The 57,671-nt window shown below is 73.1% G+C and carries 46 protein-coding genes (1 of these 46 cut by a window edge); 26 read left to right on the top strand and 20 right to left on the bottom strand.

Going from position 1 to position 57,671, the window contains the following annotated elements; genetic code table 11:
* The 11 genes from ACGFI7_RS09290 to ACGFI7_RS09240 all read left to right on the top strand — a co-directional run.
* Positions 1–1,592, top strand: partial view of a protein kinase gene (locus ACGFI7_RS09290; protein WP_393401269.1) — the 3' portion only. It extends 682 nt beyond the left edge of the window; the window shows 1,592 of its 2,274 coding nt (coding positions 683–2,274); the start codon falls outside the window, past its left edge; its stop codon occupies positions 1,590–1,592.
* Between the two features lie 79 nt (positions 1,593–1,671).
* A complete protein-coding gene (locus ACGFI7_RS09285) occupies positions 1,672–2,298 on the top strand; it encodes a TetR/AcrR family transcriptional regulator (RefSeq protein WP_393401267.1) in 627 nt (208 codons plus the stop codon).
* A 53-nt stretch (positions 2,299–2,351) separates the two neighbouring features.
* A complete protein-coding gene (locus ACGFI7_RS09280) occupies positions 2,352–3,884 on the top strand; it encodes an acyl-CoA carboxylase subunit beta (RefSeq protein ID WP_393401912.1) in 1,533 nt (510 codons plus the stop codon).
* On the top strand, positions 3,881–5,767 hold the full coding sequence (locus ACGFI7_RS09275) for a biotin carboxylase N-terminal domain-containing protein (protein WP_393401264.1): 1,887 nt from the start codon (positions 3,881–3,883) through the stop codon (positions 5,765–5,767). The genes ACGFI7_RS09280 and ACGFI7_RS09275 overlap by 4 nt, the downstream gene beginning before the upstream one ends.
* Complete coding sequence (locus tag ACGFI7_RS09270) at positions 5,764–6,525, top strand: enoyl-CoA hydratase-related protein (RefSeq protein WP_393401262.1); 762 nt, start codon at positions 5,764–5,766, stop codon at positions 6,523–6,525. The genes ACGFI7_RS09275 and ACGFI7_RS09270 overlap by 4 nt, the downstream gene beginning before the upstream one ends.
* The gene (locus ACGFI7_RS09265) at positions 6,522–8,243 is read left to right on the top strand and encodes an acyclic terpene utilization AtuA family protein (protein WP_393401260.1); all 1,722 of its coding nucleotides are present in this window, start codon (positions 6,522–6,524) and stop codon (positions 8,241–8,243) included. Before ACGFI7_RS09270 ends, ACGFI7_RS09265 begins: the two co-directional genes overlap by 4 nt.
* 42 nt (positions 8,244–8,285) lie before the next feature.
* Positions 8,286–9,092, top strand: coding sequence for a GNAT family N-acetyltransferase (locus tag ACGFI7_RS09260; protein ID WP_393401258.1), 807 nt, complete (start codon positions 8,286–8,288; stop codon positions 9,090–9,092).
* Between the two features lie 56 nt (positions 9,093–9,148).
* Positions 9,149–10,162 (top strand): phosphotransferase family protein, encoded by a 1,014-nt coding sequence (locus ACGFI7_RS09255; protein ID WP_393401256.1) that lies wholly within the window; start codon positions 9,149–9,151, stop codon positions 10,160–10,162.
* A gap of 94 nt (positions 10,163–10,256) precedes the next feature.
* Positions 10,257–10,505, top strand: a complete 249-nt coding sequence (locus tag ACGFI7_RS09250) for a hypothetical protein (protein WP_393401253.1) — start codon at positions 10,257–10,259, stop codon at positions 10,503–10,505.
* A gap of 59 nt (positions 10,506–10,564) precedes the next feature.
* A complete protein-coding gene (locus tag ACGFI7_RS09245) occupies positions 10,565–11,416 on the top strand; it encodes a helix-turn-helix domain-containing protein (RefSeq protein WP_393401250.1) in 852 nt (283 codons plus the stop codon).
* Between the two features lie 153 nt (positions 11,417–11,569).
* A complete protein-coding gene (locus ACGFI7_RS09240) occupies positions 11,570–11,752 on the top strand; it encodes a hypothetical protein (RefSeq protein WP_393401248.1) in 183 nt (60 codons plus the stop codon).
* 58 nt (positions 11,753–11,810) lie between these two features.
* Here the strand turns inward: ACGFI7_RS09240 and ACGFI7_RS09235 are convergent, their stop codons facing one another.
* The 4 genes from ACGFI7_RS09235 to ACGFI7_RS09220 form a co-directional block, all read right to left on the bottom strand.
* Complete coding sequence (locus ACGFI7_RS09235; protein ID WP_393401246.1) at positions 11,811–13,175, bottom strand: sensor histidine kinase; 1,365 nt, start codon at positions 13,173–13,175, stop codon at positions 11,811–11,813.
* The gene (locus ACGFI7_RS09230) at positions 13,172–13,870 is read right to left on the bottom strand and encodes a response regulator transcription factor (RefSeq protein WP_393401244.1); all 699 of its coding nucleotides are present in this window, start codon (positions 13,868–13,870) and stop codon (positions 13,172–13,174) included. Before ACGFI7_RS09230 ends, ACGFI7_RS09235 begins: the two co-directional genes overlap by 4 nt.
* Before the next feature lie 45 nt (positions 13,871–13,915).
* Positions 13,916–15,421, bottom strand: a complete 1,506-nt coding sequence (locus ACGFI7_RS09225; protein ID WP_393401242.1) for a phytoene desaturase family protein — start codon at positions 15,419–15,421, stop codon at positions 13,916–13,918.
* Between the two features lie 230 nt (positions 15,422–15,651).
* On the bottom strand, positions 15,652–16,545 hold the full coding sequence (locus ACGFI7_RS09220) for a LysR family transcriptional regulator (RefSeq protein ID WP_393401239.1): 894 nt from the start codon (positions 16,543–16,545) through the stop codon (positions 15,652–15,654).
* Between the two features lie 11 nt (positions 16,546–16,556).
* Here ACGFI7_RS09220 and ACGFI7_RS09215 point away from each other — a divergent pair, with 11 nt between their 5' ends.
* The 4 genes from ACGFI7_RS09215 (at position 16,557) to ACGFI7_RS09200 (ending at position 21,900) form a co-directional block, all read left to right on the top strand.
* Positions 16,557–17,762 carry a YeiH family protein gene (locus ACGFI7_RS09215; RefSeq protein WP_393401238.1) on the top strand — a complete coding sequence of 402 codons (1,206 nt, stop codon included), beginning with the start codon at positions 16,557–16,559 and terminating at the stop codon, positions 17,760–17,762.
* 123 nt (positions 17,763–17,885) lie between these two features.
* Positions 17,886–18,812, top strand: a complete 927-nt coding sequence (locus tag ACGFI7_RS09210) for a pseudouridine-5'-phosphate glycosidase (RefSeq protein ID WP_393401236.1) — start codon at positions 17,886–17,888, stop codon at positions 18,810–18,812.
* A complete protein-coding gene (locus ACGFI7_RS09205; RefSeq protein ID WP_393401233.1) occupies positions 18,809–19,750 on the top strand; it encodes a carbohydrate kinase family protein in 942 nt (313 codons plus the stop codon). The genes ACGFI7_RS09210 and ACGFI7_RS09205 overlap by 4 nt, the downstream gene beginning before the upstream one ends.
* Before the next feature lie 71 nt (positions 19,751–19,821).
* Complete coding sequence (locus tag ACGFI7_RS09200; RefSeq protein WP_393401230.1) at positions 19,822–21,900, top strand: hypothetical protein; 2,079 nt, start codon at positions 19,822–19,824, stop codon at positions 21,898–21,900.
* A gap of 19 nt (positions 21,901–21,919) precedes the next feature.
* Here ACGFI7_RS09200 and ACGFI7_RS09195 read toward each other — a convergent pair whose 3' ends face one another.
* From ACGFI7_RS09195 to ACGFI7_RS09170, 6 genes are all read right to left on the bottom strand, one after another.
* A complete protein-coding gene (locus tag ACGFI7_RS09195) occupies positions 21,920–24,793 on the bottom strand; it encodes a helix-turn-helix transcriptional regulator (RefSeq protein ID WP_393401227.1) in 2,874 nt (957 codons plus the stop codon).
* A gap of 31 nt (positions 24,794–24,824) precedes the next feature.
* A complete protein-coding gene (locus ACGFI7_RS09190; protein WP_393401224.1) occupies positions 24,825–25,259 on the bottom strand; it encodes a GNAT family N-acetyltransferase in 435 nt (144 codons plus the stop codon).
* 177 nt (positions 25,260–25,436) lie between these two features.
* Positions 25,437–26,573 (bottom strand): acyl-CoA dehydrogenase family protein, encoded by a 1,137-nt coding sequence (locus ACGFI7_RS09185; protein WP_393401222.1) that lies wholly within the window; start codon positions 26,571–26,573, stop codon positions 25,437–25,439.
* Between the two features lie 3 nt (positions 26,574–26,576).
* Positions 26,577–27,488 carry a hydroxymethylglutaryl-CoA lyase gene (locus ACGFI7_RS09180; RefSeq protein ID WP_393401220.1) on the bottom strand — a complete coding sequence of 304 codons (912 nt, stop codon included), beginning with the start codon at positions 27,486–27,488 and terminating at the stop codon, positions 26,577–26,579.
* On the bottom strand, positions 27,488–29,464 hold the full coding sequence (locus ACGFI7_RS09175; RefSeq protein WP_393401218.1) for an acetyl/propionyl/methylcrotonyl-CoA carboxylase subunit alpha: 1,977 nt from the start codon (positions 29,462–29,464) through the stop codon (positions 27,488–27,490). The genes ACGFI7_RS09180 and ACGFI7_RS09175 overlap by 1 nt, the downstream gene beginning before the upstream one ends.
* Before the next feature lie 2 nt (positions 29,465–29,466).
* Positions 29,467–31,035 (bottom strand): carboxyl transferase domain-containing protein, encoded by a 1,569-nt coding sequence (locus tag ACGFI7_RS09170; RefSeq protein WP_393401216.1) that lies wholly within the window; start codon positions 31,033–31,035, stop codon positions 29,467–29,469.
* Between the two features lie 60 nt (positions 31,036–31,095).
* On the opposite strand from ACGFI7_RS09170, the gene ACGFI7_RS09165 reads away from it, so the two are divergent.
* From ACGFI7_RS09165 to ACGFI7_RS09145, 5 genes are all read left to right on the top strand, one after another.
* A complete protein-coding gene (locus tag ACGFI7_RS09165; RefSeq protein ID WP_393401214.1) occupies positions 31,096–31,698 on the top strand; it encodes a TetR/AcrR family transcriptional regulator in 603 nt (200 codons plus the stop codon).
* Between the two features lie 83 nt (positions 31,699–31,781).
* On the top strand, positions 31,782–32,348 hold the full coding sequence (locus ACGFI7_RS09160) for a PadR family transcriptional regulator (RefSeq protein WP_393401212.1): 567 nt from the start codon (positions 31,782–31,784) through the stop codon (positions 32,346–32,348).
* Positions 32,349–33,326: an ATP-binding cassette domain-containing protein gene (locus ACGFI7_RS09155; RefSeq protein ID WP_393401210.1), complete on the top strand. Its 978-nt coding sequence runs from the start codon at positions 32,349–32,351 to the stop codon at positions 33,324–33,326.
* A 3-nt stretch (positions 33,327–33,329) separates the two neighbouring features.
* Positions 33,330–34,184 carry an ABC transporter permease gene (locus tag ACGFI7_RS09150; RefSeq protein ID WP_393401208.1) on the top strand — a complete coding sequence of 285 codons (855 nt, stop codon included), beginning with the start codon at positions 33,330–33,332 and terminating at the stop codon, positions 34,182–34,184.
* A gap of 164 nt (positions 34,185–34,348) precedes the next feature.
* Positions 34,349–34,666, top strand: a complete 318-nt coding sequence (locus ACGFI7_RS09145; protein ID WP_393401205.1) for a hypothetical protein — start codon at positions 34,349–34,351, stop codon at positions 34,664–34,666.
* A gap of 49 nt (positions 34,667–34,715) precedes the next feature.
* Here ACGFI7_RS09145 and ACGFI7_RS09140 read toward each other — a convergent pair whose 3' ends face one another.
* Positions 34,716–36,053: a hypothetical protein gene (locus tag ACGFI7_RS09140; RefSeq protein WP_393401202.1), complete on the bottom strand. Its 1,338-nt coding sequence runs from the start codon at positions 36,051–36,053 to the stop codon at positions 34,716–34,718.
* 198 nt (positions 36,054–36,251) lie between these two features.
* Between ACGFI7_RS09140 and ACGFI7_RS09135 the strand changes: the two genes are divergently transcribed.
* Positions 36,252–38,471 (top strand): thiamine pyrophosphate-dependent enzyme, encoded by a 2,220-nt coding sequence (locus ACGFI7_RS09135; RefSeq protein ID WP_393401200.1) that lies wholly within the window; start codon positions 36,252–36,254, stop codon positions 38,469–38,471.
* 14 nt (positions 38,472–38,485) lie between these two features.
* Here the strand turns inward: ACGFI7_RS09135 and ACGFI7_RS09130 are convergent, their stop codons facing one another.
* The 3 genes from ACGFI7_RS09130 to ACGFI7_RS09120 are packed head-to-tail and all read right to left on the bottom strand — an operon-like array spanning position 38,486 to position 40,960.
* Positions 38,486–39,607: a magnesium and cobalt transport protein CorA gene (locus ACGFI7_RS09130; RefSeq protein ID WP_393401197.1), complete on the bottom strand. Its 1,122-nt coding sequence runs from the start codon at positions 39,605–39,607 to the stop codon at positions 38,486–38,488.
* A gap of 20 nt (positions 39,608–39,627) precedes the next feature.
* Positions 39,628–40,098, bottom strand: coding sequence for a nuclear transport factor 2 family protein (locus tag ACGFI7_RS09125; RefSeq protein WP_393401194.1), 471 nt, complete (start codon positions 40,096–40,098; stop codon positions 39,628–39,630).
* A gap of 4 nt (positions 40,099–40,102) precedes the next feature.
* Positions 40,103–40,960: an amidohydrolase family protein gene (locus ACGFI7_RS09120; protein WP_393401192.1), complete on the bottom strand. Its 858-nt coding sequence runs from the start codon at positions 40,958–40,960 to the stop codon at positions 40,103–40,105.
* Positions 40,961–41,024: 64 nt separating this feature from the next.
* Here ACGFI7_RS09120 and ACGFI7_RS09115 point away from each other — a divergent pair, with 64 nt between their 5' ends.
* Both ACGFI7_RS09115 and ACGFI7_RS09110 read left to right on the top strand, forming a co-directional pair.
* Complete coding sequence (locus ACGFI7_RS09115) at positions 41,025–41,723, top strand: M50 family metallopeptidase (RefSeq protein WP_393401190.1); 699 nt, start codon at positions 41,025–41,027, stop codon at positions 41,721–41,723.
* Positions 41,724–41,750: 27 nt separating this feature from the next.
* The gene (locus ACGFI7_RS09110; RefSeq protein WP_393401187.1) at positions 41,751–43,397 is read left to right on the top strand and encodes a protein kinase; all 1,647 of its coding nucleotides are present in this window, start codon (positions 41,751–41,753) and stop codon (positions 43,395–43,397) included.
* Here ACGFI7_RS09110 and ACGFI7_RS09105 read toward each other — a convergent pair.
* The 6 genes from ACGFI7_RS09105 to ACGFI7_RS09080 all read right to left on the bottom strand — a co-directional run bounded on the left by ACGFI7_RS09105 (position 43,385) and on the right by ACGFI7_RS09080 (position 51,553).
* A complete protein-coding gene (locus tag ACGFI7_RS09105; protein WP_393401184.1) occupies positions 43,385–44,347 on the bottom strand; it encodes a winged helix DNA-binding domain-containing protein in 963 nt (320 codons plus the stop codon). The genes ACGFI7_RS09110 and ACGFI7_RS09105 overlap by 13 nt on opposite strands.
* 34 nt (positions 44,348–44,381) lie before the next feature.
* A complete protein-coding gene (locus tag ACGFI7_RS09100) occupies positions 44,382–45,104 on the bottom strand; it encodes a hypothetical protein (protein WP_393401181.1) in 723 nt (240 codons plus the stop codon).
* A gap of 117 nt (positions 45,105–45,221) precedes the next feature.
* Positions 45,222–47,300 (bottom strand): transglutaminaseTgpA domain-containing protein, encoded by a 2,079-nt coding sequence (locus tag ACGFI7_RS09095; protein WP_393401179.1) that lies wholly within the window; start codon positions 47,298–47,300, stop codon positions 45,222–45,224.
* Positions 47,297–48,373 carry a DUF58 domain-containing protein gene (locus tag ACGFI7_RS09090; RefSeq protein WP_393401176.1) on the bottom strand — a complete coding sequence of 359 codons (1,077 nt, stop codon included), beginning with the start codon at positions 48,371–48,373 and terminating at the stop codon, positions 47,297–47,299. The genes ACGFI7_RS09095 and ACGFI7_RS09090 overlap by 4 nt, the downstream gene beginning before the upstream one ends.
* Positions 48,373–49,359 carry an AAA family ATPase gene (locus ACGFI7_RS09085; RefSeq protein WP_393401173.1) on the bottom strand — a complete coding sequence of 329 codons (987 nt, stop codon included), beginning with the start codon at positions 49,357–49,359 and terminating at the stop codon, positions 48,373–48,375. The genes ACGFI7_RS09090 and ACGFI7_RS09085 overlap by 1 nt, the downstream gene beginning before the upstream one ends.
* Positions 49,360–49,375: 16 nt before the next feature.
* A complete protein-coding gene (locus ACGFI7_RS09080) occupies positions 49,376–51,553 on the bottom strand; it encodes a hypothetical protein (protein WP_393401171.1) in 2,178 nt (725 codons plus the stop codon).
* Between the two features lie 129 nt (positions 51,554–51,682).
* Between ACGFI7_RS09080 and ACGFI7_RS09075 the strand changes: the two genes are divergently transcribed.
* From ACGFI7_RS09075 to ACGFI7_RS09065, 3 genes are read left to right on the top strand one after another with little or no spacing between them, the layout of a single operon-like run.
* Complete coding sequence (locus tag ACGFI7_RS09075; protein WP_393401169.1) at positions 51,683–52,882, top strand: hypothetical protein; 1,200 nt, start codon at positions 51,683–51,685, stop codon at positions 52,880–52,882.
* A complete protein-coding gene (locus ACGFI7_RS09070) occupies positions 52,879–54,249 on the top strand; it encodes a hypothetical protein (RefSeq protein WP_393401166.1) in 1,371 nt (456 codons plus the stop codon). The genes ACGFI7_RS09075 and ACGFI7_RS09070 overlap by 4 nt, the downstream gene beginning before the upstream one ends.
* 34 nt (positions 54,250–54,283) lie before the next feature.
* Complete coding sequence (locus ACGFI7_RS09065) at positions 54,284–57,385, top strand: chromosome partitioning protein ParA (RefSeq protein ID WP_393401164.1); 3,102 nt, start codon at positions 54,284–54,286, stop codon at positions 57,383–57,385.
* Positions 57,386–57,671: the final 286 nt, after the last annotated feature.

Raw genomic sequence — 57,671 nt, 5'->3', positions numbered from 1 at the left:
TCCTGCACCAGGAGCCGCAGCTCGGCGGCATGGAGGGGCGGCTGGCCGAGCTGGTGGCGCTCTGCCTGTCGAAGGACCCGGCCCAGCGGCCGTCGGCCGACCGGCTGATCGTCGAGCTGACGGGGCAGCCCGCGCCGAACGCCGCGATCGAGCCGGTCTCCGGCCCGCAGGCCCAGCCCGCCTACGAGCCCGCCCCCTACCCCTCCGCCGCCCCGTTCGGCGCCGTCGCCGGAACGCACCAAACGCCCGGCGGTCAGCCCGGGGCGGGTCAGCCGGGTGCCGGTCAGCCTGGTGCGCCGCAGAACCCGTGGATGCCCGCGGGCGACCCGATGCCGCAGACCGGCGCGTACGGGCCTCCTGGTGCGCCCGGCGGCGCGCCCGAGACCACCGGCGGCGGGCACCCGGCGACCCCCGGACAGCCTGGCCAGCCCGGGATGGGCGGGCAGCCGCCGTTCGGGCAGCACCCCGGGCCCGCGGGCCAGGGCGGCCCCGCCTTCCCGGCCCCCGTCCCGGGCATGCCCGGGACGCCGGGACCGCACGGGCCGGGCCCGCAGGCCCCAGGACAGCCCGGACCGGGACAGCACGGCCAGGGCCCGCACGCGCCCGGACAGCACGGCCAGGGTCCGCACGTACCAGGGCAACAGGCTCCAGGCCAGCACGCGCCCGGACAGCACGGCCAGGGCCCGCACGCGCCTGGACAACACGGTCAAGGTCCGCACGTACCAGGACAGCACGGGCCCGGGCAGCCGGGTGCGACCGCTCCCGGGCGGGGCGGTCCCGCGAAGGCTCCCCGGGAGCCGATGTCCAAGCAGCGCCGGTCGCTGACCTTCGCGCTGTCCGGCGCCGCCGCGGCCGCGCTGCTCGTGGTGGTCGGCGCCGTCGTGGTACAGGCCAACGCCAAGTCCACGCCGGTGGTGAACGTGGACAACAGCACCGCGACCTCCGCCGCCACGGCCCAGGGCCAGCCCACCCCGGAGGACTACTCCCCGGTGCCCACGCCGGACCTGGAAGAGGCCAAGCCCACCAAGACCAGGAAGAAGAAGCCGAACGAGGCCGCCACCCAGGTGCCCGACACGGTCGTGATCCCCACCACCCGCCCGTCGACCACGAAGCCGTCGCCGACCCCGACGAAGACGCGGAAGAAGAAGCGGGACACCCTCGTCGAGCCGGACCTGGAGCCGACGGTCGAGCCCACGGACGGCGGCGGCGAGACGAGCCTGCCGACCAAGCCGCGCCCGAAGCCGCTGGCCAAGAACACCACGAACGTGGTCGCCCTGTGCGGCACCGGCTACAAGGTGATCAACCAGCGCAAGCTGGCCGACAAGTCCGGCAAGGACACCGCCATGATCTACCTGCTCTACCACACGGGTCAGGGCAAGAACTGCGTGGTGACCAAGTCGCTCTACGTCCACCCCAGCAAGGTTCTGATGAGCTCGCACCTCCAGGTCAAGGGCGGCGCGTCGGCCTCGGACCCGGGCCGCTTCACCAGGTACTCGGGCCCGCTCCGGCTGGCCGCCAAGAAGAAGTGCGTCATCTGGGGCGGCTCCTTCGAGGGCGTGAGCTGGAAGTCCGGCTGGAGCCACTGCGGCTGACCTCTGACCTCGCGGGCCGCTCTCCCCTCCGGGAGGGCGGCCCTTCTCATGCGGGCCCGAGGGCGCTACGGTTTCTGACGTGATCGTCAAATCGCTGACCCGCCGAGGGCAGCGGACCCGGGCCGCGCTGCTGCGCGCGGGACGGGAGGCGTTCGAGGAGTGCGGGTACGACGCGGTACGGGTCGACGACGTGTGCGAGCGCGCCGGGGTGTCGCACGGCACGTTCTACACGTACTTCGACTCCAAGGAGGCGCTGTTCGCCGAGGTCGCGGAGGCGGTGGTGGGCGAGATGTTCGCGGCGAGCGTGGTCGGCCCGTCGGCGCCCGCCGGGCCGTACGCGCGGATCGCCGCCGCCAACCGGCTCTACCTGCGCGCCTGGGCGGCCAACTCGCGGATGGTGCGGATGGTGGAGCACGCCGCCACCGTCGACGACCGGTTCGGCGGCCTGCTGCTGGAGCTGCGCGAGGTGTTCGTGCGGCGCGGCGAGGAGGGCCTGCGGCGGCTGCAGGAGCAGGGCCTGGCCGACGCGTCGCTCGACCCGAGGCTGACCGCGATCATGCTGGGCGGCATGGTGGAGCACTTCGCGCACGTCTGGCTCGATCTGGGCGAGCCCGCCGGCGAGGAGGCGGCCGTGGACCACCTCACCCGCCTCTGGGCCCGGGCCATCGGATTGACACCACCGTCGGATTCCGGGGAGGCATCGTGATCGTCAGCCGGCTCGACACCACCGCCGGCGACTACGCGCGCCGCCGCGAGACGATGCTCGCCAAGCTGGCGGAGCTGGACGCCGAGCACGCCAAGGCCGTCGCGGGCGGCGGCGCCAAGTACGTCGAGCGGCACCGCAAGCGCGGCAAGCTGCTCGCCCGCGAGCGGATCGAGCTGCTCGTCGACCCCGACTCGCCGTTCCTGGAGCTGTCGCCGCTGGCCGCATGGGGCAGCGACTTCCCGGTCGGGGCGAGCGTGGTGACGGGCATCGGGGTGATCTCCGGCGTCGAATGCCTGATCAGCGCCAACGACCCGACGGTCCGGGGCGGCGCGTCCAACCCGTGGACGCTGCGCAAGACGCTGCGGGCCGCCGACATCGCCCTGGAGAACCGCCTGCCGTACGTGAACCTCGTGGAGAGCGGCGGCGCCGACCTGCCGACCCAGAAGGAGATCTTCATCCCGGGCGGCCGGATCTTCCGCGACCTGACGCGGCTGTCGGCCGCCGGGATCCCGACGATCGCGCTGGTGTTCGGCAACTCCACGGCCGGCGGCGCGTACGTCCCGGGGATGAGCGACTACACGGTGATGGTGCGCGAGCGGGCCAAGGTGTTCCTGGGCGGCCCGCCGCTGGTGAAGATGGCGACCGGCGAGGAGTCCGACGACGAGTCGCTGGGCGGGGCCGAGATGCACGCCCGGGTGAGCGGCCTGGCCGACTACCTCGCCGCCGACGAGCACGACGCGCTGCGCATCGGCCGCCGCATCGTGGGCTCGCTCCACTGGCGCAAGCGGGGCGCCGAGCCGTACCCCGTCCGGGAGCCCGCCTACCCGGCGGAGGAGCTGCTGGGCATCGTGCCGGAGGACCTGAAGGTGCCGTTCGACCCGCGCGAGGTGATCGCCCGGGTGGTCGACGGCAGCGCGTTCGAGGAGTTCAAGCCGCTGTACGGGGCGTCGCTGGTGACGGGCTGGGCCCGGCTGCACGGCTACCCGGTGGGCATCCTGGCCAACGCCCGCGGGGTGCTGTTCAGCGAGGAGTCGCAGAAGGCCACCCAGTTCATCCAGCTCGCCAACCAGACCCGCACCCCGTTGATCTTCCTGCAGAACACCACGGGTTACATGGTCGGCAAGGAGTACGAGCAGGGCGGCATCATCAAGCACGGCGCGATGATGATCAACGCGGTGTCCAACTCGACCGTGCCCCACCTGACCGTGGTCATGGGCGCCTCGTACGGCGCGGGCAACTACGGCATGTGCGGGCGCGCGTACGGGCCCAGGTTCCTGTTCAGCTGGCCGAGCGCGAAATCGGCGGTGATGGGCCCGGCGCAGCTGGCCGGGGTGCTGTCGATCGTCGGCCGCGCGGCGGCCGAGGCGCGCGGTCAGGTGTACGACGAGGAGGCGGACGCGGCGATGCGGGCGATGGTGGAGGCCCAGGTGGAGGCGGAGTCGCTGCCGTTCTTCCTGTCGGGCCGGCTCTACGACGACGGGGTGATCGACCCGCGCGACACCCGGACGGTGCTGGGCCTGTGCCTGTCGGCGGTCAACAGCGCGCCGGTGCCGGAGCGGGCCGGGTTCGGGGTGTTCCGGCCATGATCAGGCGTCTGCTGGTGGCGAACCGGGGCGAGATCGCCCGCCGCGTCTTCCGTACCTGCCGCGAGCTGGGCATCGGCACCGTGGCCGTCTGCTCCGACGCGGACGCCGACGCGCCGCACGTGGCGGAGGCCGACCTCGCGGTGCGGCTGGACGGGGTCACGCCCGCCGAGACCTACCTGGCGATCGACCGGGTGATCGAGGCGTGCCGGGTGTCGGGCGCGGACGCGGTCCATCCCGGTTACGGGTTCCTGTCCGAGAACGCGGCCTTCGCCAGCGCCGTCCTGGACGCCGGACTGACCTGGATCGGGCCGCCGCCGGAGGCCGTGGCGGCGATGGGCTCGAAGACCGCGGCCAAGCGGCTGATGGCGGAGGCCGGGGTGCCGGTGCTGCCGACGCTCGACCCGGACGCCCCCGGGGAGTTCCCGGTGCTGGTCAAGGCGTCGGCGGGCGGCGGCGGTCGCGGCATGCGGGTGGTCCGCGGGCCCGCCGGGCTGGCGCGGGAGGTGGAGTCGGCGCGGCGGGAGGCGGCGGCCGCCTTCGGCGACGGCGACGTGTTCGTCGAACCGCTGCTCGAAGGCGCCAGGCACGTCGAGGTGCAGGTGCTGGCCGACCGTCACGGCACCGTGTGGGCGCTGGGCGAACGGGAGTGCAGCATCCAGCGCAGGCACCAGAAGGTCGTCGAGGAGTGCCCGTCGCCGGGGGTGACGCCGGAGCTGCGGGCCCGGCTGGAGGAGGCGGCCGTGCGCGCCGCCCGCGCCATCGGCTACACCGGGGCGGGGACGGTCGAGTTCCTGGTCGCGGGCGAACGGGTGGCGTTCCTGGAGATGAACACCCGGTTGCAGGTCGAGCATCCGGTGACCGAGCTGGTGTACGGGGTCGACCTGGTCCGCCTGCAGATCGAGGTGGCCGAGGGCGCCCGGCTGCCGGCCGCGCCGCCGGTGCCGCACGGGCACGCGGTGGAGGTCCGGCTGTACGCGGAGGACCTGGCCTACCTGCCGCAGTCGGGGGTGCTGCACCGGTTCGAGGTGAGCGGCGCGGTGCGGGTGGACGCCGGGGTGGAGAGCGGGTCGGTGGTCTCGCCGCACTACGACCCCATGCTGGCCAAGATCGTCGGGTACGGCGCGACGCGGGGCGAGGCGGTGCGCAAGCTGACCGCCGCCCTGCGGGCCGCCCGGCTGCACGGCGTCACCACCAACCGCGGCCCGCTGCTCCAGGTCCTGACCCATCCCGCCTTCGAGGAGGGGCGCACCCACACCGGATTCCTCGACGAGCACCCGCCCTCGGCTCCCCCGCCTCCCGGCGCCCAGGAGGCGCTGGCCGCCGCCCTGGCCCTGGCCGCCGCCAACCGCGACCACGCCGCCGTCCTGCGCAGCCTCCCCTCCGGGTGGCGCAACGTCCGCTCGCAACCCCGTACCGCCCGCTTCGAGGAGACCGAGGCCGTCTACGACCCCCTTCCGCCCGGCACCGCCGTCCTCTCGGTCAGCCCGCTGCCTTCCCCGGCCGGCGGGGCGTATCGGGTGGTGCTCGAAGAGGATCGGGTGCGGCGGGTGTTCGAGGTGTGCTGGTACGGGGACGGGAAGGTGTACGTCGACGGCCCGGGGGGCGGCGTGGTGCTGACCCCCGTGCCGCGGCTTCCTGAACCGGTGGAGCACGTCGCCCCCGGCTCGCTGCTGGCGCCCATGCCGGGCAGCGTGCTGCGGGTGGAGGTGGGGCCGGGTGACCGCGTCGCGAAGGGTGCCCCGATCATGGTGCTGGAAGCGATGAAGATGGAGCACGCGGTCACCGCACCCGCGGCGGGCGTGGTCGCGACCGTGCACGTGGAGAAGGGCCGGCAGGTGGACGCGGGCGCCGTGCTGGCGGTGATCGAGGAAGAGGACGCATGACGGAGCTGGTGCACAGGAATCTGGCCGACGGGGTCGCGACCGTGACCCTGGACTCGCCGAAGAACCGCAACGCGTTGTCCACCAAGCTCCTGGCCGAGCTGGAGTCCCAGCTGCGGTGGGCGCTCGACGAGGACGCGGTGCGGGTGATCGTGCTGACCGGCACCGGCCCGGTGTTCTGCTCGGGCGCGGACCTGAAGGAGCAGCGCGACCCCGCCGACGCGCCGGTGACCGGATCGCTGCCGGACATCCTGACCCTGATCTGGAAGAGCCCGAAGCCGGTGGTCTGCCGCCTCAACGGCACCGCCCGCGCGGGCGGCCTGGGCCTGGTGACGGCGTGCGACTTCGCCATCGCGCCCGACACGGCGACGTTCGCGTTCTCGGAGGTGCGGCTCGGCGTGGTGCCCGCCATGATCGCGGTGCCGGTGCTGCGCCGGGTCGACCCGCGCGCGGCGTCCGAGTACTTCATGACCGGCGAGGTGTTCGACGCGGCCAGGGCGGTGGAGATCGGCCTGCTCAACCGGGCGGTGCCCGCCGAGGAGCTGGACGCGACCGTGCGCCACTTCACCGACATGCTGGTCAAGGGCGGCCCTGAGGCGCTCGCGATCACCAAGATCCTGGTCTGCGAGCTGCCCGGGGTGCCGTTCGAGGAGGGCCTGCGCCGGATGGCGGAGCTGTCGGCCGAGCGGTTCACCTCCGAGGAGGGCCAGGAGGGCATCGCCGCCTTCATGGCCAAGCGCCCGCCCCGCTGGGTCCCATGAGCGGGCCCGTGCTGCGGGTGGCCAACTGCAGCGGCTTCTACGGCGACCGGCTGTCGGCGGCCCGTGAGATGGTCGAGGGCGGCCCGATCGACGTGCTCACCGGCGACTGGCTGGCCGAGCTGACCATGCTGATCCTGGCCGGCAACCGGCTCAAGGGCCGCCCCGGCTACGCGCCGACGTTCCTGCGCCAGCTGGAGGACGTGCTCGGCACCTGCCTGGAACGCGGCATCAAGATCGTGTCCAACGCGGGCGGCCTGGACCCCGCGGGCTGCGCGGACGCGGTGCGCGAGCTGGCCGCCCGGCTGGGCCTGTCCGCCAGGGTGGCGCACGTGGCCGGCGACGATCTCACCGGCCGCGACCTGGACCTGGTCAACGCCGACACCGGCGAGCGGCTGACCGCCACTCCGCTCACGGCCAACGCCTATCTCGGCGGCCGGCCCATCGCCGCCGCGCTGTCGGCGGGCGCGGACGTCGTGGTGACCGGCCGCGTCACGGACGCGGCCCTGGTGACGGGTCCCGGCATCTGGCGGTACGGGTGGGGACCGGACGACCTGGACGCGCTGGCGGGCTCGGTGGTCGCCGGCCACGTCATCGAGTGCGGCTGCCAGGCGACGGGCGGCAACTACGCGTTCTTCCAGGACGTGCCCGACCTGGCGCACTGCGGCTTCCCCATCGCCGAGCTGCACGCCGACGGCTCGTCCGTGATCACCAAGCACCCCGGCACGGGCGGGCTGGTCTCGGTCGGCACGGTCACGGCGCAGCTGCTGTACGAGATCGCGGGGCCGCGCTACGCCGGTCCGGACGTGGTGGCCCGGTTCGACACGATCTCCCTGTCCTCCGACGGCCCCGACCGGGTCCGCGTCTCGGGCGTCCGCGGCGAGCCCCCGCCCGGCACCCTCAAGGTCGCGGTCAACTACCTGGCCGGCTACCGCAACACGATGACCCTCGTGCTCACCGGGCTCGACCTCGCCGACAAGGCCAGGGTGGCGGAGGAGACGATCTGGGCGCGGGTCCCGAAGGACTCCTTCGACCAGGTGGACGTCACGCTCACCGGCCACGGCCTGCTGCGGATCACGGTCATGGACGCCGAGCGCGACAAGGCCGGGCGGGCGTTCTCCTCGGCCGTGGTGGAGACGGGGCTGGCCGGCTACCCGGGCTTCTACGGGCTCAACCCGCCGGGTCCCGCCTCGCCGTACGGGGTCTACTGGCCGGTTCTGGTGCCGGCGTCGGAGGTCCGGCCGGAGGTGTACCTCGACGGGGAGCGGATCCCGCTGGACGATCCGGGCGGCCCGACGGCGCGGCCCCTCCCGGAACCCGTCGCGGACCCGGGGCCCGCACCGGTGGACGGGCCGGTGGACGGGCCGGTGCACGGGCCGGTGCACGGGCCCACGGTGCGGATGCCGCTGGGCCGGATCGCCGGGGCCCGCTCCGGCGACAAGGGCGGCAACGCCAACCTGGGCGTCTGGACCACCACGCCCGAACGGCACGCCTGGCTGGCCGCCCACCTCACCGTCGAGCGCCTGAAGTCGCTGCTGCCCGAGCTGGCCCCGTACCGCGTCGAGCGCCATCTCCTGCCGAACCTCAACGCGCTCAACTTCGTCGTGCACGGCCTGCTCGGCCGGGGCGTGGCCGCGAGCACCCGGATGGACGCCCAGGCCAAGGCGCTCGGCGAGGAGCTGCGCGCCTGCCCGGTGGACGTCCCCGAGCGCCTCGGGTAAACGGTTTGAAGGCCGGAGACCTCGTACGCGAGGATGGCCGGCATGCTGATCCGCCGGCTCACCCTCGACGACCTCGACTCCTGCGGGCGGCTGGCCAAGGACCGCGGCTGGCTCCCTGAGCGGCACAAGTGGACCCTGCTGTTCGAGGTCGGCGAGGTGTACGGGATCGACGCGCCCGACGGCGACGGCCTGGCCGCGACCAACATCCTGACCCGTTACGGCGACGACCACGCGGTGGTCAGCATGGTGCTCACCGCCTCGCGCTACGGCCGCCGGGGGATGGCGCGGACGCTGATGGAGCACGTGCTCGACCAGGCCGGCGACCGGATCGTGTCGCTGCACGCCACCGAGAACGGCAGGCCGCTGTACGAGACCCTCGGCTTCCGCACGGTGGGCAGGGTGGCCAAGCACGCGGGCGTCTTCCGGGGCGAGCGCTCCGGCCGCACCCGCGTCGCCACGGAGGCGGATCTCGACGGCATCCTGACGCTGGACGCGGAGGTGTTCGGCACGGACCGGTCGGCGCTGCTGCGCCGCATGCCCGTCTTCGGCGAACGGGTGCGGGTGGCCGAGGGCGGGTTCGGCCACTGCTGGCGCAACGACGACAACGTGGTGATCGGCCCGGTGGTGGCCCGCGACGAGGAGACCGCCCGCGCGCTCATCGCCGACCTGGCCCTCGACGTGGGCGGCGAGGTGCGGATGGACCTCGACCTGGCGCACGCGAGCCTGGTCCGGTGGGCGGGCGAGCACGGCGTCGGCGCTCCCTGGGAGGTGTCCCTGATGGCGCGCGGCGGGCCGCCGCCGGGTGACCGGTCACGGCAGTTCCTGCCCTTCATGCAGGCGCTCGGGTGACTCCGCGACGTTAGGATGGGTGCCTCCAGAACGAGATTCGGGGTTGAAAGGCCGCCATGACCTCCACCCATATCGACGTCAGCGCCGTCGACCTCGATGAGCTCGGCGCCTGGATGGACGAGCAGGGCCTGCCCGGTGGCCCGATCACGGCGATCGCGCCGGTCACCGGCGGCACCCAGAACGTGATGGTGCGCTTCGAGCGCGGCGGGGTGCCGTACATCCTGCGCAGGCCGCCGCAGCACGCCCGCGCCAAGAGCAACGAGGTGCTGCGGCGCGAGGCCCGGGTGCTGGCGGCGCTGCGTGACACCCCGGTCGCGGCGCCCCGGCTGGTGGCCGCGCAGACCGCGCGGGAGCCGGTGTTCTACCTGATGGAGCCGGTCGACGGGTTCAACGCCTCGACCGGGCTGCCGGAGCCGCACGCGAGCGACCCGGCCATCCGCCACCGGATGGCGCTGGAGGCGGCCTCGGCGCTGGCCGAACTGGGCCGGGTGGACCCGGGGCTGCTGCCCGGCTTCGGCAGGCCCGAGGGGTTCCTGGAGCGCCAGGTGCCGCGGTGGCTGCGCGAGCTCGACTCCTACGGCGAGCTCGACGGCTATCCCGGGCCGGACATCCCCGGCCTGGACGAGACGGCGCGGTGGCTGGAGGCCAACCGGCCCGCCGCCTTCCAGCCGGGGATCATGCACGGCGACTACCACCTGGCCAACCTCATGTTCGCCTACGACGGGCCGCGCGTGGCGGCGATCGTCGACTGGGAGATGTGCACGATCGGCGATCCGCTGATCGACCTCGGCTGGCTGGTGGCGATGTGGCCGATGGGCAACGCGCACGTCCCCGGCCTGGCCCCGCCGCGCCAGATCGTCGACTGCTACGCGGCGCTGTCCGACCGCGACCTGTCCGCCATCGACTGGTACGCGGTCATGGCGTGCTTCAAGCTGGGCATCGTGCTCGAAGGCACGCACGCCAGGGCATTCGCCGGAAAAGCCCCCAAGGACATCGGGGACGCCCTGCACGCCGCCACACTCGACCTCTTCGCCCGTGCCCGGCACATCATGCACAATTCTCTTGATTAACACCCATAACACGATTTTTCCGGAAAACGATCACATCTCTCGCAGTGAGCCGTACAATTGCGCGCAATTGCTACGAGTTCGGGGAAGGATCGTCATGCGGATGCGGTTCCTGGGGTCCACGTCAGAGGCCGGAGCCTGCCCCACCCTGTACGAGACGGACCGCGGCACGATCGTCGTCCAAGGCCTCCGGGTCACGGACGCCGAGGCCCTCGCGGACCTGCGTGACGTGCTCGACGGCGAGACAGCGGTCGAGGTGCCCCGCGAGCTGATCACCGAGATCGCCGCCCGGGCGCTGCCCGAGCTCGCGCCGACGGGCGTGCCGACACCGTCAGCAACCGGTTGATCACAATTGCGCGAAGGGGTCTGGCATGATCCCGGAATACGGGTCTAGCCTCTAGCGGCGTGAGCTCGTTTCAGCAGGCGCGCATCGACCTCGGCATCCAGCTCCGGCAGTTGCGCGAGTCGGCGCACCTGTCGGGCAAGGAGCTCGCCGAGCGGCTGCGCTGGCAGCCGTCCAAGGTCTCCCGTCTGGAGAACGCCCGCCAGACGGCGACCGAGGACGACGTGGTGGTCTGGGCCCAGGCCGTCGCGGCCCCGCCGGAGACCACCGACGAGCTCATAGCCCAGGCCATCGCGCTGCTGGAGCGCCACGACGGCTGGAAGCAGCGCCACCGCAGCGGCCTGGCCGCGATCCAGGAGGACATGCGCGACCTGGAGGCCCGCACCAAGCTGTTCCGCGCCTTCGAGCCGGGCATCCTGGTCGGCCTGCTGCAGACGGCCGAGTACGCGCGCCACGTGTTCAGCAAGGTCAAGCGCCTCTACAGCGCTCCCGACCAGATCGACGCGGCGGTGCGGGTGCGGATGCAGCGCCAGGAGATCCTCTACGACCGTTCGCGCACGTTCCGGTTCATCGTGCTGGAGGCCGCGCTGCACACCCGGCTGGCCCCGGTCGACGTGATGCGCGGCCAGCTCGACCGGCTGCTGGCCGTCAGCACGCTGCCGAACGTCGAGTTCGGCGTCATCCCGTTCACCCAGGAACTGCCCGCCAACCCGGTGCACGGATTCTGGATCTTCAACGAGGCCCTGGTCACCGTCGGCACGCTGACGAAAGACCTGCTCCTGCGCGATCCGGACGACGTCGCCTTCTACACCAAGGCCTTCGACGACTTCGCCAAAGCGGCACAATTCGACGAATCTGGACGTGACATCATCATCAAGGTCCTTGACCAGGACCGCAAGAATTCACCACATTAACCCTCGCAATTGCTTGCCCTCCTCTCATGATCGTGCAATTCTTTGCCCGAGACGTTGCGGAGGTGACGCATGATGCTTGATGCCGCGCTATGCCTCGAGCAATTCGCCTGGCATGCTGGCCGGCATCCTGACCTGTCGGTTCAGGGTGTCTCCTTGGCGAGCGATCCCGCGTACGTCTCGGTGCGCAACCGCTTCTCGGCCACGCTCGCCGAGACCGTCACGTGCTCCGAGGATGGAAGTTTCATCACCTCGTGGGGTTACCGCCTCGGCACCGCCGACGACGTGGAGGCCGCCGCCGCACGCCTGGCCTTCCTCCTGGCCGCCCTCCCCGCCTGATCGGCCGTACCGCACCACCTGACCGGCCGTACCGCACCACCTGACCGGCCGCGGGTGCTCACTCCCGCCCGGTCGGAACCGCCGAGCCCGGCAGGGTCATCGTGGCGGCCACCCCGCCGCCCTCGGCGTTGTCCAGGGTGATCTCTCCCCCGGCCTCCTCGACCGCCTGCGCGACGATGGCCAGGCCCAGCCCCGAGCCCGGCAGGGACCGCGCCGATGGCGAGCGCCAGAACCTCTCGAACACGTGCGGCAGCTCCTCCTCCGAGATGCCCGGCCCGTGGTCCCGTACCGTCAGCACCCCTTCCCGCAGGGTGACCTCCACCCCGCTGTCAGGGCTGAACTTGGCGGCGTTGTCGATGAGGTTGAGCACCGCCCGCTCCAGCGAGGCGGCGCCGCCGACCACGTACCACGGCTCCAAGTCCGCGGCGACCTCGGCGCCGCGCAACCGCGCCCGCTCGACCGCGGCGGTGACCACCTGCTGGAGGGCGAGCTCGGTGTGCGGCTCGCGGTCGGTGTCGCCGCGGGCGAGCTGCAGCAGGTCGCCGACCAGCGTGGTCAGCTCGGCGAACTGCGCCTTGACGTTGACGAGCAGCCGCTGCTTGGCGGCAGGGTCGAGGCTGCGGCCGGTCTGCTCGCTGCGCAGCAGCAGGTCGATGTTGGTGCGCAGGGTGGTGAGAGGGGTGCGCAGCTCGTGGCCGGCGTCGGCGACGAGCTGCCGCTGCCGGTCGCGGGAACCGGCCAGCGCGGCGGTCATGGCGTTGAAGGAGGCGCTCAGGCGGGCGATCTCGTCGCTGCCGTCGACCGGGATGCGGGTGTCGAGGTCCTCGGTGTGCGCGATGTGCTCGACGGCCTTGGTCAGGCGGCCGACCGGGCGCAGCGCGGCGCGGGAGACGAGCAGCCCGGCCGAGGCGGCGACCAGCACGCCGAGCGCGGCCACGCCCACCAGCAGGGCCGTCACCCGCCGCAGCGTGTCGTTGATCTCCTCCACCGGCCGGCCGACCACGAACGCGGCGTTCTCGTCCACGTTCCTCACGTAGACGCGCAGCGGGGTGCCGTCGTCGGCGCGGCCGTCGTAGAACTCCCACTGGCCGAGATAGCCGGCCGCGACCCGGGTGTCGTGCGGGGTGACCTTGATCGCCGTGTTGCCCATGACGCAGCGCTCGCCGCCGGGGAAGACGATCTGCATCGGCTCGGTGAACGCCGGGTGCCCGTCGAGCGTGGCCGCCGGCTCGGACGAGCACTCGCGCACCGCCGCCTGCATCGCCTTCACCGGCACGTCGATGTCCCGCAGCGACTGGTTGAGCTGCCAGGACAGCTCACGGCGGACGAAGTACCAGCAGCCCACGGCGGAGACCGCCACCGCGATCGCCACCGCCGCGGCGACCAGGAGCGTCAGCCGCGAACGCAGGCTGCGCTTTCTCACGGGGAGCCTCTGAGCACGTAGCCGACGCCGCGCACGGTCTGGATCACGCGCGGCTCGCCGCCGGCCTCGGTCTTGCGCCGCAGGTACATCACGTACACGTCGAGCGAGTTGGAGGTGGGCTCGAAGTCGAACCCCCACACCTCGGCCAGGATCTGGTCGCGGGTCAGCACCTGGCGCGGGTGCGTCAGGAACAGCTCCATCAGCAGGTACTCGGTCCTGGTCAGGTCGAGCCGTCGCGCGCCCCGGGTGACCTCGCGGGTCACCGGGTCCATGCGCAGGTCGCCGAAGGACAGCGCGTCCTCCGACGCGTCCGGGCCGCTGAGCGCGCCGCGCCGCAGCAGCGCCCGCACCCGCGCCAGCAGCTCGTCCAGCTCGAACGGCTTGACCAGGTAGTCGTCGGCGCCCGCGTCCAGGCCGGACACCCGGTCGCCGACGGCGTCGCGGGCGGTGAGCATGAGCACGGGCACGTGGTTGCCCCCGGCCCGCAGCCGCCGGCAGGCGGTCAGCCCGTCGAGCCGCGGCATCATGACGTCGAGCAGCACCGCGTCGTACGGCTGGCGGGCCAGCACGTCCAGCGCCGCCTGACCGTCGTCGGCGGTGGTGACCTTGTAGCCCTCGAACTCCAGGCTCGACTGCAGCGCCTCGCGCAGGGCGGGCTCGTCGTCCACCACCAGCAACCGGGCGCCGTCGTTCATGCGCATCACGCTAGAGCACCATTCTGAGAACCCGATGAAGGCAGGTCAGCGCCCCAGCACGGCCATGGCCGCGTTGTGTCCGGGGATGCCGCTCACGCCGCCGCCGCGCCGGGCGCCGGCCCCGCACAGCAGGACGCGCTCGTGCTCGGTCTCCACGCCCCAGCCGCCTTCCTCCCCGAACGGCCAGCTCAGGTCGCGGTGGAAGATGTGGCCGCCGGGCAGACCCGCCTCGTCCTCCAGGTCGACGGGCGACTTGGCCTCGATGCACGGGGTGCCGTCGGGGGCGCGCAGCAGGCAGTCCTCGATCGGCTCGGCCAGCACCGCGTCGATCGAGGCGAGGGTGGCGCGCAGCGCCCGCTCGCGGGCCCCTTCGGGGTCCTCCCGGAACAGGCGGGCGGGCATGTGCAGGCCGAACAGCGTCATCGTCTCGGCCCTGCCGCGCAGCTCCGGGCCGAGGATGGACGGGTCGGTGAGCGAGTGGCAGTAGACCTCGGCGGGCGGCAGGTCCGGGATGTCGCCCCGGGCCGCCTGGGCGTGCGCGCGGGCGAGCTGGTCGCGGCTCTCGTTGATGTGGAACGTCCCGCTGAAGGCCGCCTTCGGGTCCACGTCCCCGTCCTTGAGCCTGGGCAGCCGCGAGAGCACCATGTTGACCTTGAGCTGGGCGCCCTCCGGCAGGCCCGGCGTGCGGCCGAGCACCCGGTCGAGCACCGCGGGCGGCAGGTTGACCAGCACGTGCCCGCCGGTGACCGTGTGCTCGCCGTCGTCCGTACGGAACGTCACCTCGCCGGACGGCTCGATGCCGACGACCTCCGCGCCGGTCCTGATCTCCGCGCCGGCCGCGCGGGCGGCGGCCTCCAGCGCGCCGGAGACGGCGCCCATGCCTCCCACCGGGACGTTCCACTCGCCGGTGCCGTCGCCGATCACGTGATAGAGGAAGCAGCGGTTGGCCTGCAGGTCGGTGGCCGGGTCGGCGAACGTGCCGATCAGCGCGTCGGTGAGCACCACGCCGCGCACCACGTCGTCGGCGAACCGTTCGTCCACCACCTCGCCGATGGGCCGGGCGAACAGGTCGCGCCACGCCTCGGCGCCGACCAGCTTCTCCACCTCCGCCGCCGGGCGCAGCGGCTCCAGCAGCGTCGGCGCGAGCGCCTGGGCGGCCCGCGCGGTCATGCCGTAGAACGCCTCCCAGGCGTCGTGGTCGGCCTCGCCGCCGGTCACGGCCCGGAACGAGGCCCTGGTCCGGCCCGCGTCCTCACCGTCGACGAGCAGCCCGGTGCCGCCGACGGGCGTGTACGAGGAGTAGCGGCGGCGGCGCAGCTCCAGCTCCAGGCCCAGATCCTTGACGATCTTCGTCGGCAGCAGGCTGACCAGGTAGGAGTAGCGCGACAGCCGCACGTCCACCCCGGGGAACGGCCGTGCGGAGATCGCCAGCCCTCCCGTGTGATCCTGCCGTTCCAGCACCAGCACCCGCCGCCCGGCCCGCGCCAGATAGGCGGCCGCGACCAGGCCGTTGTGCCCGCCGCCTGCGATGACCACGTCGAAAGTCCCCATTCCCCGCACTCTAAGACCTCACCTCCCAGCCCCGCCAACAGCCCACCGCGCAACGGTTTCGACGGGGCCAGGCGGAGTGAGCGGCACCTCCCCACCCGGCCAACAGCCCGCCGCGCGACGGATCTGGTGGGGTCAGGCGGAATGGGCCACACCACCCCCCGACGCGACGGTTCCGATGGGGTCAGGCGGATGGACGACACCACCCCACCGACGCGACGGATCTGGTGGGGTCAGGCAGAGTGGGCGGCGATGGAGAGGAGGGTTGCCGCGGAGCCGGTGAGGGGGCGGCCGCGGCGCCAGACGGCCCGCAGGGTGCGGGCCAGGTCCAGGCCGTAGAGCGGCACCTCGACCAGGCGCCCGGTGGTCAGCTCGGCCTCCACCGCGTACGCGCTGAGCACCGCGGGCGCCACCCCCGCCTGGGCCGCGCCCTTGACCGCCGCGTTGGACCCCAGCTCCAGCCGCGGCCGCGCCCGGTGCAGCGCGCTGAACACCACGTCCAGGGTCTCCCGCGTGCCCGACCCGGGCTCCCGTACCACCAGCGGGGTGGCCGCCAGCTCAGGACCTCTCAGGAGCGTGCGGCGGCGCGCCCACGGATGATCGGGCGCCACCACGACCACCAGCCGGTCGGCGCCCACCACCCGCTGGTCCAGCCCGTCCGGCACGGCTGGCCCTTCCACGAACCCCAGCTCCACCTCCCCGGCCAGCACCCGGGCGGCGACGTCGGCGGAGTTCATCACGTCCAGCCCGGCCTGCACGTCGGGGTCCCTGGCCTGCAGCTCGCCCAGCCAGCGCGGCAGCAGGTACTCGGCCACGGTCATGCTGGACGCCACCCTGAGCCGCCCGGCCCCGCCGCGCCGCACGGCCTCGGCGGCCCGCACCAGCTCCTGGGCGGCGCCGACCACCTGCGCGGCCCAGCCGGCGACGATCTTCCCCTCGGCGGTGAGCGTCGATCCGCGCGGGGTCCGTTCCAGCAGGGGCAGGCCGAGGCGGCGTTCGAGCAGGGCGATGCGCTTGCTGGCCGACGGCTGCGCGATCCCCGCCGCCCTGGCCGCCTGGCCGAGGCTGCCCAGCTCGCCCACGTCGACCAGCAGCTTCAGTGAGACGAGGTCGGGGAGTTCGCTCATAGCCACAGGGTATGAGCTGCCAGCCGGCGCACGGCTACCGGCCCGCCCTGCCCCGGCGAAGACTGAAATTCGTGGTCAAATCCCTGCTTTCGGCGCTCCCCGGCGTGCTCGTGTCCGCGGTCGCGCTGGGCGTCGCGCTGGCGGTGAACGCGGCGGTGCCCGCGGTCAGCGCGGCCGTGGTCGCGGTGGTCCTGGGCGCGGCCCTCGCCTCGTCCGGGGGCGCCGGGCGGCGGCTGCTGCCGGGGCTGCGGTTCGTGTCCAGGCCGGTGCTGCGGACGGCCGTGGTGCTGCTCGGGCTGCAGGTCTCGGTGCCGCAGCTTCTCGGGCTGGGCTGGCAGACGGTGCTGATCGTGGTGGTGGCCACCGGGGTGACGTTCGTCGTCACGCCGATGGCCGGGCGCAGGCTCGGCGTCGCGCCGGGCACCTCGCTGCTGGTGGCGACGGGGGTGTCCGTCTGCGGGGCCGCGGCGATCGCGGCCATGCACGACAGCGCGGGCACCGAGGACGACGAGGCGGGCGCGGCCCTGGCGGTGGTGGTGCTGTACGGCACGGGTGCCCTGGTCGCGCTCCCCTTCGCCGCCTCCTGGCTCGGCCTCTCCCCTGTCCAGCTCGCCGTCTGGACTGGGGCGTCGGTGCACGAGGTGGCCCAGGTCGCCGCGATCGGCGCCGCCACCGGGGTCCTGACGACCGCCGTGACGGTCAAACTCGGCCGGGTCCTCCTCCTGGCCCCGCTGATCGCCGTCGCCGCGCACACCCACCGTCCTGCGCCCTCCGACGACGACGCCGGTGCCGTGCTCGTACGGGGGACGGCTGCGCGGGGCCGCGAGCTCGAGACGCCCGCCCCGCACGGGCACCCAGCGCCCCGACCGGCGGCCACCGAGCCGGGCGCGGGCAGACGGGGCGCGGGCGGGCAAGGCACGGGCGGGCAGAGCGCGGGCGGGCGGCGGAACGGGGGCGGGCGGCCGGCGGCGGTGCCGTGGTTCGTGGCCGGGTTCGTCGCCATGGCCGGTCTGCGCGCCACCGGGCTGGTGCCCGACGGGGTGACCGCGGGGGCGGGTCAGGCGGCGCATATCCTGTTGGCGGCCGCGATGTTCGGCCTCGGCACGGGCATCGACGTGCGGCGGCTGCTGCGCGGCGGGCGGGCGATGCTGCTCGGCGGAGTCGCCACGGGCCTGGTCGCGGGCGTGTCGCTGGTGGGTGTGCTGCTGCTCCTGTGAGCCCGGGTGGACGCGGAGGCGGTCCCCCCGTACTCTGCTCGGTTCGGAACAAATTTCGCGATCGACCCCGTTGCGCCTATGCGCCACAGACCGTTCAAGCCATTCGAGGAGCACGAAACCCCTATGCGCCGCACCGCCGACACCCCGCTCCAGCCGTCCGACGAGGTCGCCGAGGCTCTCGCCTCGGGGGCGCCGGTGGTCGCGCTGGAGTCCACGATCATCTCGCACGGCCTGCCCCAGCCCCGCAACCTCCAGGTCGCGCGTGAGCTGGAGGGGATCGTACGGAGTGAGGGAGCGGTGCCCGCCACGATCGCGGTCCTCGACGGCGTGGCCAGGGTCGGCCTGAACGAGCTGGAGCTGGAGCGCATCGCGACCGAGCCGGGGCTGCGCAAGCTGAGCCAGCGCGACCTGCCGCCGGCGGCGGCGCTGAAGGCGAGCGGCGCGACGACCGTGGCGGCGACGTCGTTCCTGGCGGCCCGCGCGGGCGTCCGGGTGTTCGCGACCGGCGGCCTGGGCGGTGTGCACCGCGGCTGGACGGACGACCAGGACGAGTCCGCCGACCTCGACACGCTGGCCAGGACCCGCATCACCGTGGTGTGCGCGGGCGTCAAGTCGATCCTGGACGTGCCCGCCACGCTGCAGCGCCTGGAGACCCGGGGCATCACCGTGGCCGGATACCGGACCGACGAGTTCCCCGGCTTCTACCTGCACTCCTCCGGCCGCCCCGTGGAGTGGCGGATCGAGTCGCCCGAGGAGGCGGCCGCCGTCATGCGCGGCCAGGACGCGTTCGGCGGCCCGGAGACGGCCCTGATCGTCGCCAACCCGGTCCCCGAGGACCTGCAGCTCGACCCGGAGCTGCACGACCGCGTGCTCGCCGAGGCGCTGGCCGACGCCAAGCGCGACGGCGTCTCCGGGCAGGCGATCACCCCGTACCTGCTGGACTACCTGGTGCGCGGCACCGGCAGCGCCTCCCTGGAGGCCAACCTGGCCGCGGTCCGCGGCAACACGGCGCTCGCCGCCCGCATCGCCGTGGCCTGGTCACGATCGTGAGCCGGAAGGGCCTGCTGGTCATCGGCGACGTGGTCACCGACGTGGTGGCCATGCACGGCGCATCGGTCATGTCGGGCCCTGACGTCCCCTCCGACATCTCCGCCGAGATCGTGCTGCGCCCCGGCGGCTCGGGCGCGAACACCGCGGCGTGGGCCGCCCATCTCGGCGCCCGGTCGAGCCTGCTGGCCCGCTGCGGGTACGACAGCAGCGAGTGGCACATCGGCGAGCTGACCAAGACCGGGGTGCGCCCGCACATCAGGATCGACGCCGACAACCCGACGGCCGTGGTCATCTCGATGGTCGACAGCACCGGCGAGCGCTCCATGCTGACGAACCGGGGCGCGGGCGAGCTGATCTCCCCGCTCGACTGGGACGACGCGCTCCTCGACGGGGTGGCGCACCTGCACGTGTCCGGCTACACGTTGTTCACCGAGCCTGGGCTGGCCCTGGCCAGGCTGGCCATGACCAAGGCGACCGGCGCGGGGCTCTCGATCAGCGTCGACCCCGCGTCGACGGGCCCGCTCACCGAGTTCGGCGTGACGCGGTTCCTCGGCGAGACGGCGCTCGCCGGATTGATCTTCCCCAACCGTGACGAAGCTCTCCTTCTGAGCGGCGCCGCCCTTCCCGAGCGGGCCGCTGAGATTCTCAGCGAGCGGTACGGGACAGCGGTCGTGAAGTTGGGGTCCCAGGGCGGTCTCGTGGCGGTGCGCGGGGAGGTCGTCGCGAAGGCCGGGGCGGTGCCCGCGGAGGCCGTGGACTCGACGGGAGCGGGCGACGCGTTCGCCGCGGGTTACCTGGCGGCCTTCCTGTCGGGAGCCGGTGAGAGGGAGGCTTTGGAGTCAGGTTGCCGTGCGGGTGGCGAGTGTGTGGCCCTGGTAGGGGGTCGTCCACGGTACGGTTTGGACATGAAGCGTCTTTACCCTATTCACACCGATTGATAGCTTGCCGCGTAGGCTGCACCATCAGTCACATGCGTAACGCGGCTCACTGGGGAGGATAAGGTCCGCCGATGGACGTCGAGTCATCGATCTGCCTGAGCGACCTGGTCCCTGCCCTGCGCTGGAGCCGGCCGCAGCAGGTCGCGGAAGCGCTGTCCGACCCGCGGCTGCCGTCCGCGTGGTGGTCGTCGATGGCGCTGCCGCGAGCCCTCTCCGCGACCGGGCTCGACTGGATGTGCGAGCGGCTCGCGCTGCTCGCCTCCTCGCGCTGGGACCATCTGCCGCTGGGCGACGTGCTCCCCGCGCTGGCGGTGCACCCGATGGACGTGACGTTGCCCGGCTGCCCCGAGCCCGCCAGGACGGCGATCATCGGCCTGGGCGGCTGGCACCGGCTGCGCCGCCTGTCGCCGGCCGACCTGAAGACGCCGGGGTCCTCCCCCGAGACGGTGATGGGGTCGGTGTTCCACCTGGTGCTCGGCCGCCTGGTGTCCGCCCGGCCGGACACGGCCCCCGGGCATCCCGAGGTCACCCGGCCGGTGCAGCGCGGCGTCCCGGGCACCGGATCCTTCCCCGAGCGCGGGGCGGCCGGGACCGGGTCCTTCCCCGCTGTCGCCGAGAGCGGCAACGGCTCGTTCACGCCGCCCGCCCGTCCCGGCACCGGGTCCTTCCCCGCCGTGGGCGGACGACCGGCCGCCGCGTCCGAGGGGGCCAGGCCCGTCGCGGGCCAGAACGGCGCCGGCCCCGCGAAGAACGAACCGCTGCCCCAGCGGCGCGACACCGGCACCTTCCCCAGAGTGGGCGACGGCCCGCGCCCGGGCGGCGACACCCGGCGTCCGGCGGCCTCCTTTCCACCCGAGAACGGGCGATCCACGGGCTCCTTCCCCGCCGTGGGCGAGGGCGGCCGGTCCACCGGCTCCTTCCCCGCCGTCGGCGAGGGCGGCCGGTCGACCGGCGCCTTCCCGGCCGTGGGCGGCTCGAACCCGCTGCCGCAGCGGCCCGCCGCCGCGGCGGACTCCCCCGGCCCGCACACCGGCTCGCTGCCCGCCTATCCCGGCGGGCCCGCCCAGCGCACCCCCGCGCCGTCCGACACCGACCACGCGATGGTCCGGGTGGTCGACAGCCTGTTCCGCGGCCTGAACAAGCTGGAGCTGGCCGTGGCCGAGCACCGCCTGTTCGCCGAGGACCCGATCAGCCTGCGCACGCTCGCGCACAAGATGCTCGTCGAGCGCGAGATCCTCTCCCACGCGCAGCGCACCGCCGAGGAGCGGGTGCTCACCTGGCTGCGCTCGTCGGAGTCGGCCCCGATCACCGGGCACATGTTCCGGCTCACCGAGTGGCTGGGCGCCGCCGCGACCGAGGAGCAGCTGATCGGCGCCGACCCGGCCCACCCGGCGATCGTCCCGTCGCTGCGCACCCCGCTGTGGCGGGTGCTGGTCACGCTGATGCCGGACCGCCGCCTGCAGGACGGCTGGCTGGTCGTCGGCGACCTGCACGGCCTGCAGTCCCGTACCCGCCGGTTGCTGGCCTCGGCGCAGCCTGACGCGGACCTGGTGGAACTGATGGCGGAGCTGGGCATCCGCGCCCACTCGGCCAAGGCGTGGCTGGAGGCGCTGCCGCCCGAGCGGGCCCACGACCCGGTGGCCGCCGCGTCCGACGCCCCGCCGCAGCCGCTCCCGCGCCGCACTCCCGGCGCCAACGGCCACCATCACCGGGGCGGCCAGCCGATCCCGGCCGCCCAGGCGGGCTCGATCGACCCGTCGGCGGCGCTCGCCACGCTGTCGGCCCTGTCGAACGGCCGCTCGCCGATGCTCCAGGGCCACCTGGCCGGCACTCCGGCCACTCCCCCGCCGCCGCCTCCGAGCCCGTCGTCGGACCCGCGCCGCTGGCAGCGCATCGAGGTCAAGCCCGAGCACCTGCGCGGCGGCCCGGTGCCGGTGCCGCAGAACTACGCGGCCCAGCTCGGCATGCGCCCCGGCACGCTGCTGTCGGTGACCGGGCCGGGCGACAACGCGATCGTGCTGGTGTGGCAGGGGCAGCAGCCGGTGTTCGACTCTCTCCAGCCGGTGCTGATGCGGCTCAACGCCCGCCCCGGCGACCAGGTGTACGTGACGGTCGACGGCTACCGCCTGGAGGCCCAGCTCACGGGCTGAGCCGGCGGGCGTCCCCCCCTCACGCGTCGAACAGGCGCAGCGCGTGCGCCTTGGCCGCGGCCTCGCCCCGGGAGGCGACGCCGAGCTTGGCCAGGATGTTGGACACGTGCACGCTGACCGTCTTGACCGCGATGAACAGCTCGGCGGCGATCTCCCGGTTGCTCAGCCCGCGCGTGACATGGCGCAGCACCTCCAGCTCGCGGGCGGTCAGGCCGGACGGCGCGCCGCCGCGCGCGGGCTCCTCGCCGACGGCGACCCCCGCCCGCCGGGCCAGCGCGTCCAGCCGGTCCAGCAGCGGCCGCGCCTCCAGCCCCCGCGCCAGCTCGGTCGCCGTCGCCAGCCGCTCCGCCGCGTGCTCGCGGTCGCCGCACGCCAGCGCGGCGTGCGCGGCCCCCTCGCAGACCCTGGCTCGCGCGTACGGGTTGCGCAGCGCGGTCCAGGCGGCCACGGCCGCGTCCCAGTCCTTGAGCCGCGCCGCCGGGTCGTCCTCCGGCCGGGTCAGCGCGGTGACGGTGAGCCGCTGGGCCTGCTGCAGGGCGCCGTACGCGGGCAGCCGTTCGGCCAGCGCGCGGACCTCGGCCACCGCCGGCCCGCCCAGCTCGGCCACGGACGTCAGCAGCGCCCACGAGTAGCGCGGATCCACCGTCAGGTCGTGCGAGTCCAGCAGGCGCAGCCCGGCCGCGCGGGCCTCGTCGACCCGGCCGCGGGCCATCAGGAGCTCCGCCTCGCGGCGGCCGAGGGGCAGCACGGTCTGCTCGCGGAACGTCCCGCGCGCCACGATGCGCCGGATGGACTCGAGCAGTTCCTCGGCCCGGTCCAGGCGGCCACGGGCGAGCGCGATGTCGACGGCGAAGCCGAGCAGGCCGGTCTGGTGGGGCGGGGGCGGCACCAGTTCCACCGCGTGCTCGATCACCTCCAGCGCCTCGTCCCAGCGGCCCAGCGACACCAGCGGCTCGGCCAGGTTGATCGAGACGAAGGTGCCGGACGTGCGGGCCAGGCCGTAGCGCTCGGCCAGCGCGATGCCGTCACGGGCGACCTGGGCCGCCTCCTCGTGGCGACCGGCGCCTTCGAGGCTGTCGGACTCGGAGATGGCGGCCCCCATCAGCGCGGTGTAGGCGTCGGCGCGGGTCGCCAGCCGCCGCGCCTCCGCGTAGCCGCCGCGGTGCTCGTCGATCTCGTCGAAGCGCAGGCAGCGCGTCCAGGTGAGAGTGACCAGGGCCCGCGCCTGGACGTGCTCGTCGCCGACCAGGCGACCGACCTCGATGGCCTGCTCGGCGGCGGCGATCCGCTCGGCGTACGAGTGGCCCGGCTGGTGGAGCACCCGCGCCAGCGACTCCAGCACCTGGCCGCGCAGCCTGGTGGGCGGCTCGGCGGGCACCAGGGCGGCCGCCTCGCGCAGGTCGTCGACGTGGCCGGGCCGGCTCAGGTCGTACCGGATCAGGCCGCGCAGCCGCAGCAGGCGGCCGGCCGCCACCGGGTCGGCGACGCGGTCGGTCTCCTCCAGCGCGGCCGAGGCGAGCGCGGCGGCGCGGTCGTACTCGCCGGCCAGGTGGGCGACGACGGCCGTCTGGCGCAGCAGGTCGGTGTGGCCGTGCCCGACGCGCTCCGCCGCGTCGGGCACGTGGTCCCACAGCTCCAGCACCCGCAGCAGCATGCGCAGCTGGCTGTCGTGGGCGGCGGAGCGGCGGGCCGCGGCCGCGGCGTGCCAGGCGCTGGTCAGCGCCCAGGTGGTGTCGCGGGCGGCGTGCCAGTGGTGGGCCAGTTCGATCGCGCCGCGCGGCGCGGGCAGGACCGACAGGTCGCGCTCCAGCGCCTGGGCGAAGCGGGTGTGGAGCCGGGTGTGCTCGCCGGGCAGCAGGTCGTCGTGGAGCGCCTCGCGGATCAGCGCGTGGCGGAAGGCGTAGCCCTCGCCGTCGACGGCGAGCACGTTGCCGGCCACGGCGGGCCGGAGCGTGGCGGCCAGCGTCTGCTCGTCGAACCCGGTCACGGCGGCCAGCAGGGCGTGCTCGATGCGCTGGCCGCCCGCGCTGGCCACCCGGAGCAGCTCCTGCGTCTCGTCGGGCAGCCGCTCCACGCTCGCCAGCAGCAGGTCGCGCAGCGACTCCGGGAGCATGCCGCCGGACCCGCCCTCGCTCAGCAGCGCCTCCACGAACAGCGGGTTGCCTTCGCTGCGGGAGTAGACCAGCTCGACGTCGGTCGGCGACGGCTCGCGGGAGAGGATGCCCGCCGCCTGGGCAGCGACCTCGCGCCGGCTGAGGCGGCCCAGCTCCACCCGGGTCACCCAGGGCACCCTGGCCAGCTCGGCGAGGAGCGGGCGGAGCGGATGGGCGCGGTGGAGCTCGTCGGTACGGTACGTGACGACGATCATCAGGCGGCCGGTGCCGCGCTGGTAACGCACCAGGAAGGAGAGCAGGTCGCGGGTGGAGCGGTCGGCCCAGTGCGCGTCCTCCACCACGAGGATGACGGTCCGTTCCTCGGCCAGCCGCTCCAGCAGGCCGAGCAGCTGCTCGAACAGCCGCGCCCTGGCCTCGGCGCCGTCGTGGTCGGGCTCGCCGAACTCGGGCAGCAGCCGGGCCAGCCCCCTGGTGCCGCCGGGCACCAGCTCCGCCACGCGGTCGCGGCCGATCTCGCGGACCAGGCCGCGCAGCACGGCGGTGAAGGGCGCGAACGGCAGACCCTCGGTGCCGAGCTCCAGGCAGCCGCCGATCAGCACCAGCGCCTCGCCGGCCCGGTCGGCGAACTCCCCCATGAGGCGGGTCTTGCCCACCCCGGCCTCGCCGCCGACGAGAACGGCGGCGGCCGTCCCGCCGCGCGCCTCGGCCAGCGCTCCCTCGAGCATGGCGAGTTCGCCGGCACGGCCGACGAACAGGGGGCTCACCTGGTGGATGGTCACGGGACTAAGGATGCCATCCTGCGCAACAGGGTTAGCGCAGGACCTTTCGGTAGAAAGTGGCGGAGGCTTCGTAACCGAGCGCGTGGTAGAACTCCGGCGCGCGCCGGGTGGCCATCGCCACGTAGCGAGCGCCGCGACCGCGTGCCCACTTCTCGAACTCCACCAGCAGGCCGCGGCCGATGCCCTGCCGGCGCGACCCGGTCTGCACCATCGCCTCCTCCACCCAGGCGACGGGCCCGTTGGCGAAGAGCGTCAGGTGGACGTATCCGAGCAGGTAGCCGTGCACCCGCCCGTCGACGACGGCGGCGAGCAGCAAGGTGTCATCGTCCTGCAGCAGGCGCGGCAGCGCGGTGTCGAACGCCTCGCGCTCGGGCCGGAAGGTGAGCCCGAACTCACGCGCCAGCGCGAACACCTCGTCCGCGTCGGACTTCTCCACCCTTCTGATGAGAAGATCGTCAACCGTCATGACGTCTGACACTAGATCGTGCCTCGTTCCCGAGTCCAATCACTCATGAGTCGTGGATCGCCCAGGCCCGGCCGGCCACGGGGGCGACGGGGGCATGCGGCACAAAAAACGACATTCATACCATACACGAGGGGCCCTCCGCGATCAGTTCGGTGAGGCCGCACCGGGCGGCCAGGATCACAGATCCCCGAGTCCGAGCTGGCGGGCGATGAGCATGCGCTGCACCTCGGACGTGCCCTCACCGATTTCCAGGATCTTCGCGTCGCGGTAGAAACGACCCACCGGGAACTCGTTCATGAATCCGTACCCGCCGAAGATCTGCGTCGCGTCGCGCGCGTTGTCCATGGCCGCGTTGGACGAGACGAGCTTGGCGATCGCCGCCTCCTTCTTGAACGGGACGCCCGCCTGCATCTTCTCGGCCGCGTGGTAGTAGGCCAGGCGCGCGGTGTGGACGCGGGCCTCCATGTCGGCGATCTTGAACTGGATGGCCTGGTAGTGGCCGATCGGGTGACCGAAGGCGCGGCGCTCGCGCACGTACTTCAGGCACTCGTCCACGCAGCCCTGCGCCAGGCCGACGCTGACGGCGGCGATCGCGATCCGGCCCTCGTCGAGGGTCTGCAGGAACTGGGCGTAGCCGCGGCCGCGCTCGCCGATCAGGTTGGCGGCGGGCACCCGGCAGTCGGAGAACGACAGCTCACGGGTGTCGGAGGCGTTCCAGCCGACCTTGGAGTACTTCTTGGACACGGTGAACCCGGGGGTGCCGGACGGGACCAGGATGGTGGAGATCTCCCGTTCGCCGGTCAGCGCGGCCACGCCGACGAACCCGGTGATGTCGGTGCCGGAGTTCGTGATGAACGCCTTCGTCCCGTTGATCACCCATTCCGCGCCGTCGAGCACGGCGGTGGTCCGCATGCCGCCGGGCACGTCCGAGCCGCCGCCCGGCTCGGTGAGGCCGAAGGCGCCCAGCATCTCGCCCGCGGCCAGCTTGGGCAGCCAGCGCTCGCGCTGCTCGTCGGTGCCGAAGCGGAGGATGGGCATCGCGCCGAGCGACACCGCCGCCTCCAGGGTGATCGACACGCTGGAGTCGGCCCTGGCCAGCTCCTCCAGCGCCAGGCAGAGGGCGAAGTAGTCGCCGCCCATGCCGCCGTACTGCTCCGGGATGGGCAGGCCGAACAGTCCCATCGCGCCCATCTGGCGGACGATGTCGTACGGGAACTCCTCGCGCTCGTAGTAGTCGCCGATGACGGGGGCGACCACGTCGCGGGCGAACGCCTCGACGGTCTTGCGCAGCTCTTCGTGTTCGGGTGTCAGCATGGGTCAGCCTTTCGCGAGGGCCTGGACGACGCGGGAGGGGCTGGGCCGGCCCAGCAGGTCGGCCAGCCAGGTGCTGGTGGCCACGAGCTTGTCCAGATCGAGGCCGGTCTCGATGCCGAGCCCGCGCAGCATCCAGACGAGGTCTTCGGTGGCCAGGTTTCCGGTGGCGGACTCGGCGTACGGGCAGCCGCCGATCCCGCCGGTGGAGGCGTCCACGGTGGTGACGCCCGCCTTGAGCGCGGCCAGGGTGTTGCCGAGCGCCTGGCCGTAGGTGTCGTGGAAGTGGACGGCGAGCTTGTCTGGCGAGGCGAACGCCTCGATGAGCGCGGTGACGTGGCCGGGCGTGCCGACGCCGATGGTGTCGCCCAGCGACAGTTCGTAACAGCCGAGCCCGAGCAGCCGCTCGCCGACCGCGACCACCTGGCGGACGGGCGTGGCGCCCTCCCACGGGTCGCCGAAGCACATCGACACGTAGGCGCGCACCCGGACGCCGTGCTCGCGGGCCCGGGCGATGACCGGCTCGAACATGTCGAACTGGCTCTCCAGGCTCCGGTTGAGGTTCTTGGCGGCGAACGTCTCGGTGGCGCTGGCGAAGACGGCGATCTCCTCGACGCCCCGTTCCAGCGCCCGGTCCAGGCCGCGCTCGTTCGGCACCAGCACCGGATAGCGGACGCCCGGCCTGCGCTGCAGGCGGTCCAGGAGCTGCTCGGCGTCCGCGAGCTGGGGCACCCACTTGGGGTGCACGAAGCTGGTCGCCTCGATCACGGTGTGCCCGGCGTCGGCGAGCCGGTCGATGAACTCGGCCTTGGCCTCGACGGGCACGATCGCCGCCTCGTTCTGCAGGCCGTCGCGGGGGCCGACCTCGTGGACGGTTACCCGCTTCGGCAGGCCGTCCATCGGGTACGTCCTGCTCATCACTCCTCCTCCACCACGGCCAGCACGGCGTCCATGTCGACGGACCGGCCGGCCTGCGCGGGCAGTTCGGTGACGCGCCCGTCGCGGGGCGCGGTGACGGTGTGCTCCATCTTCATCGCCTCCACGATCACCAGCGGCTGGCCCTCCTTGACCAGCTCGCCGACCTGGGCCTTGACCACCAGGACGGTGCCGGGCATCGGGCTCCTGACCACGCCGTCACCGCTGCCCGCGGCGCCGGGACGGTCGCCGGGGTCGCCGATGAGATGGCGGGTGACGGGCCAGGCGTGCCCGTCGCGGCCGAGCCAGAGCGTCTCGCCGTCGGCCGCGCGGGCGAAGTGCGTGGTGCGGCCGTCCAGGGTGACGGCGAGCCCCTCGCCGTGCGCGGCGTTCCGGTACGGGCGCAGCACGGCGGCGGCGGCCGGCCCGTCCTCCACCCGGACCTCGGCGCCCTCCTGCGGCAGGCCGCGCACGTGGACGGCGTGCACGCCGTCGCGCGTCTCCAGCCGCCACGTGGTCCAGGCCCGTTCCCCGACCCGCCAGCCGTCCATGACCTCCCACGGGTCGTCCCCCGCAGGCCGGTCGTGGAAGACCAGCGCGGCGGCGGCCAGAGCCTCCGGCGGGACTCCGGTGCGAGCCGGCTCCGCGTCGGGCACGAGGTCCGGCAGGACACGCTCGACCAGCCCCGTGTCGAGCTCACCGGCGCGTACCGCCTCGTGGCCGAGCAGCGCGCGCAGGAACGGCACGTTGGTGGTGACGCCGAGCACGACCGTGCCGCCCAGCGCGCGGTCGAGCGCCCGCAGCGCCCCCGCCCGGTCCGGCGCCCAGGCCACGACCTTGGACAGCATCGGGTCGTACTCACTGCCGACCACGGCGCCGGCCAGCAGCCCGGAGTCCACCCGCACGCCGGGGCCCTCCGGCTCGCGCAGGGCGAGGACCCGGCCGCCGGTGGGCAGGAAGCCGCGCGCCGGGTCCTCGGCGTAGACCCGGGCCTCGACCGCGTGGCCGTCGAGGCGGACGTCGTCCTGGGCGAACGGGAGCGGCTCGCCGGCCGCCACCCGGAGCTGCAGCTCGACCAGGTCCAGGCCGGTGACCAGCTCGGTGACGGGGTGCTCCACCTGGAGACGGGTGTTCATCTCCATGAAGTGGTGGTCGCCGGTGGTGCCGTCGACGATGAACTCGACGGTGCCCGCGCCGACGTAGCCGACCGCGCGGGCGGCCTCCACGGCGGCGGCGCCCATCCGGGCCCGGGTCGCGGCGTCGACGAAGGGCGACGGGGCCTCCTCGACGATCTTCTGGTGCCTGCGCTGCAGGCTGCACTCGCGCTCGCCCAGGTGGACGACGTTGCCGTGGCCGTCGGCGAGGATCTGGATCTCGATGTGGCGCGGCCGTTCCACGTAGCGCTCGATCAGCAGGGTGCCGTCGCCGAAGGCGGCCGTGGCCGTGCGCCTGGCCGACTCCAGGGCGTCCGGCAGCTCGGCCGCCGACCGGACCAGCACCATGCCCTTGCCGCCGCCGCCCGCCGACGGCTTGATCAGGGCGGGGAAGCCGGTCCAGGTCGCCAGCACGTCACCGGGCTCGGCCGCGCCGGGCACCACCGGCACCCCGGCCACCGACACGGTGTGCTTGGCGCGGATCTTGTCGCCCATCGCCTCGATGGCCTCCGGCGGCGGGCCGACGAACACCAGCCCGGCCTCGGCGCAGCGGCGGGCGAAGCCGGCGTTCTCGGCCAGGAAGCCGTACCCCGGGTGGACGGCCGACGCACCGGAGAGCCGCGCCACCTCCACAATCGCCTCAATATCCAGATATTTCGGGATCTGGTGGGCCTCGTCGGCTTCGATCACGTGGCGGGCGCCCGCGTCGGCGGCCGTGTGCACGGCGACCGCGCCGATGCCGAGCGCGCGCAGGGTGCGGATGACCCGGACGGCGATCTCGCCCCGGTTGGCGACCAGCACCCGGCCGAACAGGGAAGCAGTCATGATCACATCCGGAAGACGCCGTAGCCGACGGGTTCGAGCGGGGCGTTGGCCGCCGCGGAGAGGGCCAGGCCGAGGACCGTGCGGGTGTCGACCGGGTCGATCACGCCGTCGTCCCACAGCCTGGCGGTGGAGTAGTACGGGTTGCCCTGGTGCTCGTACTGGGCCCGGATGGCGTCCGGGTCGGCGTTGCCCACCGTGGTGAGCACGTTCGCCGCCTGCTCGCCGCCCATGACCGAGATGCGGGCGTTCGGCCACATCCACAGGAAGCGCGGCGCGTACGCCCGCCCGGCCATCGCGTAGTTGCCCGCCCCGAACGAGCCGCCGATGACCACCGTGAACTTGGGCACCCGGGCGCACGACACGGCCGTGACCATCTTGGCGCCGTGCTTGGCGATGCCGCCCGCCTCGTACGCCTTGCCGACCATGAACCCGCTGATGTTCTGCAGGAATACCAGCGGGATCTGGCGCTGGTCGCACAGCTCGATGAAGTGCGCGCCCTTGAGCGCGGACTCGGCGAACAGGATGCCGTTGTTGGCCAGGATGCCCACCGGGTGACCGTGGACGTGGGCGAAGCCGGTGACCAGCGTGTGCCCGTACTCGGCCTTGAACTCCAGGAACCGCGAGCCGTCCACCAGCCGCGCGATCACCTCGCGCACCTCGTACGGCTGCCGCGTGTCGGCGGGGACGATGCCGTACAGGTCGCGCGGGTCGTGGGCGGGCGGCTCGGGGGCCGCCACCGGCCACGGGCGCGGGGCGCGCGGCGCGAGCGTGGAGACGATGTCGCGGACGATGGCGAGCGCGTGCGCGTCGTCCTCGGCCAGGTGGTCGGTGACGCCGCTGACGCGGGCGTGCAGGTCGCCGCCGCCCAGTTCCTCCGCCGTGACCTCCTCGCCGGTGGCCGCCTTCACCAGCGGCGGGCCGCCGAGGAAGATCGTGCCCTGGTTCCGTACGATGACGGCCTCGTCGCTCATGGCCGGCACGTACGCGCCGCCTGCGGTGCAGGAGCCGAGCACGGCGGCGATCTGCGGGATGCCGCGGGCGGACATCGTGGCCTGGTTGTAGAAGATGCGGCCGAAGTGCTCGCGGTCCGGGAACACCTCGTCCTGCCGGGGCAGGAACGCGCCGCCGGAGTCGACGAGGTAGACGCACGGCAGGTGGTTGTGCAGCGCCACCTCCTGCGCGCGCAGGTGCTTCTTGACGGTCATCGGGTAGTAGGTGCCGCCCTTGACGGTGGCGTCGTTGGCCACGACCACGCACTCGCGGCCGGAGATCCGGCCGACGCCGGTGATGATGCCGGCGGCGGGCGCCTGGTCGTCGTAGAGCCCGTTCGCGGCCAGCGGCGACAGCTCCAGGAAGCGCGAGCCCGGGTCGAGCAGGCCGTCGACGCGGTCGCGGGGCAGCAGCTTGCCGCGCTCGACGTGGCGGTCGCGCGCCCGTCGCGGCCCGCCGAGCGCGGCGGTGGCCAAGCGGTCACGGAGCTCCGCGGCGAGCCGTTCGTTGACCTCGGCGTTGTTCTTGTACGCCTCGCTCCCGGGATGGGCGGCCGAGGTGAGTACCGGCCAGTCGCTCATGTCTCCCCTCTCGTCATGGCCGAGATGTTAGTCATCATTAACGTCAGCGTCTAGCATGATGTGACTGTGACGACTGCTCCGACATCTACCCGCAACAGCGGCAACAGGCGTGCGGCCATCCTGGAGGCGGCCGCGCGGCTGTTCGCGGCGCGCGGATTCCACGGCGTCCCGATCGAGGACATCGGCGGCGCCGTGGGCGTCTCGGGGCCGGCGCTCTACCGCCATTTCAGCGGCAAGGAGGCGCTGCTGTCGGAGCTGCTGCTCGACATCAGCTCGCGGCTGCGCGAGTCGGCGGTCGCGGTGGTCACGGCCTACGCCGATCCGGCCGAGATCCTGGACGCGCTGCTCGACGCGCACATCACGTTCGCCCTGGAGCAGCCGGCGCTGATCACCGTGCACGACCGCGAGCTGGGCAACGTGCCGGAGCGCGAGCGGCGTCAGATCAGGCGGCTGCAGCGGCTGTACGTCGAGGAGTGGGTGACGGTGCTGGCCGAGCTCCACCCGTCGTGCCCGGCGGCCCGGCTGCGCGCCGCCACCCACGCGGTCTTCGGCCTGCTGAACTCGACCCCGCACAGCGCGGGCGAGCTCGTCCCCGGCTCGATGCGCCCCCTGCTGCACGCCATGGCGCGGGCCGCGCTCCAGGCCACTGTTAACGAGCACTAACACGTACGGGATGCAAAGAAAGGGCATTGCCGTCCCAACTATCTAGATATATCGTCAGAACATCTCGATAGTTGGGAGAGATAATGCGTGATCCCCATGGATGGCACGACTTCCCGCCGCCGGCGCCGCCGCGCCCGCTGATCCCGCCGCCGCTGCCGATGGCGCCCCCGCTGATCCCGCCGGCCGCCCCCGGCATGGAGATCCCGCCGCGGGTCCGGCGCGGCGACGTCCGGGCGGCGCTGCTCCTGCTGCTCGGCGAGGGGCCGAGGAACGGCTACCAGATGATCCAGGACATCGAGGCGCGCAGCCGCGGCGTGTGGCGGCCCAGCCCCGGCTCCGTCTACCCCGCGCTCCAGCAACTGGAGGACGAGGACCTCGTGACCGGCGACGACGGCGGCGGCAGCCGCACCTACCGCCTGACAGAAGCGGGCCGCGAGGAGGCCACGCGCCTCCAGGACGCCCCCACGCCGTGGGACGAGGTGGCCCGCACCGTGCCGGAGGACCGGCACGAGCTGCGCCTGCTGTGGGGGCAGCTCGGCGAGGCCTTTCTCCACCTGACCAGGACGGCCAACGACCAGCAGGTCGCCGAGGCCAAGAAACTGCTCAGGCGGACGCGCAAATCCGTGTTCCAGATCCTTGCGGAGGACTGAATGACCGAGGACGCGGCCGTCGTCGTACGGCAGCTGACCAAGACGTACGGGAAGGTCGAGGCCGTCAAGGGCATCGACTTCGAGGTGTCGCCCGGCGAGGTGTTCGGGTTCCTCGGCCCGAACGGCGCCGGCAAGACCACCACGATCAGCATGCTCTGCACGCTCGCGAACCCGACCGGCGGCACCGCGACCGTCGCCGGGCACGACGTGGTCAAGGAGCGCGACGAGGTGCGCAGGAACATCGGCCTGGTCTTCCAGGACCCCACCCTCGACGGCTACCTGACCGCCGAGCAGAACCTGCGCTTCCACGCCGAGCTGTACGGGGTGCACAAGAGCGTGGTGGGCGAGCGGATCAAGCGGGTCATGGAGATGGTCGCGCTCTGGGACCGCAAGGACGCCAAGGTGATGACGTTCTCCGGCGGCATGAAGCGGCGGCTGGAGATCGCCCGCGGGCTGCTCCACTCGCCGCGGGTGCTGTTCCTGGACGAGCCGACCGTCGGGCTCGACCCGCAGACCCGGTCGGCCATCTGGGGCTACATCAACGAGCTGCGGGTCACCGAGGACATCACGATCTTCATGACCACCCACTACATGGACGAGGCCGAGTACTGCGACCGGATCGCCATCATCGACCACGGCGAGATCGTGGTGATCGACTCTCCGGAGCGGCTCAAGGCCAGCGTCGGCAAGGACCGGGTGCAGATCCACACCCGCGACGACGCGGCCGCGATCAAGGCCCTGGACGAGCGGTTCGGGCTGGAGGCGGCGGTGCACGAGGGGGCGGTGACGTTCGCGGTGGCCTCGGGCGAGGAGTTCGTGCCGAGGCTGTTCGCCGAGCTCGGCATGCCGATCACGTCGGTGAGCGTGTCACGGCCGTCGCTCGACGACGTGTTCATGAACTACACCGGCTCCACGATCCGCGACGCCGAGTCCGGCGACGACCAGATGGCCTTCATGCGCGCGATGGCGAGGCGATGACCGATGACGACACAGGCGATCCGCGTACGGGTGCCGGCCCGCAGCACCGCGCACGACCTGCGGGCCATCAAGGTGGTCCTGCACCGTGAGATGCTGCGGTTCCTCAACGACCGCACCCGCATGCTGTCGATGCTGCTGCAGCCGGTGCTGTGGCTCTTCGTCATGGGCACCGGTCTGGGGTCGTTAGTCCAGGCGTCGATCCCCGGGGTCGACTTCCGCACCTTCATGTATCCCGGCATGATCTCCATGACGGTCATCATGACGGCCATGTTCTCGGCCGGGTCCATCGTGTGGGACCGCGAGTTCGGGTTCCTGCGCGAGATGCTGGTGGCGCCGGTGTCGCGCACGGCCATCGTCGTGGGCAAGTGTCTCGGCGGCGCGATCGTGGCCACCGGCCAGGGCATCATCATCCTGGCCATGGCGGGGCTGGTCGGCGTGCCGTACTCGCCCACGCTGATGCTCACGCTGCTGGCGGAGATGTTCCTGGCGGCCTTCACGATCACCGCCTTCGGGGTGATGCTGGCGGCGCGGATGAAGAACATGCAGTCCTTCTTCGGGCTGATGCAGATGGCGATCATGCCGATGATGTTCCTGTCGGGCGCCATGTTCCCGCTGGCCAACCTGCCGTCGTGGCTGCACGCCCTGACGGTGGTCAACCCGATGACGTACGCGGTCGACCCGATGCGCCAGGCCGTCTTCTCCCACCTGGCCGTGCCGCCGGAGGTGAACGCGACGCTGAACCCGGGGGTGCAGTGGTTCGGCTGGCAGGTGCCGGTGCCGGTGGAGCTGGGCATGGTGGCGGTGCTCGGGTTCGGACTGCTGGCGGTGGGCATCGCCCAGTTCAAGCGGGCCGACTAGCTGGGGTTCCAGCTTCAGTCTCATGTTCGAAGGCGAAGCCGTCTCACGGACGGTAACTTTCCAGATGCGATACACAACCCCCTGGAAAGGAACCACCAGTGTTCGGTGTTCGCGCACGACTGAGACAGCATGAGCGAAGGATCTCGGCTCTCGAGGTCCGCGTCATGGGCGGCGTGCCCGGCCTCGCGAAGCTCGACGAGCGCATCAACGGTCTGTCCCTGCAGGCACGCTGTTTCTCGAGCGAGACGCGCGACCGTTCCGCGACGATGGACAAGCGGCTCGACCTGATGGACGAGCGCCTCAGGCGCATGGACGACCGGCTGGACGATGTCGACGGGCGCCTCGACCGCGTGGACAAGAGGCTCAGCGGGCTCGATCAGCGCCTGGATGCGCGGTTCGGTGAGCTGCGGCACGACCTGGGCGACATCAAGGCGATGCTCGTCGGCCTGGGGGCCGTGGCTCCCGGGGATCGGGTCAACTGACGGCAGCGTGAGGCCCGGGACACCGCGGTGTCCCGGGCCTCAGTGGTGGTTAACGCCGCACGCGGACGTAGTCGGAGCGGCTGGTGTCGCCGTTCGTCTTGTCGTCGCCGGCGTAGACGAACCGCCAGTGACCGGAGGTCCAGGCGCGCGCCTTGGCGAACACCCGGCCGTCGTCGTCGGACGTGACGGACGTGACGAGCCTGTACTCGTCAGACCTCCTGGACTTGAAGTACAGGTCCACCTTGCCCTCGTACCCCTTCCAGGTCCCGTTGTCGTCGACCTGGAGCAGGCCCCAGAACTTCAGGTGCCGGCCGCGCTTGGCGGGCTCGGGGTAGGCGTTGAAGCCGATGACGCGGGTGTCGGCCTTGGTGACCGGCTGGTTGACCCGCACGAAGTCGGGGCCGCTGACCGAGGCCTTGTTCCGGCGGTCACCGTCGTAGACCGCGCGCCACCAGCCGCTCTGCTCGGCGGTGGCGGTGGCCCAGAAGCGACCGTGCCGGCTGGTCCGGTCGTCGGTGACGTCCTTCCACTCGCGCGAGGCGATCGCCCGGAACTGGATGGTCACGTTCTCGCCGCGCAGCCCGTGCCGGCCGTCGGCCACGAGGGTGCCCTTGAAGCGCAGCCTGTCGCCCTTGGTGACGGGCTCGGGGAAGGCCTCGAAGCCCACGATTTTGGTGTCGCGGTGCCGGGAGCGGACCCTGACGCCGTCGCTGTCGCTCACCGACGCCTTGGCCTCGGCGTTGGCGCCGAACTCGGCCCGCCACTCGCCGGTGCGCCACGGCCGCACGACCGCCGAGAACCAGCCGTTGCGGTTGGTCTTGGTCGTGGTGACCTTGCGGAAGTCGTCGGAGCCGCGGGAGCGGAAGGTGAGCGCGACTTCCTGGCCACCGTAGCCGTCGTCGCCGGCCCGGAGCTGGCCCGAGAGACGGACCCGGTCGCCCTTGCTGACCCGGTCGGGGTTGGCGTCGAAGCGCACGATCTTCGTTTCGAGCGCCTTCTTGACGTCGAACGTGCCCTTCACGGGCTCGCTGGTCTTGTCACCGTTGGTGGCGGTGGCGGTGTAATTCCACGTGCCCACCACGCCGACGGAGTGTTCGAGCTTGAAGGTGTTCCTGCCGACCCGCTTGGCCTCGATGATCGGCTGGGTGCTGACGCCCGGCGGGGTGAAGACCATGCTGGCCTTCTGGGCGTCCTTGGTGCTGATGGTGAAGGTCACTTTCGCGGTGCTGTCGAAGAGCACGACCGGGGACGCGGGGCTCATCGTCACCTTGGTGACGGCCGGCGCGGGAGGCGCCTGGACCTGCGCCGACGCGGGCGGCGTGAGGACCAGCGCACCGGCCCCCACCGCTAACGCGACGGCGATCGTACGGATGCGTTGTAACGACATTCGGGTTCCTTTCTGGATACCCAGGCAGTTTCAACGCGGCTGCGAGGGTGCCACGTCTCAATCCCAGTAGACGGGGCGGCGCATGACGAAGTTCACGTTTCTGACAAGCTGTTATATATCCATGTCAAAAGGACCGGTCCAACACATGTCGCCGCCGAGTGGCAGACGAGAGCACCGCTCAGCGGCAATAATCGCCATGTGGCGCGCGACACGGTTGAGACGCATTTCATCCAGGCACTGCAGACACTTCAGACGGGGCCCGGCAGGGATCCCGGCGGCCCGGTTCGGGAGGGCACCGCCCTCACCGGGGAGCGGTGCCGGACGCTCTACCTGCGCCAGCTCGACAGCCGGCTGCTCGACATCGCCGCCCGCTGGCTGCGCGAGCGCGACGAGGGCTTCTACACGATCGGCTCGGCCGGCCACGAGGGCAACGCGGCCGTGGCCGCCGTGCTGCGGCCCGACGACCCCGCGCTGCTCCACTACCGGTCCGGAGCGTTCTACCTCACCCGGTCCGAGCAGGCCGGGCGGCTGCCCGAGCAGGGCCTCAGAGACGTGCTCATGGGCCTGGCGGCGGCGGCCGACGAGCCGATCGCGGGCGGCCGGCACAAGGTCTTCGGCCATCCCGAGCTGGCCGTCATCCCGCAGACCTCGACGATCGCCAGCCACCTGCCGCGGGCGGTGGGGGTGGCGTTCGCCATCGAGCGGGCCCGGGCGCTGGGCGCCACCGGGCTGTGGCCGGACGACGCGATCGCGGTGTGCAGCTTCGGCGACGCCTCGGTCAACCACGCCACCGCGCTGTCGGGCTTCAACACCGCCTCCTACGCCACCTACCAGGGGCAGCGGGTGCCGATCCTGTTCGTGTGCGAGGACAACGGCATCGGCATCAGCGTCAGGACCCCGAAGGGCTGGGTGGAGGCGACGGCCCGGCGGCCCGGCATCGAGTACTTCCCGGCCGACGGCTGCGACCTGGCCGCGACGTACGACGCGGCGCTGCGCGCGGTGGAGCACGTGCGCACCCACCGCTCCCCCGCGTTCCTGCACCTGTCGACCGTGCGGCTGATGGGCCACGCCGGCTCCGACGTCGAGTCCGCGTACCGCACCCAGCGCGAGCTCCGCGCCGACCTGGCGCGCGACCCGCTGCTGGGCACCGCCCGGCTGCTCGTCGAGGCGGGCCTGGCCACGCCGGAGGACCTGCTCAGGCGGTACGAGCTCGCGCGCGAGCACGTGCTGCGGATCGCGCTGGAGACCACCCGGCTGCCCCGGCTCGAATCGGCGCGGCAGGTCATGGCGCCGATCGCGCCGCGTGACGCCGACCTGGTCGCCAAGATCAGCCCGGTGGCGGCGGAGGCCGCGGTGCGGGAGCGGACGTTCGCCGGCAACCTGCCGGAGTCGGAGAAGCCGCTGACGCTCTCACAGTCGATCAACCGTACGCTCGCCGACGCTCTGGCGGTCTACCCGGAGATGATGGTCTTCGGCGAGGACGTCGCCAAGAAGGGCGGCGTCTACGGCGTCACCCGCGGCCTGCAGAAGAGGTTCGGCCCCGCCCGGGTGTTCGACACCCATCTGGACGAGCAGGCGATCCTCGGGCTGGCCCTGGGCGCGGGGGTGTCCAAGCTGCTGCCGGTGCCGGAGATCCAGTATCTCGCCTACCTGCACAACGCGATCGACCAGATCAGGGGCGAGGCCGCCACGCTGTCGTTCTTCTCCCAGGGGGCCTACCCCAACCCGATGGTGGTGCGGATCGCGGGATACGCCTACCAGAAGGGGTTCGGCGGCCATTTCCACAACGACAACGCCATCGCCGCGCTGCGCGACATCCCGGGGCTGGTCATCGCCTCCCCGTCGCGGCCCGACGACGCCTCCGCCATGCTCCGCACGTGCCTGGCCGCCGCGCGCACGCAGGGGTCGGTCTGCGTGTTCCTGGAGCCGATCGCGCTCTACCACACCCGGGACCTGTTCGAGCAGGGCGACGGCGGCTGGCTGGCCCCGTACGCGCCGCCGTCGCGCTGGGCGGAGACGCACGTGCCGATCGGCGGGGCCCGTTCCTACGGCGACGGGCGCGACCTGACGATCGTGACGTTCGGCAACGGGGTGCGGATGAGCCTGCGGGCCGCGGTGCGGCTCACCCAGGAGGGCTACAGCTGCCGGGTGCTCGACCTGCGCTGGCTGGCGCCGCTGCCGGTGCACGACCTGCTGCGCGCGGCGGAGCTGACGGGCAAGGTGCTGATCGCGGACGAGACGCGCCACTCGGGCGGGGTGTCCGAGGGCGTCATGGCCGAGTTGCTGGACGCCGGCTTCCAGGGGCAGGTGGCCCGGGTGACCTCGGCCGACAGCTTCATCCCGCTGGGCGGCGCGGCCGACCACGTGCTGCTGTCGGAGGACGAGATCGAGCAGGCCGCGCGCAAGCTGCTCGCCTGAGGCGGCGCGGCTTCTCAGAGCCAGCCGCGCCGCTTGAAGATGACGTACAGGGCGCCGCAGACGCCGGCCATGAGGAGGATCGCGAACGGGTAGCCGAAGGCCCAGTGGGTCTCCGGCATGTTGTCGAAGTTCATCCCGTAGATGCCGCCCACCACGGTCGGCGCGAACAGGATGGCCGCCCAGGCGGAGATCTTCTTGACCTCCTCGCCCTGCTGGATGCTGACCTCGGTCATCCTGGCCATCTCGGCGTTCTGCGCCTGGGTGACCAGGGTGGAGTTGACCACCAGGATGTCCTGGAGCTGCTGGCGGAAGGAGGCCACCCGCTCGTTGACGGTGATGGCGTGGTCGGCCACGTCGCCGAGGTAGCTCTGCAGCTCCTCGTCGACCCCGTACTTGCCGGCGCCGGCGATGAACCCCTCGATCAGCCGCACCAGCGGCGCGGTGGCCCGCTGGAACTCGATGACCTCGCGCGACAGCTCGTAGACGCGGCGGGACACCGCCGGGTCGCCGCCGAACACCTGGACCTCGATCTCCTCGATGTCTTCCTGCAGCCCTTTCACGACCGGCGCGTAGCCGTCGACGACCGCGTCCAGGATCGCGTAGAGCACCGCCTGCGGGCCCTTGCGCAGCAGGTCGGGCTCCGACTCCATGCGGCGGCGCACCACCTGCAGGTCGGGCGCCTCGGCGTGGCGGACGGTCAGCACGAAGTCGGGACCGACGAAGACGTGCAGCTCGCCGAAGGTCACCTCCTCGGCCTCGTCGACGTAGGTCGCGGCACGCAGCACGACGAAGAGGGTGTCGCCGTAGCGGTCGGCCTTGGGCCGCTGGGAGCCGACGATGGCGTCCTCGACGGCAAGCTCGTGCAGCTGGAACGCCTCGGCGAGCTTGACCAGCTCCCACTCCTTGGGGCGGTAGAGGCCGATCCAGGCGAGCGCGCCGGGTTTGTCCTTCAGGCACTGGAAGGCGTCGGCCAGCGATCCGGGGTTGTCGATCGCCCGGCCGTCCAGGTAGATCGTGTTGTTGATGACCGTCGGGAAGTAGGGCGCCTCGTCCTCGCTGGGCCGCGGGTCCATCGACTGCTCGGGGGCCGGTTCGCGGGTCACCCCGCCGCGTCGGCGTCCTTTCACCCTGGCCATGCCACCTCCTGTGTCGCCCCCTAGGTGGCGAAGTCGTCGAGCTCCCGCATGGCGCGCTCGCGGATCGTCTGCCGCCACATCGGCGTCCACCCGAACAGCAGCCCCTGCGGCCGGCCCAGCGCCATCTTGGACCAGCGCTTGAAGTCGAACTCGTCGTGGTGCCGGACGATCAGGTCGTCCTCGAACCGGAACATCGCCTCGATCTCGTTGACCACCTGACGGCCGGTCCTGGACATGCAGTAGCGGGCGGTCCAGCGGGCGGTGCCGGAGAAGTCGTCCGCCGTGGCCCCGTGGAACTCGGCCTTCATCCCGTCGCCCACGCTGAGCTGGAGGCGCCACATGGCCATCACCCTGTCGCGGCCCTCGAGCTCCTGGAAGACGGGGTCGCCGAAGCTGACCTCGGGGTGGTAGCAGCGCTCCATGGCCGTCAGGTCAGCACGGCCAAGAGCCTCGTAGAACGCGCTTATCAGCGCCACGTGCCGATCGTTCACCTTGCTATCGAATCATGGCCAGGCCGTTGCTCCAGCACACAGACCGCAACCAGTCGTCGCCGAGATCGAGCCGGTCGAGCGCGTGCAGCTGGTGGGCGTACGGATGGGGGATCGTCGGGAAATCGCTGCCGAGAACCACCTTCCCCGCCAGCCCGAGTTCACGCAAAGCAGGGCGAAGCCGGGCAGGGAACGGCATGCCGATCTCGGCGAAGTCCGTGAAGGCCATCGTGGTGTCCAGCGCCACCCGTTCGTGCCGCTCGGCCAGCGCGAAGAACGGGTCGTACTCCGGCATGCCGAGGTGAGCGATGATCATGCGTAGCCGGGGATGCCGGCGCAGCACCTCGCCGATCGGCTCCGCGCCGACGAACCCGCCGGGCACCGGCACCGAGCTGGCGTGCACCACCACCGGCAGGCCGGTCTCGGCCAGCAGCCCCCAGGTGGCGTCCAGCCCGGGCACGCGCGGGTCGAAGTTCCCCACCTGGAGGTGCACCTTGAAGATCTTGGCGCCCCGGTCCACCGCCTCCTGGACGTACGCGGTCGCGCCGGGCTCGGGATAGAAGGTGGCCGAGGGCAGGCAGCCGGGCGTGCGCTCGGCGAAACCGAGCGTCCAGGCGTTGAGGTCGGCGGCCATGTCGGGCTTGTGGGCGTACGCGAGCGCGGGGAAGGCCGTCACCCCCAGCTCCCGCAGCCGGGTCACCCGCTCCTCCACCGGCCACTCGTAGACGATCTTCCAGCCGCCGCCCATGAGCGGGCCGCCGTGGGCGAAGTGGTGCCAGACCCTGCGCTCCATCCGCTCAGGCAGGAAGTGCACGTGCAGGTCGACCAGGCCGGGCAGCCCGAGCTCCCCCCACCAGGCACGCACCCCGTCATCAGAATGAAGTTCTGTTACCACGACTGTGACTTTACCCGGCTAGGGTCTGTTGTCGATGGACAAGCTCTGGGCCCAGCTGATCGAGTCGCAGCCCGCCCCCGCCCCCTGGGTCGTCGTGGTGTCCGCACTGGCAGCGCTGGCGATCGTCTCCTTCTCCACACCGTGGCAACTGGCCCGTGGGCTGATCACGATCGCCCACGAGGGCGGCCACGCGGTCATGGCGTTGCTCACCCGGCGCAAGCTGGAGGGCATCCGGCTGCACTCCGACACCTCGGGCGTGACCCTGACCAGGGGCAGGCCCAACGGGCCCGGCATGGTGCTGACCGCGCTCGCGGGCTACCTCGCGCCGCCGCTGCTCGGGCTGGCCGCCGCCTGGCTGACCGACCAGGGCCGCATCACGCTGCTGATCTGGGGAATGCTGCTCTTCCTCGTGTGCATGCTGCTGCTGATCCGCAACCTGTACGGTGCGCTCATCCTGCTGGCGGCGGGCGGGGCGGTCTTCGCCCTGTCGATGTACGCGCCGGACGAGGTGCAGCAGGTGGTGGCGTTCGTGGTGGTGTGGTTCCTGCTGTTCGGCGGCGTCCGGCCCATCCTGGAGCTGCAGCGCAAGCGGCGCAGGCGGCAGGCGCGCGACTCCGACGCCGACCAGCTGGCCCGGCTGACGCTCCTGCCGGGCGGGTTCTACGTGTTCTTCTTCCTGCTGGTGGCGGGAGCTTCGGTGGCGGGGGCCGCCTACTTGATGAATCCTCTCTAGCTCGATTTCTCACACGGGGGTTGTGTGGTGCTGCCGGCGGGAGACGTGCCCGGATACCGGGTGCTCGATCAGGCGGGCCAGGGCGGGTTCGCCGTCGTCTACCGCGCCCATCAGGAGCGCCTCGACCGGGTCGTGGCGCTGAAGGTGCTCTCGGTCGACCGGGTGGACTCCGGCACGATGCGCAGGTTCCAGCGGGAGCTGCGGCTGACGGGGCGGCTGACCGGCCACCCCAACGTGGTGACGGTGTTCGACACCGGCATCACGCGCTCCGGCAAGCCGTACATCGCGATGGACTTCTTCGAGCACGGCTCGCTGCGCGACAAGGTCCGCGCGCAGGGCCCGCTGCCGGTCGCGGAGGTGCTGCGCACCGGGGTCAAGCTGGCGGGCGCGCTCGCGGCCGTGCACGACGCGGGCGTCCTGCACGGCGACATCAAGCCGCAGAACATCCTGGTCTCCCGGTACGGCGAGCCGGCCATCGCCGACTTCGGCGTGGCGCGCGTGGTCGACTCGTCGGAGATCTCCGTCACGACCCACTCGTTCACCCCGCTGCACGCCGCCCCCGAGGTGCTGACCGGTCAGCCCCATTCGGCCTTGAGCGACCTCTACTCGCTCGGCTCGACCCTCTACCATCTGCTGGCCGGGCAGCCGGCCTTCCACAGCGCCACCGACCCGTCGATCGCGCCGCTGATGTACCGGGTGCTGAGCGTCGAACCGCCGCCGATCAACCGGCCCGACGTGCCGCCGCCGGTCTCCGCAGCCATCCTGCGGGCCATGGCCAAGCAGCCGGAGCAGCGGTACGCGTCCGCCCGCGCCTTCGCCCACCAGCTCCGCCGGATCCAGTCCGACCTGGGCTTCCCCGTCACCGACCTGATCGGCGACGACACCCCCGTGCCGCCCCGGCCCGGCCCCCGCCCGGCGACCGGCGACGCCCCGCAGGCCCCGTCCCCCGTGCCACCCTCCGCCGCCCAGTACGGGAACGCCCCGCAGGCCCCGATCTCCGTGCCACCCCCCGCCGCCCCGTACGGAGACGGCCCCGGCTACGGCGCTTTCCCCGCCCACGCCGGTCCGCTGCACGCGGTCCCCGCCCAGGCCGACCCCGGGCCGGGAGGTCCCGGGTACGGCGGCTTCCCCACACCCGCGCAGGCCGGTCCCGCGTACGTCACCCCCGCTCCGGCCGCTCCTGTACGGGGAGGCGCTGAGGGCGGGGCTGTCAGGATGCGGATCGTCATCGGTGGGGTGGTGGCGACGGTGGCACTCGCGGGCATCGTGTTCGCCGTGTGGCTCTCCAGGGAGCAGGCCGAGCCGGTCGCCCGGCCCACGGCGACGACCGCCTCCCAGACACCCACCCGGTCACCCGGCGAGACCGGCGGGGCGGCGCTGGCCCCGACGAGGGTGAAGGTCACCGCCGACCGGGGGACGCTCGTACAGCTGGAGTGGCAGTTGCCCGTCGGAGCCCGCCACCACCCTCTCGTGGTGCAGCGCGCCCCGGTGGAGGAGGGCGAGCAGGCGCTGACCCCGCTCGACGCCGGCACCACCTCCACCCGGGTGGCGGGCCTCAAGCCGGGCACCGGTTACTGCTTCCTGGTCGGCGTCCCGGTGGAGATCTCCGCGAACAGCAAGGTCGCCTGGTCGAAGCCGGTGTGCATCAGAGGCGCCCGACCTCAGCGGGGCTGAGCCGCGAGGAACCGGCGGACGTCCTGGATCTCGGCGTCGAGAAGCCGCCGGGGCAGGTCGGCGAACGGGGTGACGGTGGCGTCGGCGCCCTTGCGGGTCCACGTGCCCCCGATCCGGCCGTCGGCGATGACGACGGGGCGCAGGATGCCGCCGCCGGGGAAGACGGCACGGGAGTGTTCGGGGGCGAGGATGGGGTCCCGGCTCTTCCAGCCCAGGAGATACTCGTCGAACGCGGGCGCGAGCCGTACCAGAGGCCCCTCGGACCCGGCCGGGGGCCCGGGCGCGGGCGCGAGCCGCCAGGCGGTGCGGGCGTCGCCGAGGGGCAGGCCGGACCAGGCGGCGAGGTCGTCGGGCTCCGCCGGGTGGTGGGCGCGGCGGTAGCGGAGGGCCAGCTCGGCGAGTGCGCGGTCGCGGTCCGGTTCTGGGGTGATGGGCGCGCCGAGCCAGTCGGCGGCGTGCACGTACGTGGGCTTGCCGCCGCGCGGCGGCGCGAGCACGGCGAGCCCGTGGTGGGCGGCCAGCGCGACCAGGTGCACGATCCCCTGCCCACGCGCCCGTCCGGCCAGCCGTGCCTCCAGGTCGGCCTTGGTGAGCGGGCCCTGGCCCCGGAGAGCGCGGTCGATGAGCTGGAGCAGGTCGTCGCCGGTGACGCCTTCCTGGGCGAGCCGCCGCTGGGTGCCGGCGAGCGATCGGCTGGTGAGGGTGTGGAGCCAGGGCAGGTCGTCGGCGTGCACGAAGTGCAGGGTGCCGCGCGGCCCCCAGGCTCTGACGATCTCCCGGTCGTGCCAGGCGGCCTCGACGTCCGCCCGGGTGAGCGTGGCCGACCGGGCGCGGAAGGCCAGATAGGCGGAGGGGATGTCCTGCGCCTGGACGGCCAGGAGGTGCCGGACGACGTCGCCGGCGCTCAGCCCGGCGGGCCGGTGCAGGAGCTGGCTCTCGACGCTGCGCATCCTCCGATCATCCCGTGCCGGCGGCTCCGACGCCTCACCTGATCGACCTGTCGCCGAGATCGGCCACCGCGGCGGCTTCCCTGCCGCGCTCGAACCCGTCCTCGTCGTAGTGGTAGGTCCGGCCCGGCCTGGTGTCCCAGCGTTCGAACTCCGCGCGTACCGCGGCCTCCCGACCGGCCAGCACCAGCTCACCGGCGCCGCCCGCCACCTCGTCGGCGACCTCCCGTACCCGGGCCCGCATCTTGTCCGCCAGGCCCCGGCCGTAGCCGCGGTAGAAGCCGCGCTGGTACAGCGTCCTCTTACGGCGCAGTCCCGGCGCCGGGAGATCCGGGCGGCGCGCCCGCTCGGCCCGCCAGGCCAGGCCGAACTGCACCTCCATCTGGATCAGCACCGAGGGCAGCAGGATCTTCAGCGACTCCAGCACCTCCACCGGCCCGGCCAGCCGTACGTGCGACACCCGGTCGCGTCTGCGCTGGCCCTCCTGGCAGCCCATGCACCCGAGCGCGCTGATCACCATCCAGACGGCCTCGGCCCGTTCGATGTGGTGCCCGCCGCTGGTGTCGATCGGCAGCCGCCAAGTGTCCACCCGGCTCGCGCCGCCGCCGCGCACCGTGTCGGCGTCCAGCCCCATCCGGTACAGGATCTTGGCCGCCAGCGCCGCCGCGCTCTCGGCCTCCTCGCGGCTCGATCCCCTGCCTTCGGCGATGTCCAGCAACGCGCGAACCTGATCGGCGCCCCAGGTCTTCCGCTCCCCCATGACCGCCCACTCTCTCAGCTCAAGCGGACCGGCCGGACCACCGAAAGAGAAGGCTGGTGGGGAACCGCCCACCTTCTCAGCTCAACGGGCCGCCCGCACCGCAAGGCACCTGCCGGGTCACCGGAGGAGGAGGCGGCGGCGGAGGCGGGTGGGGAGGGGGGTGCGGAGTCTGACGGCGCGGCGGACGGTCTCGCTGTGCCGCCAGGCCTCGTCGGCCGCCGACGGGGCGACGTCCTCGGGGGCGTAGCGGGCGTGGTTGGCGATGGCGGCCAGCGGGGTGAGGTGGGGCCGGATGTCGGGCGGCTGGCGGGTGACGACCTCTTCGGCGGTCAGCGCGGGCTCCCGGCCGAGTCCGAGGTCGTCGCAGGCCTGCCGCCAGGCGCCGAGCACCCGGGCGCCCGCCCCCGCGGCCGTCCTGCGGGCGCGCCTGCGCCACCAGGGCACGATCAGCGCCGCCGTCCCGTACAGGATCAGGAGTCCCGCCGCCGCGACAGGGATGATCATCCACGGCGGCCCGCCGGAGCTCTCGTCCGCCTTGCCGGCCGACGGCTTGCGTGAGGGCGCGGCCCGGTCGGCGCCGCCCTTGGCGAACTCGCCCTCCAGGCGCTCGCTCTCCTCGATCGCGGCCGACACGACGTCGTGGTCGTCCTTGGAGCCGCTGCGGCCGGGCGTGGGGTAGAAGGGCCGCCAGCCGAGCCCGTCGAACTTGATCTCAGCCCATGCGATGACATGTCCGGACTTGACGTGGTAGATCCCGTCCACGGCCTCGCCCGGCCGGAACCCGACGACCACCCTCGACGGCAGCCCCAGTGTCCTGGCCAGCAGCGCGAACGCCGACGCGAACTGCTCCGAGGTGCCCCGGTGCGTGGTGCGCAGGAAGAACTCCAGCCCCTTCAGCGAGTGTCCGGGCGGCGCTGTCACGTCGTAACCGGCGCCGGTGCGCAGGTAGCTCTGCAGCCGGTACGCCTTCTGGATCGGCAGGGTGGCGCCCTCGGTCGCCTCCTCGGCCAGCCGGCGGAACAGCTGCCGCTGCGGCCCCTCGGGGAACGCGGTCAGCGCCGGGTCGTCCGCCGGGACGGCCGCCCGCAGCTCGGCCCTGGACGGCCGGGCCACCCGCGAGGTCACCTGGTAGCCGAACCCCGCGCCGGGCTCGCGCGCGGCGAGCAGCGACCCGCTGGCCGGGTCCGCGGCCAGCCCGTCCACCCCGCCGACCTCGACGGGCCGTTCGGCGGCGGGCAGCCAGGTGCCGGGAAGGTCCTGGAACGTGATCTGCTGGCGTACGGTCTCGCCCGCGCCGGTCCATTCCCCCTCGGGCACCCGGCCGCCGGTCGGCTGGAAGCGGGCTCCTGAGGTCCACCGGACGCCGTCGTACCGGTCGAGCACGGCCAGCCGCCAGTTGAGCGGTTTCTCCGCCTTGACGGTGAACAGTTCCCGGTCGGGTATCTGCAGCCACGCCGACACCCGGTCGAGCGGGCTGACGCTGTCGACGCGGCGGGGAGGCGGCTGTTCGGCGTGCTCGCGAGGGTTGTACGGTTCCGCGGCGATGGGCAGCAGCGGCCCGAGGAGCACGGCGACGGCGGCCAGCGCGGCGGCGGCGGGCAGTCCGCCGAGCAGCCAGAGCGGCGAGCGCCCGTCGCCCGTCAGGGCCAGGGCGAGGACGAGGACCAGGAGCGCGCCGGTCACGGGCAGGTTGGAGCCCGCGCCGTCCACGCCGAGCAGCAGCGCCGCCCCGTACACAGCCAGCGCGGGCAGGGCGGCGGCGACACGGGTGCCGGTGCGGGCGAACACCTCGGCGCCCACGGTCGCGGCGGCCCAGACCAGCGTGTGGACCAGGACGAGCAGCCTGGGCTCCGGCTGGGCCGGGAGCAACGTGGTGAGCAGGGCGGGCACGGCGTCGGCGACGTCGGCGAACACCCCAGGCGCGACTCCCCCGTACAGCGGGACCGTGCCGGCGAACCAGAGCAGCGCGTCGAGCACGAGAGCCACCCAGAGCGGCCATCCGCGGGCCAGGCCGGCCACGACCGCCGGCGGGATCGCGGCCAGGGCCACGACCTGGATCAGCTCGGCGCCGGGGAACACCCGGTGGAACCCCCACCCGGCGGTGGCGGCGAGGCCCGCGACGAGCGCCAGACCGACGGCCGTCCGCCATCCTTCCCGCCGCGTCCCGGCGGCGCTCAGCACCGCCGGAGCGGTCATCGGGTCCCCCAGACGAGCGGGAGCATGGCCAGGTCCGTGACCGGGAGCACCGTCACGCCGGGAGCGGCGGGCGCCGACGGGCCGAGGTGTACGCAGATCACGCGGTCGAAGCGCCGCCGGACGGCGGACACCGCCGACGCCTCGGCCGGGTCTGCCGTGACGAGCACGAGCGACCCGCCGCCCCCGGCCCGGCGCAGCGCCTCCGTGACGCCCGTGGCGCCGGGGCCGACCAGGGCGAGCCGGTCGAGGACGAGCTCGGGGTCGCCCTTGGTCTCGGCCACCGGCCCGTCGCCGGTCAGCACGCGGACCGGGAACCCCGCCGTGGCGGCGGCGACGGCCACGGAGGCGGCCGCGTCCACGGCGAGTTCGGTGAGGTCGCGGGTGTCGAGGACGACGGTGGTCGTGGGCAGGCTGGCGTCGATGAGCCGGCGCACCATCAGCGTGCCGGTGCGCGCGCTGGAGCGCCAGTGGATCAGCCGCAGGTCGTCGCCGACCACGTACTCGCGCAGCGTGTGGAAGGTCACGGTGCCGCTGGGCGCGCTGTCGCTGGTGGGCCCCTCCAGGTGGTGGGCGCGGCCCGACGGCGGCACCGGCAGCGCGGCCGTGCGCGGGCGGACCAGGAGCGTGCGGGTCTCGCCGTACTCCCTGACCCGGCGGGTGAGCCCCAGCGGGTCGGCCCGTACCAGCATCAGCGGACCGATTGGGATGTCGCCCCTGGTGCCGGTGGGCAGCGGGTACGAGAGCACGCGGGTGCCGTGCCTGGGCAGGCGGGGCACGTCCACGGTGTGGTCGGCGCCGCCGATGCGGTCGCGGGCGCGCAGCCCGGTCCGTCTTCCGCCGAGGTTGCGTACGTGCAGCACGGCGACGGCGGCGTCGCCGCGCGGCACCTTGCCCGGCGTCACCTCGCGGCGCACCTCCAGCTTCGGCCTGGGCGCGGTCCACGCGAGCGCGGCGGCGAGCGCGATCAGCCCGCCGGTGGCGAGCACGACCGGTTCCGGGTAGCCGAGCGCGAACCCGGCGGCGTACAGGAGGACGGACCCGACGAGCGTGCCCCGGCCGAGCGGCGTCAGCACTACGCCGCCTGCGGCAGCGGCATCCCGGCGAGCAGGTCGCCGAGTACGCCGGCGGCGGTGACGTCGCGGAGCTCGGCCTCCGGGGTGCGGATGAGCCGGTGCGCGAGCACGGGCACGGCCAGCGCCTTGACGTCCTCGGGCAGCACGTAGTGCCGTCCGGCCGCGGCGGCCTTGACCCGGGCGGCGCGCAGCAGCGCCAGGCTGCCCCGGGGGCTGGCGCCGAGCCGCAGCTGCGGGTGGGTGCGGGTGGCGGCGCACAGCGCCACGATGTAGTCGTAGACCGGGTCGGCGACGTGGATCCGGGTGGCGAAGTCGATCATCCCGGCCACGTCGGAGGCGCGGGCGACCGCGGGCAGCCGGTCCACCAGCGCCCCGGACGGCATGCCCTTGAGCACCTCGACCTCGGAGACGTGGTCGGGATAGCCGACGGAGATCTGCATGAGGAACCGGTCGAGCTGGGCCTCGGGCAGCGGGTAGGTGCCGTCCATGTCGACCGGGTTCTGGGTGGCGACGACCAGGAACGGCCGCGGCACCGGGTGCGGCTCGGCGTCGACGGTGACCCGGCGCTCCTCCATCACCTCCAGCAGCGCCGACTGGGTCTTCGGCGAGGCGCGGTTGATCTCGTCGGCGAGCACGATGTTGGCGAACACCGGGCCGGGGTGGAACTCGAACTTCTGGTGCGCCTGGTTGAAGATCGACACGCCGGTGATGTCGCTCGGCAGCAGGTCGGGGGTGAACTGGATGCGCCCCCACCGGGCGTCCACGCTGGCCGCCAGCGCGCGGGCCAGCGTGGTCTTGCCGGTGCCCGGGACGTCCTCGATGAGCAGGTGTCCTTCGGCGAACAGGCAGATCAGCGCGAGCTCGACGGCTTCGCGCTTGCCCCGGATGACCTGTTCGACGTTGCCGGCCAGCATCTGGAAACGCTGCGCGAACTGGCCGGCGAGCTGCGCCGGCTGATGGGTCTGGTCATGCGTGTAATGCGTCACGCCGAGTCCCCCTGACTCAGTCGGTGCACTCGAACAGCGGGGCGGCGGGGAAGCCGCCGCGCGGGGTCTTCATCAGGGTGTCGCTGATGTAGGCGACGCCGCCGTTCCACTCGATCCTGTCCCAGATGTCGCTGGTCTCCCCCGACTGGCTCTCGGTGACCGAGCGGCCCTTGGTCTGGCAGATCACGGTCAGGCTCTGGTACTTGCCCTTGGGGATCTCGCCGATCTGGCAGTTGCCGGTGGGACAGGAGTTGATCTTCGTGTTGGTCTCGTCGTTGTTGGCGTTCTGGTAGGCGTGCCTGGGATAGGCCAGGTCCACCTCCGCCGTGGCCTCCTGCTGGCTCTCCCCGGCGTCGTTCGCGGCCTTGAGCTTGAACGTGTGCTTCTGGGCGTTCTTCAGGCCGTCGACGGCGTACGAGGTGCCTTTGATGCCCTCCTTGGTCACCGCGCCGGACAGCGTGTAGGTGACGCCGTCGCCGGCGTTCTCCGGGGCGTTCCAGGACAGGTCGGCGCCGCGGTTCTTGGCCTTGGCGGCGAACCCGGTGGGGGCGCCGGGGGCCACGCACGCCTTGACCGACGCGCTCGGGTCGGACGCCACCTCGCCGCCGGACCAGTGCGCGACCACCGTGAACGTGTACTCGGCCGAGCAGTCGCCGCCCTCGAACTCGAACCGGAACGGCCCTTCCGCGCCCACCGACTGCGGCGTGACCCGGCCGTCGCCGCCCGACACCTTCAGCGTGTAGCGCTCGACCTTGCCGCCTTCGGACGGGCCGAAGCTGATGTCGATCCGGCCGGGGCCGGAACGGGCGCTGACCGCGCCCGGCTTGCCCGGGGCGGTGGCCGACGGGGTGGGGGTCGGCGTCGGAGTGGGAGTGGGAGTGGGAGTCGGCGTCGCGGTCGGCGTCTGAGTCGGCGTCCTGGTGGGCTCGGCCGTCGGCTCCTCGCGGGTCGGCTCCGGCTCCGGCTCCGCCGTCTCGTCCGGGCTGCCCTGGTCGTCCGTCGGCGCCGGGCCGGGGTCGTCCTGGGTACGGGTCGGGTCCGGACGCGGGGTCTTCCTGGGCTTGGGCGTGTTCGTGGGGCCGGGGACGTCGGAGTCGTCCTTGTCGATGTCGTGCTTGCGGCCTTCCGGGTCGATGACGAGGGCGTTGTCGCCGTTCTCGTCGTTCGCCCAGAGCAGGCCGTCCTTGACGAACACGTCGATGGGGCCCGGGTCGCGCGCCACCTTCAGCGTGGTGGGCCGGCCGCCGTCGGCGCTGTCCCAGACGATCAGCGAGCCTGTGCTGTAGTCCGGCACGTACACCTTGGAGCCGAGCACCTGCGGCACCCCGAGCGCGGACGGGTCGGCCACGTCGAAGGTGGTGTTGAGCACCGCGTTGGACGCGGTGTCGATCACCACGAGCAGGCCGGAGTCACCGGAGGCGAGCACCGGGACGAGGGCGCCCTCGGTGCTCGGCGGGGCGAGTACGCCGCCCTCGGCGGCCTGGGCCACCTCCTTGGGCAGCGCGATCCGCCCGAGTCCGCCGTCGGAGCCGACGACGGTGGCGGTGGCGGCGCGGGTGTTCACGATCACCGGCAGGCTGCCGGCCACCGTGACGGCCAGCTCCTCGCCCGGGTTGCCGACCTTCAGCGCCTCGCCGGCCGTCCCGCCGCTGATGGGGACCGCCTCGCCCCTGGCGGGGACCGGCACCCAGAGCTTGCCGCCGCCGTCGATGCGGGCCGCGCCGAGCGGCCCGGGCAGCTCCAGCGGGGAGCCGATGGTGTTGAGGGTGCGCGGGTCGATCTGCTGGACCTTGCCCTCCGGCTGCACCGCGTACCCCGTCGAGCCCGACAGCACGAGCTGCACGCCCGCGGCGCCGAAGTCGCGCGACTGGGTGACGGTGAGCTGGCTCGGCTCGATGCGGCTGACGTAGCCGGTGCTGTCGTCGACGAGCAGCACGTTCGTCCCGTCCTGGACGATGCGCAGGTTCCTGCCCGCCTTGTCGTTCAGGTAGCCGTCGACCTCACCCGACAGGCCGTTGACGTGCACGATCTTGCCGCGTGCCTTGGTCCATAACCAGGCCCCGACGTCGGCCAACTTCGGATTCGCGCTCGACACGCCGACGCCGTAGATCGCCGCCGCGCCGACGAGAACCGCCGCGGCCACTCCGGCGATCACGGCCGTCGCGCGGTCGCCGCGCAGCACGCCGTTACGCATGCGGAAACTCACCCCGTACGCCCGATAACTTGCTTTAGCCCCCGTATGTCTCGCGAGTCACCCTAGCGGTCATCGCTCTCCCCCGCATGGCGTCGGGGAATGTCGGTCGGAGGCCGTACCTTAGTGCGCGTGTCCGAGCAGCCCTTGACCCTCGACGCCGCGCTCAGCGATGAGGCGGTGCTGTCGACCTACCGCCGGATGTTCGCGGCGCTCGCCCGCGACAGCGGCGCGGTGGTCGACGACCCCGTGCTCGTCGACATCGCCGAGACCCTGTTCGCAGCGTTCGCGGAGGCGGGCGAGGAGTGGCTGACGCACGAGCAGATGCGGCTGGCCTGCGGCGCCTATCCCGCCGACCAGTTCGACAACCGGCTGCGGGTGCTCAAGGGGCTGGGCGCGATCCGCGAGGTGTTCCCCAAGCCCAACCAGCTCCGCTACCGCGCGTCGTTCACCAGCGTGGTCGGCCTGATGTTCATCCGGCGGATGATGGACGACGGCGGCCAGTCCGAGATGCACCGGCTGCTCGCCCTGGAGGATCTCAACGTCGCCGACCCGCGCACGACCATGGAGGAGGCCAGGCAGAGCGCCGTCAACCTGGCGCGGGCGTTCCGGCTGTGGGCGCTGGAGCTGATCACGCTCACCACCGGCACCATCGAGGAACTGCGCGAGCAGGCGCCCAAGCTGTGGGGCACCGAGGAGATCGCCCGCCGCGCGCAGAGCCTCCACGGCACGATCCTGACCCGCTGGCCCGAGCTCGACCGGGTCTGCACCGACCTGCGGGCGGCGATCTACGCCTACAGCGACGCCTCCCGCCGCGCGGCCGGGCGGCTGGCCGACTCGGCCGGCACCACCCGCAACCTGACCCTGCTGCCGACCGAGGCGTGGCGCACGTTCGCGCAGACGGCGCCGAAGGAGCGGCTGGCGGCGGTGCTCGACGGGTTCGTGTTCGACGCCCCCGCGCCGTGGCACGATCCGGCGGCCATCGCCCGCGCCGTCGACGAGGCTCCCCGGCCTGCGCCCGCCCAGCCCACTCCTCCGCGCTCCACCCTGCCCGACCCCGGCCCGGCCGGCTCGCTCGGCGACGCGCCGGAGGCCGCCGTCGAGCGGCTGCGCGAGCTGGCCGAGTCCCTGCTGGGCGAGGCGTCCCGGGTGGCCCTGGCCGACGTGCTCGGCCGCGACTGGGTCACGGCCCGCCGGGTGCTCGCCGACCTGACCACCGTCGACCTGCGGCCGGAGCTGCCTTACCGGCTGGCCTGGTCCGACGGGCTCACCATCGACCCGTCCCGCGAGCCGTCCTGGCTCTCCCACGGCCACCTGGAGCGCACCCCGTGACGACTGACAGCGGCGCGCAGGTGGCCGGTCAGGTCGCGCATGCACGGGCGCGCGCCCAGGGGCCGTTGCGGCTGGGGCCCGGCCTGCCGGCGCCGGCGGGCATGACCAGGCTGAGCAGCCCCGACTCCACCGGGCTGGCGTTGCCGGTGTGGCCCGACGGGGCGACGCCGTCGCTGCTGGAGGAGCACCAGGTGGCGCCCATGCCGGTGGAGCGGTCCGGCGAGACGCGTCGAGTGCTCGCGGCGGTGCTCAAGTGCTGCTGGGCCGACCACTCGGCCGACCCGTGGCCCGGCGAGCCCGCGCCGCTGGAACGGATCCTCGACACCTACCGCGCGCTGATCGGCCGCACCGACGACCTGATGCGCAACTGGGCCATCGGGGCGCTGCGCCGGCTGCACGACTCGGCGTGGGCGGTGCTGGCCGACGGCATCGTCTCGCTCGGGCCCCGGTGCGCGCTCTGGCCGGTGGAGTCCCACGCGGTGCTGAAGGACCTGGTGCGCCGCATCCCCGAGCCGGAGCGGCGCGCCGTGCCGGTAGTGCCCGATGCCACCCTGATCGCCGCCGCCCTCCCGGAACGCCGCTCGATGCCGACGCCGCCCGACCCGGCCGCCAGCGGCGACGCCGACCCCGATTCCGAGCCGGGCGCCGCAACCGGCCCCACCGCTCCATCTGAGCCCACCACGCCACCCCGACCCGCCGCTGAGTCCGAGGGCGCCGATCTGGCGGTGGGGAGCAGGGTGGAGCCGGGGGTGCCCGAGTTCGACGACCTACTGGGCGGGTACGACGAGCGCCGCAGGGCCGAGTTGGTGGCCGCCTTCATGGTGGTGGAGCACGCCGCGGAGCCCGTACAGGAAGCGAGGTTCGCCGCGCTGCGCGACCCGGCGCTGCGGCGCACCCTCGCCGAGATGCTCGCCCGCCGCGGCCGCACGCTCATCCAGCAACGCGAACGCTGGACGTCCGGCTACGCCGACGATGTGGTCCGCGACCAGCCGCCCGGAGGCGGGCCCGGCGAGAGCGAGCGGGCCGTGCTGACCCTGGTGCTGGTGCATTCGGTGGCCATCCCGCGCGCCGAGGGCCTGCTGCCGGAGGACTCCTGGCTGTCGCCGCATCCGACCCCGGCCGACGAGTTGCGCCGCCACACCCAGCTCCCGATCGGCGAGCTGGAGTCTGCGCTCCGGGCGCTGCGCCACGCCGGGCTGGTGACCCAGGTCAAGGCGGGCGAGGAGGCGGGCGGCTACGTTCCCGGCCCGCAGTTCCACCGCCTCACGCCGGCGGCGCGCAGGCGGTTGCAGGAGGAGCTCATCCTGGCGGCGGGGCCCGACACGCCGTTGGCGGCGGCCGTACGCGCACGGAGGACGGCCCGGTGAGCGTGGTGGCCGGTGGAAGGAAACGGGGGTAGCGGTGGCACAGGTGGAGAACATCGTCGGGGATCGGGTGCTGATCGCCGTGCAGGCGGTCAACATCTCACGGCTGTCCACCCATCCGGTGCCCATCGTGCCCGGCACGCTGATCGTCGTGGCGGGGGCGGGTCCGAAGGACTCCAACGGCGCGGGCAAGTCGTCGTTCATCGCGTCGATCACGGCGCTGCTCGGCGACGAGCAGTGGCGGTTCGCCTCGGGCGCCAAAGCGGTGTCCGAGCTGCTGTTCAACGCCGAGCTGGCCAGCGGCGCGGGGGCGCGCCAGTGGGCGAGCGCCGGCCACGGCTACATCGTCGGCGTGTTCGCCCCCGCGGCTGGCGGTGAGAGCCTCGACGCCTACGCGGTCGACCCGGGTGACGACGACGGCGAGCTGTTCGGGGTGGCCGGGCGGCCCGACGCGCCGGTGACCGTCTGGCTGCGGGTCAACCAGGAAGCGCCGCACCTGGAGATCCGCTGGCGTGAGGGGGTCCGGCTGGCGGCCGCGCCGTCGGAGGCGGAACGGGTGGCGCGGGCCGACGAGATCTGGGCGTCGCTGCCCCGGTCCGCCGGTCGACGTGACGTGGTGGCGCGCGACCTCACCAAGGTCCTGTACGGCGACCGGGTGCGGTGCGTGTCCTTCCTGTCGACGAGCGTGCGCAGCAAGGTCGCCACCAACCTGCTGTCGCAACCGCTGAACGAGATCTCGCCGGAGCGGGTGTTCGAGGCGATCGCGGCTCTCACCGGGCTCGACGCGGAGCTGGAGCTGGAACGCGAGGCCCGGCGCGACGAGCACGCCAAGCGGGTACGGGCCGCGCAGGCGGCGGAGCGGCTGGCCGAGTTCGAGGCGGAGTCGCGGGCGCTGCTGGCCACGTTCGACCGGCGCGACCAGGCGCGGGTGCGGCTGGCCGGGGCGCTGCGGTGCTGGCAGGGGCGGCAGGCCCGCAAACTGGCCGACGCGGCGGCCAAGGACGACGCGCTCGCCGCCGACCTGGCACGACACCAGGCGGCGGGCGAGACGGCGGCCGAGGCCATCGCCGCCGTCCGGGCGGAGATCGCCACGCTGAAGGACGACACGCTCGACCGGCGGGTCACCGAGGCCCGCAAGGAGCTGGCCGCGTTCCAGGCGCGGGCGGCCAAGCTCGACGCCGACCGGGCGGTGGCGGAGAACTCCGCCGACGAGCTGCGTGGCCGCATCCCGGCGCTCGAGGAGGCACGCAGGTTCGCCGACGGGCGTGACGTGCCCACGGCCGAGCGGGAGTTGCGCGAGTCCCGGCTGCGCCTCAACGAGGCGCTCAAGGCGCTGGGCGTGGCCGACCAGGAGGTGGCTTCGGCCCGCGCCGCCCTGGACGACGCCGAGGGAGGCCCGGCCGCCGCCCAGCTCGCCGCCCTCACCGCGGCGGGCGTCCCCGCCTCCGGCCTGCTGGACGCACTCGACGTCGCCGAACAGGCCCGCGACCACGCCACGAGCCTCCGCCGTCAGACGGCCGACGCCTCCGACACCGCGGGCCCCGCCAGGACCGGCACAACCTCCGAAGCGGACACCCCGAGCGGCCCGGCGGGCGGCATGGGGGCTGGGCCGACGCTTGACGAGTTGCGCAACTGGCCTGGCGAGCATGCCGTGATCGTCGACGCCGGGCGGTTGACGGAGGCGGTCGCGGCGTTGCGCGAGCTGCCCGGGTCCGTGCTGGTCAGCGCGGCCGGGGTGAGCGTGGTGGGGGCGTTCGACGGGGTGGCGACCGGCCGGGAGGCCCGGATCAAGGCCGCCGAGCAGCGTCTCAACCGCGCCATGGACGCACAGGACACCGCTGCCCAGAGCGTGCGCGACGCCGAGGAGACCGTGACGCTGGCCCAGCGCAGGCTCGACGGGGCCAAGGCCGGGGTGCGCCTGGAGGAGCTGGAAGGACGGCTGACCGGGCAGCGCGCCCGCCTCGCCGAGCTGGTCGCCGCCCTGGAAGAGCTGGTCCCGCGGGTCGCGGAGGCCGAACGGGAGACCGCCGCGCTCGACTTCCGCGCCCGTACGAGAGACATGGAGATCGAGCGGCTGGAGAGCCGCCGCCAGCAGCTCGACGGCGAGCGGGCGCGCGCCCGCGAGCAGGAGACGCGGGTCGCCGCCGAGCGGGAGGCGCTGAAGCTCGGCGCCCTGGCCGCCGACTGGGGCGGCACCCCCGAGTCGGCCGTCGAGTGGTTGCGTGAACTGCCCGAGGACGAACGGCCGCGCACCGCCGACGAATGGTGGCGGGTCGCCGAACGACAGTTCGACCAGGCCCTGCGCGACACGTTCCCCGAAGAGGACGCGGAGGTGCCGGAGGAGCTGAGGTTCCTGCTGGCCGAGCGGGGCGGCAGCGCGGCGCGCGAGCAGGCGACGTTCACCGGCGTGTGCGGCGCGCTCGCCTCCTACCTGCGCGGCCAGGAGGAGTACGAGAAGCACCAGCGCAGGCAGATCGAGGCGCAGCTGGTGTCGCGGCAGCGCGACCTGGCGGCGGCCGACAAGGGCGCGGAGGAGGCGGCGCAGTCGACGGCGGTGCACCGCGCGGCGCTCACGGCCGCGATCAAGTCGAGGCTGGAGCGCGTGGCCGAGGAGTTCGAGAAGCTCGACGTCTCGTACGGCGGATACGGGGCGACGCTGGAGTTCCCGGTGCCGCCCGCTCCGGCCGACCCCGAGCAGCGCTGGCAGTGGCGGGTGACGCCGAAGTGGCGGCGCGGCGAGGGCCAGGGCTTCGTGCCCTACAACCGGCGGGCCAACACCGCGCTGATGGACGAGAAGGCGGTCAAGCTGGTGTGCGCGGCGGCCATCGCCTCGTCGGGCGGCGGTCACCTGTGCCTGGTCCTCGACGAGCTGGGCCGCAACCTGGGCAAGGAGCATCGCCGGGAGGCGGTGGCGCTGTTCCGGCGGATCGGCGAGACGTACGGCATCACGGTGATCGGGGCGTTGCAGGACGACATGGAGCCGTACGCGATCGACGCCTGCGGCCAGTACGTCAAGCTCCGCCGCTCCTCGGACGCGATGCCCTACAACGAACCCCCGGTGATCGTCGGCCACGACCAGCACGCGGACCGGGTCAAGGCCCTCGCCTCCTACGTCGACCGAACCACCGATTCAGTCTGACCCTCCAACCTCCCCTGGTTCCGGACAATGGGACGTCCAAAGGTCATGGTCATCCCGGCATGTGGCACCTGGGCGAAAGGAGCCTGGGCGTAGGTGATCCCGGGCGTAGGTGATCCCGGGCGTAGGTGATCCCGGGCGTAGGTGATCCCGGGCGTAGGTGATCCCGGGCGTGAGTGATCCCGGGCGTAGGTGATCCCGGGCGTGAGTGATCCCGGGCGTGAGTGATCCCGGGCGTGAGTGATCCCGGGCGTGAGTGATCCCGGGCGTGAGTGATCCCGGGCGTGCG

This window comes from Nonomuraea sp. NPDC048826 (genome assembly GCF_043198225.1).
In the GTDB taxonomy this organism is placed as follows: domain Bacteria; phylum Actinomycetota; class Actinomycetes; order Streptosporangiales; family Streptosporangiaceae; genus Nonomuraea.
Note: the sequence above shows the minus strand (reverse complement) of the source record. Positions and strands in the feature narration are given on the sequence as shown.

Excerpts from the sequence above, each read along its gene's own strand:
- ACGFI7_RS09280 (WP_393401912.1), top strand. The coding sequence starts at position 2,352 with ATGCTCGCCAAGCTGGCGGAGCTGGACGCCGAGCACGCCAAGGCCGTC.
- ACGFI7_RS09275 (WP_393401264.1), top strand. The coding sequence starts at position 3,881 with ATGATCAGGCGTCTGCTGGTGGCGAACCGGGGCGAGATCGCCCGCCGC.
- ACGFI7_RS09270 (WP_393401262.1), top strand. The coding sequence starts at position 5,764 with ATGACGGAGCTGGTGCACAGGAATCTGGCCGACGGGGTCGCGACCGTG.
- ACGFI7_RS09265 (WP_393401260.1), top strand. The coding sequence starts at position 6,522 with ATGAGCGGGCCCGTGCTGCGGGTGGCCAACTGCAGCGGCTTCTACGGC.
- ACGFI7_RS09260 (WP_393401258.1), top strand. The coding sequence starts at position 8,286 with ATGCTGATCCGCCGGCTCACCCTCGACGACCTCGACTCCTGCGGGCGG.
- ACGFI7_RS09255 (WP_393401256.1), top strand. The coding sequence starts at position 9,149 with ATGACCTCCACCCATATCGACGTCAGCGCCGTCGACCTCGATGAGCTC.
- ACGFI7_RS09250 (WP_393401253.1), top strand. The coding sequence starts at position 10,257 with ATGCGGATGCGGTTCCTGGGGTCCACGTCAGAGGCCGGAGCCTGCCCC.
- ACGFI7_RS09230 (WP_393401244.1), bottom strand. The coding sequence starts at position 13,870 with ATGAACGACGGCGCCCGGTTGCTGGTGGTGGACGACGAGCCCGCCCTG.
- ACGFI7_RS09225 (WP_393401242.1), bottom strand. The coding sequence starts at position 15,421 with ATGGGGACTTTCGACGTGGTCATCGCAGGCGGCGGGCACAACGGCCTG.
- ACGFI7_RS09220 (WP_393401239.1), bottom strand. The coding sequence starts at position 16,545 with ATGAGCGAACTCCCCGACCTCGTCTCACTGAAGCTGCTGGTCGACGTG.
- ACGFI7_RS09215 (WP_393401238.1), top strand. The coding sequence starts at position 16,557 with ATGAGCTGCCAGCCGGCGCACGGCTACCGGCCCGCCCTGCCCCGGCGA.
- ACGFI7_RS09210 (WP_393401236.1), top strand. The coding sequence starts at position 17,886 with ATGCGCCGCACCGCCGACACCCCGCTCCAGCCGTCCGACGAGGTCGCC.
- ACGFI7_RS09200 (WP_393401230.1), top strand. The coding sequence starts at position 19,822 with ATGGACGTCGAGTCATCGATCTGCCTGAGCGACCTGGTCCCTGCCCTG.
- ACGFI7_RS09190 (WP_393401224.1), bottom strand. The coding sequence starts at position 25,259 with ATGACGGTTGACGATCTTCTCATCAGAAGGGTGGAGAAGTCCGACGCG.
- ACGFI7_RS09185 (WP_393401222.1), bottom strand. The coding sequence starts at position 26,573 with ATGCTGACACCCGAACACGAAGAGCTGCGCAAGACCGTCGAGGCGTTC.
- ACGFI7_RS09180 (WP_393401220.1), bottom strand. The coding sequence starts at position 27,488 with ATGAGCAGGACGTACCCGATGGACGGCCTGCCGAAGCGGGTAACCGTC.
- ACGFI7_RS09175 (WP_393401218.1), bottom strand. The coding sequence starts at position 29,464 with ATGACTGCTTCCCTGTTCGGCCGGGTGCTGGTCGCCAACCGGGGCGAG.
- ACGFI7_RS09170 (WP_393401216.1), bottom strand. The coding sequence starts at position 31,035 with ATGAGCGACTGGCCGGTACTCACCTCGGCCGCCCATCCCGGGAGCGAG.
- ACGFI7_RS09160 (WP_393401212.1), top strand. The coding sequence starts at position 31,782 with ATGCGTGATCCCCATGGATGGCACGACTTCCCGCCGCCGGCGCCGCCG.
- ACGFI7_RS09155 (WP_393401210.1), top strand. The coding sequence starts at position 32,349 with ATGACCGAGGACGCGGCCGTCGTCGTACGGCAGCTGACCAAGACGTAC.
- ACGFI7_RS09150 (WP_393401208.1), top strand. The coding sequence starts at position 33,330 with ATGACGACACAGGCGATCCGCGTACGGGTGCCGGCCCGCAGCACCGCG.
- ACGFI7_RS09145 (WP_393401205.1), top strand. The coding sequence starts at position 34,349 with ATGGGCGGCGTGCCCGGCCTCGCGAAGCTCGACGAGCGCATCAACGGT.
- ACGFI7_RS09140 (WP_393401202.1), bottom strand. The coding sequence starts at position 36,053 with ATGTCGTTACAACGCATCCGTACGATCGCCGTCGCGTTAGCGGTGGGG.
- ACGFI7_RS09130 (WP_393401197.1), bottom strand. The coding sequence starts at position 39,607 with ATGGCCAGGGTGAAAGGACGCCGACGCGGCGGGGTGACCCGCGAACCG.
- ACGFI7_RS09115 (WP_393401190.1), top strand. The coding sequence starts at position 41,025 with ATGGACAAGCTCTGGGCCCAGCTGATCGAGTCGCAGCCCGCCCCCGCC.
- ACGFI7_RS09105 (WP_393401184.1), bottom strand. The coding sequence starts at position 44,347 with ATGCGCAGCGTCGAGAGCCAGCTCCTGCACCGGCCCGCCGGGCTGAGC.
- ACGFI7_RS09100 (WP_393401181.1), bottom strand. The coding sequence starts at position 45,104 with ATGGGGGAGCGGAAGACCTGGGGCGCCGATCAGGTTCGCGCGTTGCTG.
- ACGFI7_RS09095 (WP_393401179.1), bottom strand. The coding sequence starts at position 47,300 with ATGACCGCTCCGGCGGTGCTGAGCGCCGCCGGGACGCGGCGGGAAGGA.
- ACGFI7_RS09080 (WP_393401171.1), bottom strand. The coding sequence starts at position 51,553 with ATGCGTAACGGCGTGCTGCGCGGCGACCGCGCGACGGCCGTGATCGCC.